We start from the raw sequence: 56,286 nt of genomic DNA, 5'->3' as shown, positions 1-56,286 counted from the left end.
ACCGCGACGTGCGGCGGGCGCTGGTGGTGTTCTTCGCCGGCGTCGGCGTCTCGCTGATCGGGCTCGCGCTGTCGGCCTCGTCGGTCGTCGGGCTGGTGGTGTTCGCGTTCCTCTCGGCGGGCTTCTCGGCCGCCGCGTCGCCCGCGATCCAGACCCGGCTGATGGACGTGGCGCGCGACAGCCAGACGATCGCGGCCGCGCTCAACCACTCCGCGCTCAACATCGGCAACTCGGTGGGTGCCGCGCTCGGCGGCCTGACGATCGCCGCCGGACTGGGCTATCTGTCGCCCATCTGGGTCGGCGTGGGCCTGACCGCGGCAGGAATCGTGCTCGCCCTCGGCAGCATCGCGATCGACCGCGCCCGGGGCACGGTCTACCCGGTCCACCGCGAGCCCGCCCAGCCGGGCACCGGCGGCATCCCGGTCGACGCACTGTAAGCAGAGCGCGGCCCGGGCCTCTGGGAGACTCTCGGCATGCGCGCCGTGAGCTACTCGTCCTTCTCCGCCCTCCCCGCGATCATCGAGGTCCCGGAGCCCGTCTGCCCCGTCGACGGCGTCGTCGTCCGCGTCGCGGCGACCGGGGTGTGCCGAAGCGACTGGCACGCGTGGAAGGGGCACGACGACTCGGTCGTCCTTCCGCAGATCCCCGGGCACGAGTTCGCCGGGACGGTGATCGCGACGGGAGCCCAGGTGTCGCTCTTCGCGGTCGGTGACCGGGTCACAGCGCCGTTCGTGTTCGCCTGCGGCGACTGCGAGCAGTGCCGGGAGGGGGCGACGCAGGTGTGCCTCCGGCAGCAGCAGCCGGGATTCACCCTCGACGGGTCGTTCGCCGAGGCGGTGGCCGTGCCGGGTGCGGATCTGAACCTGGTGCGACTGCCCGACTCCGTCGGCTTCGTCGAGGCGGCCGGTCTCGGCTGCCGCTTCGGGACCGCGTACCACGCCCTGCACGAGCGCGGCCGGGTCGCCCCGGGGGAGTGGGTCGCGGTGCTGGGCTGCGGCGGAGTCGGCCTCTCCGCGGTGATCGTCGCGCTCGCGGCCGGGGCCCGTGTGGTGGCGTCGGACGTCTCCGCCCCGGCGCGGGAGGCCGCAGCCGCGCTCGGGGCGGTGACCGTCCCCGGAGGCGAGGGTGCCGCCGAGGCGATCCGGGCGGCGACCGGAGGAGGTGCGCATCTGGCGATCGACGCCGTCGGAAGCAGCGTCACGGCGGAGGCGTCGATCGCCGCCCTGCGTCCGCGCGGCCGGCACGTGCAGGTGGGTCTGCTCCTCGGGCCCGATGCCGCACCGGCGATCCCGCTCGGCCGGGTCATCGCCCAGGAGCTCGAGCTGCTGGGCAGCCACGGCATCGCCCGAAGCGGCTACACGGCCCTCCTCGACGACGTCGTCGCCGGCCGTCTGCGCCCCGCCGACTCCGTCGGCCGCACCATCGCCTTCGAGGACCTGCCCGCCGCCCTCGCCGCGATGGACGCCCCCGCCGCGACGCCCGGCATGACGGTCGCCGTCCTGGCCTCCTGACGCGGGCCCGCAGGAGCACGGGCAGTCCCGGTCCGGTGGGTCTCGATGCCGCGCGTCCCGCGGCCTCTCGACCAGCATCGACCCGTTGCCCGTGCCTGGTGGGTCTCGATACGCCGCGTCCCGCGGCTACTCGACCGGCACGACTCGGGCACGCCCGCCCTGCTCGACCGCAGGAGCAGGTGGCCGCCGCTCGACGAGGTGGAGCCCGCCGACAGCGATCCGCGTGTCAGCGGATCGATGCCGGGCGACGCGCCCCGCTCTGCGGAACGCACCACGTCGTGAAGCCGACCGCGCCGCGGCGGGCGGGGACCGCCGCGCCCTCGTGGAGCCCGCCGACAGCGATCCGCGTGTCAGCGGATCGATGCCTGGCGACGCACCTCGCTCCGCGGAACGCACCACGTCGTGAAGTCGACCGCGCCGTGTCGGGCGGGGACCGCCGCGCCGTAGTGGAGCCCGCCGACAGTGATCCGCGTGCCGGCGGATCGATGCCGGGCGACGCACCCCGCTCTGCGGAGCGCACCGCGTCGTGAAGTCGACCGCGCCGCGGCGGGCGGGGACCGCCGCGCCTTTCGTGGAGCCCGTCGACAGCGATCCGCGTGCCAGCGGATCGATGCCGGGCGACGCACCCCGCTCTGCGGAACGCGCCACGTCGTGAAGCCGACCGCGCCGCGGCGGGCGGGGACCGCCGCGCCCTCGTGGAGCCCGCCGACAGCGATCCGCGTGCCAGCGGATCGATGCCGGGCGACGCACCTCGCTCCGCGGAACGCACCACGTCGTGAAGCCGACCGCGCCGTGGCGGGCAGGGACCGCCACGGAAGAGGACTCAATCCGTCTCGATGAGGATCCCGTCGTGGATGGCGCGCTTGCGGAGCGCCACCTTCGTGCCGACGTCGATGCCGACGACGCGGTACTTCTCGCGGATCCGCTTGAGGTACGACTTCGCCGTCTCCTCCGAGATGCCCAGCTCGAACGCGACCGACTTCACCGGCTCGCCGCCGCCGTAGAGGGCCATCACGCGGCGCTCCTGCGCGCTGAGCTTCGGCGCTCCGTCGGAGTCGCCGGTGGAGAGCGCCATGTCGAGCTCGTGCGAGATGTAGGAGTGGCCGTCCTTGGCCGCGCGGATCGCCTCGACGATCATGTCCGCGTCCTCGGTCTTCACCAGGTAGCCGAGGGCTCCTGAGGCGAGCGCCTCGCGGACCACGGCGGGCTCGGAGTAGGTGCTCATCAGCACGGTCTTCACCCCGGTGGTCTTGAGGGTCGAGAGCTTCACCGAGATCGGGATGTTGTCCTTGAGGTCGAGGTCGAGGAGGACGACGTCGACGGGGAACTCGGGGTGCGTGAGCAGCTCGGGCCAGGAGGCGACCGCGGCCACCAGCTGGATGTCGGAGGCGGCTCCGCGGATCCACTCCGTGAGGGCTCCGAGGAGCATCTTGTGGTCGTCCACGACCGCGAGAGTGATCTTCGCGTCAGCGGTGAGTGTCATCGGTGTCCTTCGGTCGGCGGTCTCTCGGCGGCTGCTCACCGGTCGGCGGGATTCTCGACCAGGCAGTCGATCTCGATCCGGAGCTCCCCGTCGCGCGAGGTGTCGCGGAAGACGCCGACCTGAGCGATAGCCTCCCACGTCGCAGGATCGACGCCGCGCAAGGGCGCGCCTGAGGAGCGGAGCGTGATCGGCACGAGCAGTCCTCGAGCGGCCGTCCCGACTCCGGGATCGCGGGGGCTGCCCGACTCGACGTGGAGGACCACGGCGAGCCCGGTCGCGCTGTCGGCGATCAGCCAGATCGCCGAGAGGAGCCCGTCGCGCTGCTGGTGTCCGAGGAGCCCGGCGGTGCCGTCCGGGTCGTCGAGCTCGACGAGCGGCGCGAGCAGCTCGGACTCGAGCACGGCGTGGTGCAGCCAGGTCTCGCGCCGCCCCTCGATGAGGTGGAGGCGGAGCTGGGTGGCGAGCGAGGTCGCGTGCGCGGCGCGCTGGGCGTCGAGGGGCAGGCGGACCGAGCCGTCGCCCACCTCGGCGAGGAGGCGCTCGGCGGCGAGGTCGAGCCGTGCGAGCTCCTCCGAGGCGAGCATCCCGACCGCGTAGCGCGGGCCGAGCGTAGTGCTCTGCACGAGGGCGCGGTCGATCTCGAGCTGGACCATCCGGCGGAACCCGCGCATCATCACGACCACGACGACGGCCGGCGCGATCGTCACCACGAGGGCGCTGATGCGCACCGAGAGCGCGCCCGCGCCGCCCGACTCCATCGAGAGGAACGCGATCACCTCGGCGATCGCGACGAGGGCGCTCACCGCGAGGATCTCGATCCCACGCCGGTGGACGATCAGCGCGGCGTGCGCGACGGCGCCTGCGACCGCGGCGGTGGGGACGGTGCGGGCCGCGCCGGAGTCGGTCACGGCCACCAGGTCGAGCACGACGGCGGCTCCGAGGGCGACGAGGAAGCAGAGGTAGACCGGGAGCGGCAGGCGGCGTCCGCCGAGGTGGATCGCGAGGACGGTGGACCCGAAGGCCAGGACGACGAGGACCCAGGCGATCGCCGCGGGTGCGAGGTCGCTGTAGCGGGCGGAGGTCGAGAGGAAGATCAGCAGCTCGTAGGCGAGGATCGCGGCGGCGATGCCGTTGAGGCCGCTGCCGAGGTAGTTGGTGCCGAGCCCCTCCTGCTGGCGGCGGACCGAGCGGGCGGACCGGGAGGAGCGGCCGTGCGTCGCGGGCACGCGTCCCAGCAGCGGGGCCCGAGACTCCGGTGCGGGGCTCATTTCGGGACCTCCAGCACCACGGTCGTCCCCGATCCGGGGGCGCTGAACAGGCGGGTGCGGCCGCCGACGTCGCCGAGCCGGGCGATCACCGACTCCTTGAAGCCGAGCTTCGTGTCGGGGACGGTCGCGATGTCGAAGCCCGCGCCCGCGTCCGTGACCATCGCGCGGACGGTCGTCTCGTCCTCGGTGATCGTCACGTCGGCCGAGGCGACGCCGGAGTGGCGGCGCACGTTCTCGAGGCACTCCGCCAGGGCGAGCACGAAGGAGTCGAGGGCCGCGCCGGTGAGCGCCACCTGGCCGGAGCCGTGCCAGATCACGTCGAGCCCCATCCGGCCGAAGCGGTTGCGGACGGTCTCGAGGGTGTTGGCCGCGGGGGCGGAGGTGACGCTGGTCAGCTGGTAGGAGCCGGACGCGCTCGGGGTGGGGGTCCCGCCGAGCCGGAGCTGGCGCAGGAGCTGCGCGTCCTGCGCCGCCTGCTGACGGAGCGCGTCGACCGACACTCCGCGGCCCGAGTGCGCGAGGAGCGTGAGGGTGGCCAGCACCGTGTCGTGCAGGAGCCGCGCACCCTGCCGGCGCTGCGCCTCCGTCTCGCTGGCGAGGCGCTCCACACGGTGCGCGTTGCCGATGCTGTCGATCCGCCGCACCACCCGAGGGACCGCTGTGCCGATCCAGAGGGCGAATCCGCAGAGCGTGCCCCAGGGCAGCAGGCTCTGGACGACCACGGTGGGGATCATGGTGCCGCTCGAGACGAGCACCGACGGGATCAGGCTCGGGAGGACCACTGGCAGCAGCAGGAGCAGTCGGCGCGCGGACGTCGTCACGACCACGGCGATGCTCGCGGTCACGGCGTTCGCGGTGTTGACCAGGACGAACCCGGCGAAGTCGGCGCCCGGAGCGAGCCCCAGCGCGAGGCCCCAGCCCAGCAGCAGGCCGCCGACGGCGACGGCGATCACGCGGCTGCGGCGCCCCGTCCGGGCGAGCTCGACGTGGGCGGCCATCATGCCCAGGAGCAGCGCGACGGCGAACGGCACGGCGGCGGGCTGGAGCGTCCCGGGGATGAGGGCCATGCCGAGCGCCCCCGCCTCCGTGAGCAGGCCGATCCCGCAGGCGGAGTGGCGCAGCAGCCGATCGCGCTCGCGGGCGCTGCGGATCATCGGCACGCTCTGGCCCCCTCCGGTCGTGGCGCGGGGCTGGCCCCCGTCTCACGATAGCCACTGGCCGGGCCGGTCGGCGCGGTTCGGGGGCGTCGAACCGCGCCGGAGTCGGGCGGGTCAGGCCGTCGCGGGATGCGCCAGCAGCCGGGCAAGGTGCGCGCCGACCGCGTCGTCCTCGATGAGGAACCCGTCGTGGCCGAAAGTCGAGGTGATCACCGCGACCTCTCCGCCGTCGAGAGCGCCGGGAGCGTGCGCCGCGATGATCCGCTGGCCCTCGACCGGGAAGAGCCGGTCGCTGTCGATGCCGAGGACGAGGGTCGGGCTGGTGATCCGGGAGAGGGCGGCCGCCTCGCCGCCCCGGCCGCGGCCGACGTCGTGCGAGTTCATCGCCTCGACCAGCGTGATGTAGCTGTTCGCGTCGAAGCGGCGGGTGAACTTGTTGCCGTGGAAGTCGAGGTACGACTCCACGGCGAAGCGGCCGCCGCCGCCGAGCGGGCTGAGCCCCGACTGCCAGCTGCGCTCGAAGCGGTCGTTGAGCTCGGAGGGGCTGCGGTAGTTGAGCAGTGCCATCCGGCGGGCGAGCGCGAGGCCGTGGTACGGGCCCTGGCCGTCGCCCGCGTCGTAGTAGGAGCCGCCCGCGAAGGCCGCGTCGTTGCGGATCGCCTCGAGCTGCACGAAGTTGAGGGCGATCTGGTCGGCCGTGGCACGCGGGGGAGCTGCGAGGACCGCGAGGCGCGCGACCCGCTCCGCGTGGTCGATCCCCCACTCCAGCGCCTGCATCCCGCCCATCGAGCCGCCGATGACGGTGTGCCAGCGCTCGACGCCGAGCAGGTCGCTGAACTGCACCTGCGCCCGCACCTGGTCGCGGATGCTCGTGTACGGGAACCGTGCGCCCCACTCGTGGCCGTCCGGGGCGAGGGACGCGGGCCCGGTGGAGCCCTGGCACCCGCCGAGCATGTTCGGGGCGACCACGAAGAAGCGGTCGGTGTCGATCACGAGGCCGGGGCCGACGAGTCCCGACCACCAGCCGTCCGTCGCGTGGCCGGGATCGCCGCGGCCGAGCAGGTGGGAGTCGCCGGTCAGCGCGTGCAGGACGAGGACGGCGTTGTCGCGGCGCTCGTTCAGAGCGCCCCAGCTCTCGTAGGCGATGCGGGCGTGGGGGAGGCGGCCGCCCGCCGCGAAGTCGAACGGGCCGAGGTCGACGAAGCGGCGTCCGCCCGGGTGGTCGCCGTCGCGCCAGGCTCCGGTGGCGGGCGGCTTGCCGATGACCGAGAGGAGCTGGCGCTCGGTGACGAACGCCGACGGGACCGTGTCCTCGAGTGTCTGCTGCCAGTCCATAGCGCTGTCCATCGTGTCAGAGCGCCGCGGGGCGGAGCCGTTTGTTACGCCCTGCTCCCCCGCTCCTCCGCCCGCGCGCGGAGCGCCCCGACGTGGTCCCCGAGGACGGGGACCCCGTCAGGGCGCCGAGGGGTCTCAGGCGTTCGCGCGGGAGGCCTCGACGACGGCGCGCGCGGCGCGGAGGGCCTGGTCGAGGTCGGCGCGGAGGTCGTCGACGTTCTCGAGTCCCACCGACAGGCGCACCAGGCCCGGAGTGACGCCGGCGGTCAGCTGCTGCTCGGGCGAGAGCTGCGAGTGCGTGGTCGACGCGGGGTGGATGACGAGCGAGCGGACGTCGCCGATGTTGGCCAGGTGCGAGAACAGCTCCAGCGAGTCGACGAAGGCCCGGCCGGCGTCCACTCCGCCCTTGAGCTCGAACGAGAGCACCGCGCCCACGCCCTTCGGCGCGTAGCGGTTGGCCGCGGCGTACCAGGGCGAGGTGGGCAGGCCCGAGTAGTTCACCGAGGCGATGTCGGAGTGGTTCTCGAGGTACTCCGCGATCTCCTGCGCGTTCTGCACGTGGCGCTCGATCCGGAGCGAGAGGGTCTCGATGCCCTGGATGAGCTGCCAGGCGCTCGCCGGGGCGATCGAGGCGCCGAGGTCGCGCAGCAGCTGCACGCGGGCCTTGATGATGTAGGCGAGGGAGTCGCCGACCGCGTCGGTGTAGACGGCACCGTGGTAGGACTCATCCGGCGTGGTGAGGCCGGGGAAGCGCTCGGCGTTCGCAGTCCACGAGAAGCGGCCGCCGTCGACGATCGCTCCGCCGATGACCGTGCCGTGGCCGCCGAGGAACTTCGTCGCCGAGTGCACGATGATGTCCGCGCCGTGCTCGAAGGGGCGGATCAGGTAGGGCGTCGCGATGGTGTTGTCGACGATCAGGGGCACGCCGGCGTCGTGCGCGACATCGGCCACGGTGCGGATGTCGAGGATGTTGATCTTGGGGTTGCCGACGGTCTCGGCGAAGAACAGCTTCGTGTTCGGGCGGACGGCGCGGCGCCACTCCTCGCGGTCGTCCTGGTTCTCGACGAAGGTCGTCTCGATGCCGAGCTTGGCGAGGGTGTACTTGAAGAGGTTGTAGGTGCCGCCGTAGATCGAGGACGACGAGACGATGTGGTCGCCGGCCTGGGCGATGTTCAGCACGGCCGCGGTCTCAGCGGCCTGGCCCGAGGCGAGCAGCAGGGCGCCGGAGCCGCCCTCGAGGGCGGTGAGCCGCTCCTCCACGACCGCCTGGGTCGGGTTCTGGATGCGGGTGTAGATGTTCCCGAACTCGGCCAGCGCGAACAGGTTCTGGGCGTGCTCCGCGTTGTCGAAGACGTAGGAGGTGGTCTGGTAGATCGGCGTCGCGCGGGCCTTGGTCACCGGGTCCGGCGCGGCGCCCGAGTGGATCTGCTTGGTCTCGAACTGCCACTTCTCGGAGTCGGTCATGGTGCTTCCCATCGGATCGTCGGGGTCGGGGACGGGGCCGTTCTCCGTCGCGACGAGCGTACGCGGGGGCCCGCCGGGCGGCCAGGACCGCCGACACACGGGGTAACGGCCGTCAGCGCCGCTCGGGCTGCCGGTCGCGCTTGGCGCCCGTGGGGTCGGCGCGGTCCGGGCGCCGGGGCCTCTCGTCGGCCGCCGGGGCGAAGAGCCAGGCCGCGCGGGGCTCGACCAGCCGGTGGAAGACGGTGCGGGTCCAGCCCAGTGAGAGCGCGACCGAGACCGCGATGCAGAACACGATCATCAGCGCGAGGGCGAGCGTGCTCTCCGTCCGCGAGAGGATCCCGGACTCCCGCAGCGGATAGAGGACGAAGCTGTGGAGGAGGTAGACGTACATCGTCGACTGCCCCCAGGCGGTGAGCGGGGTGCGGCGGCGCGGAACCAGCGCGAAGAGCGCGAGCGAGAGCACGACCGCTCCGGCCATCAGGGCCAGCCGCACCAGCCCGGCCCACCACTGGGTCTCGCCGAGGGCGTCGTAGGGGCGGTCGTAGAAGAACCAGTAGCGCAGGTCCGCCGCTCGGAACGCCTCGATGTTGACGGTCATGACGACCGCCGTGACCGCGAAGAGGACGACGGCGAGGATCCGGGCGAGGAGGACCCGCGACGGCGGCTGATCGAGCCAGCGCTCGACGGCGGAGCGGCCGCCGGGGGCGAAGCCGCGCAGGCGCCAGCCGAACACGAAGAACGGCAGGATCCCGATCGCGCGTGCGAGCGAGAAGGTCGAGTCGATGTTGTCGTAGTAGCTGACCCCGACCGCGAGCACCACGCTGATCAGCAGCGGCCAGCGCAGCAGCGCCAGGTAGGGGAGGACGAGGCGGAAGATACCCAGCGCGAGCAGGAACCACAGCGTCCAGCTCGGCTTCGTCGGGTTGAACTCCTGCTTCCCCTCGACCAGGAACTGCACCAGGGTCCAGATCGTCTCCATGATCAGGTAGGGCAGGAGGATGTCGGTCAGCACCCGCCGCATCGCGCGCCCGCTCGGTGCGCCGCTCTTGGAGAAGTAGCCCGAGATGATCGCGAACGCCGGCATGTGGAAGGCGTAGATCGTCAGGTAGACGATGAGCGAGGTGTCGGAGTTGGCCGTCAGCCTCTGGACGCCGTGCCCGATCACGACGAGGGTCACGCAGACGAAGCGCGCGTTGTCCCAGAGGGGCACGCGGCGCTTCGGGGTGACGGCTGTCCCGGCGGTCGCGGGAACCGGGTCGGCGGGCGGCACGCGGCCAGACTAGCGTTGGGCTGCGACGACGGAGTCGAGGGTGTCCGAGGCTTGACGGAAGGGGACGGGCGTGGATCGACGCGTTGTCGTGACAGGAGCGAGTTCAGGGATCGGGGCGGCCACGGTCCGCCTGTTCCGCGAGCACGGCTGGGAGGTCGTCGCCGTCGCGCGCCGGCGCGACCGGCTGGAGGCGCTCGCCGCCGAGACCGGCGCCGGGTACTTCGCCGCCGACCTCACCGACGCCGCCCAGGTCGACGCTCTGCGCGACCACCTCGCCTCCTCCGGGCCCGTGCACGCGCTCGTGAACAACGCGGGCGGTGCGCTCGGACTCGACTCGGTCGAGAAGTCCGACCCCGAGGACTGGCGCCGCATGTTCGAGATCAACGTGCTCTCGGTGAAGCTCGTGACCAGCGCGCTGCTCCCGCTGCTGCGCGCCGGGATCCGGGGGAGCGGCACCTCCGCGGACATCGTGACGGTCACCTCGATCGCCGGCCACGTCGCCTACGAGGGCGGAGGCGGGTACAACGCCGCCAAGCACGCCGCGCACGCGCTGGTCGCCGTGCTGCGGCTCGAGCTGGCCGGCGAGCCGATCCGCGTGATCGAGATCGCGCCGGGCATGGTGCACACGGACGAGTTCTCGCTGGTCCGCTTCGGCGGCGACCGGGAGCGCGCCGACGCGGTCTACGCCGAGGTCCCCGACCCGCTCGTCGCGGAGGACGTCGCCGCTGCGATCGTCTCCTCGGTGGAGCTCCCCGCCCACGTCAACCTCGACCTGGTGACCATCAAGCCGGTCGCGCAGGCGGCCCCGCACAAGGTCGCGAAGGGACCCCTGGCCCCGCGCGCCTGACCGATGTGACGCGGAGGCCCGCGACGGCCTAGCCTGTCCCTCATGGTTTCCGACGCCGACGACTCCGCCGCCCTCCTCGCCGCCACGGAGAAGGAGGTGCTCGGCTGGCTCGAGTTCGGCGACGCCGCTCGGCACCTGGCCGACGACGTGGTCGCGTCGGGCTACCGGCCGGAGCTGGTCGTCGCCATCGCGCGCGGCGGTCTGCTCCTCGCGGGCGCCGTGGCCTACGCGCTCGGCATCAAGAGCTGCGGCGCGCTGAACGTCGAGTTCTACACCGGCGTCGAGGCGCGCCTGGCGGAGCCCGTGGTGCTGCCGCCGCTGCTCGACGAGGCGTCCGTGCGCGGCAAGCGCATCCTCCTGGTCGACGACGTCTCCGACTCCGGCCACACCCTCGCCCTCTCGGTGAAGCTCATCCGCGCGATGGGTGCCGAGGTGCGCACCGTGACCCTCTACACGAAGCCGCGCACGGTGCTCGAGCCCGATTTCTTCTGGCGCCGCACCCCGCGCTGGATCGTCTTCCCCTGGTCGGCTCTGCCCCCGGTGGACGGAGCCCTCGCCGAGGACGACGAGTGAGCGTCCACCTGATCGGCGGCGGAGGCGGCGTCGAGCACGACCAGCAGCTGTACGGGGCGTTCCTCGCGGAGGCGCGCGCCCACGCGGTCGACGCCGGCCGGATCGAGGGCCCGCGCATCGCGATCGTCGTCGTCCACGACGGGCTCGGCCCGGAGGCCTACGCCGGCTACGCGGCACTGCTCGCGACGGTCGGCCCGCTCGACGCGTTCGCCGTGATGAAGCCGGAGGGCGGCCGGATCGATCCCGCGGTCTTCGACGACGTCGACGGGATCTTCGTCGGCGGAGGGCTGACACCGGCCTACCGCGACGCGCTCGAGGCCTGCTTCCCGCGGCTGCGCGATCTCGTCTCCTCCGGAGTGCCGTACGCCGGCTACTCGGCGGGAGCCGCCGTCGCGGCCGACCGCGCCCTCGTCGGCGGCCACCGGATCGGCGGCGTCGCCGTCGTCCCGGAGGGCGCGGCGGAGGAGCTCGACGAGGTCACGGTGCTCGAGGGCATCGGCCTCATCGATGTGACGGTCGACGTGCACGCGGCGCAATGGGGGACCCTCGGCCGCCTGGTCGCGGCCGTCGAGGCGGGCCTGGTCGACGGCGGCGTCGCGCTCGACGAGTCCACCGTGCTGATCGTCGGCACCGGCGCGCTCCGCGTCGGCGGCGCCGGCTCGGTGTGGCGCGTGAGCGGCAGCGACGCCGGAGTCGTCGTCGCGACGCTCGCGGCGGGCTGACCCGGTGGACCTCGCTGAGCTCGCGGCCTCGGGACTGATCGACAGGGGCTGGGCGGAGGCCCTCGCCCCCGTCGCCGGGGACATCGCCGCGATGGGCGACTTCCTCCGCGGCGAGGTCGCGGCCGGTCGGCCCTACCTCCCCGCGGGCCGCGACGTGCTCCGCGCCTTCGCCGCACCGCTCGCGGACGTGCGCGTCCTCATCGTCGGACAGGACCCGTACCCGACGCCCGGGCACCCGATCGGGCTGTCCTTCGCGGTCGAGCGCCACGTGCGCCCGCTGCCGAGGAGCCTGCAGAACATCCACCGCGAGCTCCGGGACGACCTCGGCGTCGAGCCGCCCGAGCACGGCGACCTCAGCGGCTGGACCTCGAGCGGCGTGATGCTGCTCAACCGGGTCCTCACCGTCGCCCCCGGCTCTCCCGCCTCGCACCGCGGGAAGGGCTGGGAGGCGGTCACCGAGCACGCGATCCGCACGCTGGCCGCCCGGGACGCGCCTCTCGTCGCGATCCTCTGGGGCCGCGACGCCGCGTCGCTCCGCCCGATGCTGGGGGAGGCCGGAGTGATCGAGAGCGCGCACCCCAGCCCGCTGTCGGCCTCGCGCGGCTTCTTCGGCTCCCGGCCGTTCAGCCGCGCCAACGCCCTTCTGGAGGAGCGCGGCGCGGAGCCGGTCGACTGGAGCGCTCTCGCGTGACCGGGCGCTCGCCCGCGGGGCGGCTACGCTGGCCCGGATCGATGGGCGGAGCCGAAGGGGAGCCGGATGCTTGAGGAAGAGTACGAGAGCCGGCGCGTCCTGCCGCCGCACCTGCGGAAGGCACCGCCTCCCGAGCCCGGCTTCTCGTTCGAGATCCGCGACGCCCGCGACGCCGACCTCCCGGACATCCGCGAGATCTACAACCACTACGTGCGCAACACGGTGGTGACCTTCGACGAGGACGACTCGACGCTGAAGGAGTGGCGGACGAAGTTCACCCGCAACCAGAAGCTCGGGCTGCCCTTCATCGTGGCCGTCTCGCCGTCGGGCCAGATCCTCGGCTACGCGATGGTGTCGCCGTGGTCCTCCAAGCGGGCGTACCGCTTCACCGTGGAGAACTCGATCTACCTGCGGGCGGCCTCCACCGGCAAGGGCCTCGGCCGGGCGCTGATGGCCGAGCTCCTCGAGCGCGCGAAGGCCGTGGGGATCCGTCAGATCATGGCCGTCATCGCTGACAGGGGCGCGGAGGCGTCGCTGGCGATGCACGCGCAGTTCGGATTCGTCGAGGTCGGCCGGATGGGCCGCGTCGGCTTCAAGTTCGAGCGCTGGCTCAGCACCGTCCTGCTGCAGAAGACCCTCAAGTAGGGCCGACCCGCCCCTGCGAATGCGCCTCATCGACAGGTGCCGGGGAGCGCGCCGTCCCTACACTGGACGGCATGGAATGGCTCGTCCCGCTCATCGTCGTCGTCGCGCTCGTCGTCATCCTCGGGGTCTACCTCTGGGCGACGTACAACTCGCTGGTCACCCTCAACGTCCGCGTGGACGAGGCGTGGAGCGACATCACCGTCCAGCTGAAGCGCCGTGCGGATCTGATCCCCAACGTGATCGACTCCGTGAAGGGCTACGCCTCGCACGAGCGCCAGGTCTTCGAGTCGGTGACGCAGGCTCGCGCCGAGACGCTCCAGGCCCAGGGCCCGGCGGAGGCGTCGGTCGCCGAGGACCACATGCAGAGTGCGCTGAAGTCGATCTTCGCGGTCGCGGAGGCGTACCCCCAGCTGCAGGCGAGCCAGAACTTCCTCCAGCTGCAGGGCGAGCTGGTCGACACCGAGGACAAGATCCAGTCGGCCCGGCGCTTCTACAACGGCGGCGTGCGCGAGATGAACACCAAGGTGAAGGTCTTCCCGAACACGCTCTTCTCGCGCCGGCTCGGCTTCTCGGAGCGCGAGTTCTTCGAGGTCGGCGATCTCGCCGCGATCTCGGAGCCCCCGCGCGTCCAGTTCTAGGCAGCCGCCGTGTACAGCGCGATCGCCCGCAACAAGCGCAACACGGTCCTGATCCTCGTCCTGTTCCTGGCGATCATCGGCGGCCTGGGCGCCCTGGCGGCAGCGGTCTACCGCAGCACGACGATCGTCGTGGTGGTGCTCGTGATCGCCGCCGGGTACGCGTTCGTCCAGTACTTCTTCGCCGCTCGCCAGGCGGTCGCGCTCAGCGGCGGCGTGGCGGTGGAGAGGGCGGACGAGCCGAGGCTCTACCGCATCGTCGAGAACCTCTCGATCGCGACGGGCACGCCGATGCCGAAGGTGTACCTGATCGACGACCCGGCGCCGAACGCGTTCGCGACCGGCCGTGATCCCGAGCACGCCGTCGTGGCTACGACGACGGGCCTGCTCGCGATCATGGACGACGCCGAGCTGGAGGGCGTGATGGCCCACGAGCTGGGCCACGTCCGCAACTACGACATCCGCGTCTCGATGATCGTCTTCGGTCTCGTCGTCGCGGTGGGCTTCCTCTCGGACGCCTTCCTCCGCCTGGCCTTCTTCGGGCGGGGCGGCAACGGCAACGGCGGGGGCAACCCGGCGCTCCTGATCGTCGGGCTGGTGTCGATGGTCCTCGCGCCGATCGTCGCCTCGGTCGTGCAGCTCTCGATCTCCCGTCAGCGCGAGTACCTCGCCGATGCGACCAGCGCGCTGACGACCCGCCACCCCGACGCCCTCGCCCGCGCCCTGCTCAAGCTCGAGTCCGCGGGCCGGCCGATGCAGCGGCAGAACAGTTCGATGGCGCACCTCTGGATCGCCGACCCGTCGAAGCCGGGAGTGGTCGCGCGCCTCTTCGCGACCCACCCGCCGATCGCGGACCGCGTCGCCCGCCTCTCCGAGATGGGCTCGCGCTTCTAGCAGGCCGATCCGGCGGCCGCCCCGTCGCCGATCGCCGCCCGCCCGGATCTCACCCCGGGCAGCGGGGCACGCGTCACCGCGCCGGACGGGACGTCATCCGGTCGGAGCCGCGAGCGGACCGCCGTCGACGGTCGTCAGGTACTCGGCGAAGACCGGCGCCGGGTCGATGCCGCTCGCGGCCGCGTCGACCAGCGCCCGCCGGACCAGGGCGAGGACGACGGTGGCCAGGACGGCCGCCCGGTGCGGGGACGTGCGGCCGAGCCCCATCCGCTCCGCGAGGAACGGCGTCAGCGCCTCCTCGCCGTCGTGCAGCGACTGCGCCCAGACGGCGCGCATCGCCGAGGTCTCGGTGAGCAGGGGGATCAGCCGGAGGGTGCGGTCGAGCTGGGGACCGGAGGCCGCCGCGGCGAAGGCGTGACCGAGCGCCGCGTTCAGCGGCTCGGCGGCCGGTCGTTCGAGGAGGGCGCGTCCCATCGCGGCGATCGCGGCGGCGAGCACCGGGCGCACGCAGTCCTCCTTCCCGCCGAGGTACCGGTGGAAGGTCCGGAGGGAGACGCCGGCCGCATGGGCGAGCTCGCCCGTGCCGACCCCGACGACGCTCCCGCGCTCGAGCAGACGGGCGACGCAGCGCTCCGAGAGCGCAAGCGCCAGGACGCCGCCGGGCGCGCTCACGCGATCCTCCTCAGTGCTGCGGCGAGGGCGGCCGCGAGGTCGCCGCGACCGACGACCTCGACGGCGTCGAGGCCCTGCCAGGCCGCCGCCTCGACCAGCAGTGCGGCGAGCCGCTCCGGCGTGTCGGCCAGGGCCCCCGGCTCGAGCCAGGCGGCCTGCACGAGGAGGACCCGGCACTTGCGCTCGCTCTTGAGGTCGACCCGTGCAGCGATCACGTCGTCGAGGAGCACGGGGAGGACGTAGTAGCCGTGGACCCGCTGCTCGGCCGGGGTGTAGATCTCGATCCGGTAGTGGAAGCCGAAGAACAGCTCGGCTCTCGGCCGGTGCCAGACCACGGGGTCGAACGGCGAGAGGAGCGCGTCCGCCCGGAGCGTGCGGGGGCGTCGGGCATCGACGTGCCGCCAGAGCGGCACGGGTCGCCCGCCCCGCTCCCAGCCGCGCACCTCGACGCGCTCGAGCTCGCCCGCCTCGACCAGCTCGTCGATCGCGACGCGCGTGGGGGACTGGAGCAGCCGGTGGTAATCGGCCAGGTCGCCGAGGGTGCCGATCCCATGGGCCCGGGCCGCCCGGCGCACGAGCTCGCGGACGGCGTCGGGGAGGGGCACGACGGCATCGAGCACCGCGCTCGGGAGGAGCCGCTCGGCGAGACCGTAGGAGCGCTCGAAGCGCGTGCGCCCCGCCGTCACCACCTCGCCCCAGCGGAACAGGACCTCGAGGCCGCGCTTGATGTCGGACCAGCCCCACCAGGGGCCCGTGCGGACGTTGGCCTCGTGCTCGATCTCGGAGGCGCGGAGGGGACCGTCGGCGAGCGCGGCGCGGAGCCAGTCGAGGGTGGCGCGGTTCTCGTGGGCCCAGCCCTCGTGCTCGGGCAGGCGGACCCGGCGGTAGTGCTCCATCCGCCAGCGGTAGAGCGGGAGGTCCTCGCGGCGGACGAGGGCGGCCTCGTGGGCCCACTACTCGACGTAGGGGCCGTCGGGGGAGAAGGCCGCTGCGTCGAGGAGGGAGCGATCGTACGGGCCGAGCCGCGCGAGCAGCGGCAGGTAGTGGCTCCGCTCGAAGACGTTCACCGAGTCGAGCTGGAGCGGGCGGATCCGGTCTACGGCGGCGCGCACCCGGCGCGCGTCGACCCGGGAGGGACGGGGGACGCCGAACCCCTGCGCCGCCAGGGCGATGCGGCGCGCGAGCGCGGGGGAGAGCTGCTCGGTCATGGTCCGCCCACGCTAGCGAACGCCCCCGACATCGCCGTCCCCGATTCGGCCCCCGGCGTTCGCCCGGCATTCACCGCCGCGCTCCCTCGCCGTCTCGCGGCGCTCCTACCGTGCCCGAGGCCGTCCCACCGGGGCGGCCCACCCGACTCCTGGAGGACCCCTGACCATTCAGCGCCTGTCGCGCACCGCCGCGGTCGCCGCCGCCGGCACCGCCCTCGTCTTCACGCTCTCGGCCTGCTCCGGCGGCGCCACCGCCTCGTCCTACGGCGGCGGCGCGGACGCGGCGTCCGCCACGTCCGCCGCGGACCTCGGCGGGCTGGACGCCCTGGTCGAGGCGGCGAAGGCCGAGGGCGAGCTCAACGTCATCGCCCTGCCCGACACCTGGGCGAACTACGGCGAGCTGATCAGCGGCTTCGAGGACGAGTACGGCATCACCGTGAACTCCGCCGACCCCGACGTCTCCTCCGCGGAGGAGATCAGCACGGCGGAGAACCTCGCCGGGCAGGACACCGCTCCCGACGTGTTCGACCTCGGGCCGGCCGTCGCTCTGGCGAACACGGACGTGTTCGCGCCGTACAAGGTCGAGTCCTGGGACGACATCCCCGAGGGGAACAAAGAGGAGTCGGGCCTCTGGGTGAACGACTACACCGGCCTGATGTCGATCGGGTTCGACGCGGCCGCGGTGCCTGCGCCCACGTCGCTCGAGGACCTCCTCGGCGCCGACTACCGCGGCTCGGTCGCGATCAACGGCGACCCGACCCAGGCGGGAGCCGCCGCGGCCGCAGTGCAGCTCGCGGCTCTCCAGTCCGGCGGCTCCGCCGACGACGTCCAGGCGGGGATCGACTTCTTCGAGAAGCTGAACGACGCCGGCAACTTCCTGCCGCTGGACCCGACCGACGCCACCATCGCCTCGGGCGAGACCCCGGTCGTCTTCGACTGGAGCTACAACAACCTCGCCGCCGGGAAGGCGAACGAGGGCACCCGCGAGTGGACGACGACCGTCCTCCCGGGCTCCGCCGTCGGCAGCTACTACAACCAGGCGGTCAACGCCGACGCTCCGCACCCCGCGGCCGCGCGGCTCTGGCAGGAGTACCTCTACTCCGACGCCGCGCAGAACCTCTACCTCGCCGCCGGCGCCTACCCGGTGCGCCTGGCCGCGATGACCGAGGCCGGCACGGTCGACCAGGACGCGCTCGACGCCGTCGGCGCCGCTCCCTCCGACCTCGTCCAGTTCACGGAGGAGCAGACCGAGGCGGCCTCGTCGCTCCTCGCCGAGAAGTGGGCCGCGGCGATCCAGTGACCACCGCTCCCGCCGAGGCCGTCTCCGGGGCGTCCGCGCCCCGGGGACGGCGCGGCACCCCGGCCGTGCTGGGCGTCGCCCCCTTCGCGCTCTACGTCCTGCTGTTCCTTGCCGTCCCCACGGTCCTCGCCGTGGCGACCGGATTCACGGACGGAGACGGCCGCTTCACCACGGCGAACGTGCTCGCGCTCGGGGATCCCGTCGTGCTGTCCGCCTTCGGCGCGTCGCTCGGGCTCTCGGCCGTGACCGCCGTCGTCGGCGCGGTGCTGGGCGCGGTCGTGTGCCTGGCCCTGCTCGGCTCCGATCCGCGCGGGGCGCTCCGGACCGTCGTCGATGCGGCGGCGAGCGTCCTTGCGCAGTTCGGCGGTGTGATGCTCGCGTTCGCCTTCATCGCGACGATCGGCGTGCAGGGGCTGGTGACCACCCTCCTCGCGGGAGCGGGCGTCGACCTCTACGCCGACGGCGTGTGGCTCTACCAGCTTCCCGGGCTCGTCCTGCCCTACCTCTACTTCCAGGTGCCCCTGATGGTGCTCACGTTCCTGCCCGCGCTAGAGGGTCTGCGCCCGGAGTGGGCCGAGGCGAACGCGGTGCTCGGCGGGGGCCGGCTCGGCTACTGGCTGCACGTGGCCCTCCCGGTGCTGGCGCCGTCGTTCCTCGGCTGCGTGCTGCTGCTGTTCGCGAACGCGTTCTCCTCCTTCGCCACCGCGGCGGCGCTGATCAGCCAGGGCGCGCAGATCGTCCCGCTTCAGATCCGCGCCGCGCTGGTCAGCGAGACGGTGCTGGGCCGCGAGAACCTCGCGGGCGCCCTCGCGCTCGGGATGCTCGCGATGATGGTGGTCCTGATGTCCGGGTACGCGCTGCTGCAGCGCCGGGCCCGGCGGTGGCAGCGATGAGGCCCGCGCGGCTCCTGTCCGGGGCGGTGCTCGTGATCACCGGGCTGGTGTTCGCCGTCCCGATCGTCGCGATGGCGGAGTTCACGCTCCGCGGCGCCGGCGGCCACGACCTCTCGCACTGGACGGCGATCCTCGACCCGGAGAACGAGCGCGCCTACCGCTCGCTGTTCCAGGGGATCGGCAACTCGCTGGTCCTCGCCGTCGTCACCGCCCTCATCGTCCTGGTCCTGCTGGTGCCGACGATGCTGCTCGTCGAGATCCGGCTCCCACGCCTGCGCCGGGCTCTGGAGCTGGTCTGCCTGCTCCCGCTGACCGTGCCCGCCATCGTCCTCGTCGTCGGCCTCGCGCCGGTCTACTCCGTGGTCACCGAGCTCGCCGGCTCCGCGCCGTGGACGCTCGCTCTCGCCTACGGGGTGCTGGTCCTGCCCTACTCCTACCGCGCCGTGGCGGCGGACCTCGCCGGTCTCGACGCCGTGACGCTCTCGGAGACGGCCCGCTCGCTCGGCGCGGGCCCGCTCGCGGTGCTCGGGAGGGTCCTCCTGCCGAACCTGCGCCGGGGCCTGGTCGCGGCCGCGCTGATCACCGTCGCAGTCGTTCTCGGCGAGTACACGCTCGCCTCGCTCCTCAGCCGCACCACCCTCCAGACCGGCCTGGTGCAGGTGTCGAAGTCCGACGCCTACGTCGCCGTGATCTTCTCGCTGCTCTCCCTCCTCTTCGCCTTCGCCCTCCTGATCGGGATCGGCCGCCTCGCGCGGATCGGCCTGCCGACGGGCCGGGCGCGCTCCTCGAAAGGCTCCTCGTGAACGCTCCCACCCTCCCCGGCGCCCGCGTGCTCTTCGTCGACGTGGAGCGGCACTACGGCTCCGCGCGAGCGCTCGACGGCGTCTCGTTCGACGTAACCCCGGGTGAGTTCATCGCGCTGCTCGGCCCCTCCGGCTGCGGCAAGACCACAGCCCTGCGCGCCCTCAGCGGTCTCGAGCGGATCGACGCGGGGCGGATCCTCGTCGACGAGGAGGACGTCGCCCACGTCCCCGTCGCGAAGCGCGACATGGGCATGGTCTTCCAGTCGTACTCGCTCTTCCCGCACCTGCGGGCGCGCGAGAACGTCGAGTTCGGGCTGCGCACCCGGGGAGTCGGGGCGCGCGAGCGCCGGGCGGCCGCGGGGGAGGCGCTGGAGGTCGCGGGCCTCGGCGCCCTCGGCGACCGCTACGCGCACGAGCTCTCCGGCGGCCAGCAGCAGCGGGTGGCGCTCGCGCGCGCCCTCGTCACGCGGCCGCGGGTGCTGCTGCTGGACGAGCCTCTGTCGGCACTGGACGCGAAGGTCCGCGTCCAGCTGCGCGACGAGATCAAGCGCCTGCAGTCCGAGATCGGCATCACCACGTTCTTCGTCACGCACGATCAGGAGGAGGCGCTCGCCGTCGCCGACCGCGTCGCGGTGATGAACGCCGGGCGGATCGAGCAGCTGGGTGCACCGGAGGACCTCTACGCGCGCCCGGCGACCGCCTTCACGGCCCGCTTCGTCGGCCTCTCGACGGTGGTCGCGGGGACGGTCTCGTCGGGATCGGTCCTCGCGCTCGGTGTGCGCCTGCCGCTCGTCGACGCGGCGGCGGCCGACGGACCCGTGTCGGTGTTCCTCCGCCCCGAGGACCTCGCCGTCGTGGCCGACGGCGCTCCCGACTCCCTGCCCGGAGTCGTCCTCGCCTCGAGCTTCCTGGGGCCGGTGCGGCGCTCGACCGTCCGGCTATCGACGGGCGAGGAGGTCACCGTCCAGCACGCGTCGGGGCACCGCCTCGAGCCGGGGGAGCGGGTCGGCGTGCTGCCCGCGCGGCGCCCGGTCGCGGTCGGTCCGGCACCGGAGCAGGCGGCGGTCGGCGACGCCGCATGAGCACTCCCCGGGGATACCGCGCGGGGTATGCGCCGGGGCCTAGTCTGGGCAGATGAGACTCGGCAGGTCCCGCCGCAACTCCGGCCCGCGCGCCGTCCAGCCCGCCGCGCCCGTCGCCCCGGCCGCCCCCTCCCGGCCCGCTCCCGTCGCCGATTCGGCCTTCGTGAGCGACGGGATGCGCATCGCCGGCGCCTGGGCCTGGCGCGTCCTCGTCGTGGTCGCGGCGCTCGCGGTGCTGGTGCTGCTCGTCATCGAGCTGCGGCTGATCGTCATCCCGCTCCTGCTCGCGATCGTGATCGCCGCCCTGCTCGTGCCGTTCTCGAGCTTCCTCCAGCGCCACCGCTGGCCCAAGTGGGCCGCCGTCGTCCTGGCGGAGCTGGGGATCGTCGTGGTGATCGGCGGGCTCCTCTTCCTCGTCGTCACCCAGGTCTACTCCGGCTTCGACGACCTCAGCCGGCAGACGGTGCAGTCCTACGACGACTTCAAGGCCTTCCTCCTCGAGTCGCCGCTCCACCTCACCGAGACCGACATCAACCAGTACGCGCAGCAGGCCCTCACGGCCCTGCAGCAGGACTCGGGGATGCTGGTCAGCGGCGCGCTCAGCGTCGGCTCGACCGTCGGCCACCTGCTGACGGGCGTGCTGCTCACCCTCTTCTCGACGCTGTTCATCCTGATCGACGGGCCGAACATCTGGAGCTGGGTCGTCCGCCTCTTCCCGCGCCGCGCCCGCGGAGCCGTCGACGGCGCCGGTCGCGCAGGGTGGGTGACGCTGACCAACTTCGTGAAGGTGCAGATCCTGGTCGCCTTCGTCGACGCGGTCGGCATCGGCCTCGGCTCCTTCCTCCTCGGCGTCCCGCTGGCCATCCCGATCGGCGTGCTCGTCTTCCTCGGCTCCTTCGTGCCGGTCATCGGCGCCGTGGTGACGGGGGCGCTGGCCGTCTTCATCGCGCTGGTCTACAACGGACCGCTGATCGCGCTCTTCCTGCTGATCGTCGTCCTCGCGGTGCAGCAGCTCGAGGGCCACATCCTCCAGCCGCTGATCATGGGGTCGGCGGTCAAGGTCCACCCGTTGGCCGTCGTGCTCGCTGTGGCCGGAGGCTCGATCATCGGCGGCATCGCCGGCGCCTTCTTCGCGGTGCCCGTCGTGGCCACACTCAACGTCATGGTCAAGTACGTCGCGAGCGGAGCCTGGCGCTCGCCGACCCGAACCCCCGAGAGAGTTGCCGCAGAGCATGCAGACTAGCCGCGTCGTCGGACCCGCCCTCCACGAGTTCGAGGCGGCCCGCGCCGTCCTCGCCCCCGTCATCGCCGCCACCCCCATGGAGACGAGCACCTTCCTCGCGCAGGTCCTCGGCTCGCCCGTGTTCCTCAAGTGCGAGAACCTCCAGCGCACCGGCTCCTACAAGATCCGCGGAGCGGTGTTTCGGATGTCGCGGCTCACCCCGGAGGAGCGGGCCCGCGGAGTCGTGGCGGCCTCGGCCGGCAACCACGCGCAGGGCGTCGCCTACGCGGCGCGGGAGCTGGGGATCAAGGCCACGATCTTCATGCCGATCGGCGTCGCGCTGCCCAAGCTCGCAGCCACCCGCGACTACGGCGCGGACGTGGTGCTGAGCGGCCACATCTTCAACGAGGCGCTCGCGGCGGCGGCGGAGTTCGCCGAGCGCACGGGCGCGGTCTTCGTTCCTCCCTACGACCACCCCGACGTGATCACCGGCCAGGGCACGGTCGGCCTCGAGATCCTCGAGCAGGCCCCCGCTGTCGAGACCATCGTGGTGCCCATCGGCGGCGGCGGCCTCATCGCCGGGGTCGCCTCGGCGGCCAAGCAGAAGGCGGCCGAGGAGGGGCGCACGCTCCGCGTCATCGGCGTGCAGGCGGCCAACGCGGCGCCGTACCCGCTCTCGCTCGCGAGCGGTGAGCCGACCGCGATCACGATCTCTCCGACGATCGCCGACGGCATCGCCGTGGCGAAGCCGGGGCAGCTGAACTTCGCGATCGTCCGCGAGATGGTGGACGAGGTCGTCACCGTCGAGGACGACGACATCGCCCGGGCTCTGCTGGTGCTGCTGGAGCGGGCGAAGCTCGTGGTGGAGCCCGCGGGCGCGGTGGGCATCGCGGCGATCCTGACGGGGAAGATCCGCGACGCCGGAGCGACCGCGGTCATCCTGTCGGGCGGCAACATCGATCCGCTGATGATGGAGCGGGTGATCAGCCGGGGCCTGGCCGCGTCGGAGCGCTACCTCAAGATGAGCATCGGTCTGCCGGATCGTCCGGGGCAGCTGTCGCGCATCGCGGAGCTCATCTCGGAGGCGAACGCGAACGTGGTCGAGGTGCTGCACACCCGGCACGGCCGGGGCCTGCAGATCAGCGAGGTCGAGATCGAGATCAGCGTCGAGACCCGCGGCCCCGAGCACGCCGACCGCGTCATCCAGGTCCTCACCGACGCCGGCTACGCCCCCCGCATCTCCCGCAACTGACCGCTCGAGGGCGCCGCAATGTTCTCCGCAAAGCGGAGGACAAAGCCGGTACCGGCGATCTCGCGCCCTCGCCGTCGCCGCGAAGCCTGCGCGGCGCTCCCGTTCGGAGAGGGCTGATCGTGCGTCACGGCGCTCTCCGCAAGGCGGAGGAGGAAGCGATACCGGCGGTATCGCGCCCGACGTCGTCGCCGCGAAGCCGGCGCCCCCCCCGTCTGGAGAGGGCTGATCGTGCGTCACGGCGTTCTCCGCAAGGCGGAGGAGGAAGCGATACCGGCGGTATCGCGCCCGACGTCGTCGCCGCGAAGCCGGCGCCCCCCCCCGTCTGGAGAGGGCTGATCGTGCGTCGCGGCGTTCTCCGCAAGGCGGAGGAGGAAGCGATACCGGCGGTATCGCGCCCGACGTCGTCGCCGCGAAGTCGGCGCCCCGCTCCCGTTCAGAGAGGGCTGATCGTGCGTCGCGGCGTTCTCCGCAAGGCGGAGGAGGAAGCGATACCGGCGGTATCGCGCCCGACGACAACGCCGCGGAGAGCGCCGCGACGTGCGATCAGTGGCCGGACCAGGTCTCGACGTTGGCGACGCGGACCTCGATCTCCCGCCCGTTGGGGGCCGTGAAGCGGGCGGTGTCGCCGACGTTCAGGCCCATGATCGCCGATCCGAGGGGGCTCTGGGGGCTGTAGACGTCGAGGTCGCTCTCGCCCGCCATCTCGCGGTTGCCGAGGAGGAAGCGGGACTCGTCGCCGGCGATCTCGGCGGTGATGATGGTGCCGGCCTCGACGACTCCGTGGCTCTCGGGGGGCGTGCCGATCTCGGCTTCGCGGAGGAGGGAGGTCAGCTGGCGGATGCGGGCCTCGATCTTGCCCTGCTCGTCCTTCGCGGCGTGGTAGCCGCCGTTCTCCTTCAGGTCGCCCTCCTCGCGGGCGACCTCGATGCGCTTGGCGATCTCCTCGCGTCCGTTGGTGGACAGCTCGGTGAGCTCCGCCTCGAGGCGGTCGTACGACTCCTGGGTCATCCAGGTCACCTGTGACTGGTCGGCCATGGTGGGCTCCTGCTCTGCGGGCCGCGCTCGCGGCGCCCGGCAGCACCGTGCGGAGGTGTCCGCGTCCGGCGGTGGGGACGGCCGGCGTCAGGCGGCGGTGGGAATGGCGAGGCCCCGACGAGTCCGTCAGGGCTTCGGGCAAGCCTACGGGAGCCAGCAGGAGGAGATCAAACCTGTGTTCGCGAGCTCGGTGGTGCGGACGGTCTCCGTGTAGGAGCGGAAGCGCTCCGTCGTGGCGGGGTACTCCACGACCAGCCAGCCGACCACGGCGGACTGCTCGTTGAGGGCCTGGACCGCGCAGGCGACCTCGCGGCCGACGGGCGCGGTGAGGTCGAAGGAGACGGTGACGGTGCGGTCGTCGACGACCTGGTGCGCGGTGTCCTGGACGTCCACTCCTCCGCGTGCTCCGTCGAGTCCGGCCCAGACGACCCAGGCGGCGAAGACGGCGACGAAGGCGAGCGCGACGCCGCCGAAGAGCCAGCGGTTGCCGCGGCGGGTGCGCGTCGTGCGGCCGTAGCGGGTGGCGAGGGGTCCGGCGGCGCGGACGGCGTCCGGATCGAGCGCGGGCGCGGCGGCTCCCTCGACGCTCTCGGACGTGCGGGCGGCCACGGAACTCCCTGGGTGATGCGTCTACTCTGAAGGGGTGGCGCGCGTCCTTCGCGGACGGGAGCGCCGATCCCATTAAACCCCGAGGAATCGAGCGATCGTGTCCCAGGCCGTCGAGGTCTCCGTCGATTCGGAGGTGCGGGACACTCCGCGCCTCCTCGCCGTGCACGCCCATCCTGACGACGAGTCGAGCAAGGGCGCGGCGACGCTGGCCGCCTACGCCTCGCGGGGCGCCGAGGTCATGGTGGTCTCCTGCACCGGAGGCGAGGCCGGCTCCGTGCTGAACGAGGGCCTCGAGGCCCGCGCGCACGCCGAGCGCGACATCGGCGGCCTCCGCCGGTACGAGATGGCGGCCGCTCGCGAGGCGCTCGGCGTCGAGCACGCCTGGCTCGGCTTCGTCGACTCCGGCATGCCCGAGGACGGGAAGGTCGACGCCGCGTCGTTCGCGGGTCTGCCGCTCGCCACGGCCGCCGCTCCGCTCGTGCGCCTGGTCCGCCGGTTCCGGCCGCACGTGATCATCAGCTACGACGAGAACGGCGGCTACCCGCACCCCGACCACATCCGCGCCCACCAGGTCGCCGTCGAGGCGTACCGCGCGGCGGGCCTCGCCGAGGAGTACCGGGGCACGGGCGCTCCGTGGTCGATCTCGAAGCTGTACTACGACCGCGTCTTCAGCGGCCAGAAGCTGCGGGCGATCGCCGAGCACCTGCGCTCGATCGACCCGGAGGACCCGCGCCTGTCGGTCTTCGAGGAGATGAAGCGCTGGAACGAGGACACCCCGTATCTCGCGACCACGCGGGTCGTGATCTCCGGCTTCCACGATCGGCGCGATGCGGCCCTGCTGGCCCACGCCAGCCAGGTCGCTCCGGACAACACCTTCTTCTTCCTCCCGCACGAGGCGATCGACGCCGCCTGGCCGACCGACGACTTCCAGCTCGTCGAGAGCCGGGTCGACGCGCCGACGCCCGAGACGGATCTCTTCGCCGGTCTCGACCTGGCCGAGCTCGCCCCGGGCCCGACCGCGGTCGTCCCGCCGATCGCTCCCGACCCCGAGCCCTCGGGGGACGCCCCGGTGTCCCCGGAGCCCGACGGCTCCGGCGTCGTCGTCGCCGACGAGGTGCGCGCGTGATCGCCGCGCTGCTCGAGGGCGCCCAGCGCGCCGTCGTCCTCGCCTCCACGACGGTGCCGACCCCCGGCCCCGAGTTCAACGAGGACACGGTCACGCCGGGCCTCTTCGGATTCATCACGATGCTCGTGATCGCTCTGGCCGCCGTCCTCCTCGCGCTCGACATGGTCCGGCGCGTGCGGCGGACCACCTACACCGCCCAGGTGAAGGAGCGGCTCGACGCCGAGGAGGCGGAGCGCAGCGAGGGCTGAGCCCGGCCCGCAGCGGTGGGCCCCGGCCCCGCTAGGCGTTGTACGCGGGGTGGAGCGAGACGATCAGCGCCGCCGTCCAGTGGCAGAGGAACGCTACGGCAGTGAGCGCGTGGAAGATCTCGTGGAAGCCGAAGACGCCCGGGACCGGGTTGGGCTTCTTGATCCCGTAGATGACGGCGCCCGCGGAGTAGCAGAGCCCGCCGACGAGGACGAGCACCATCATCGTCGCGCTGGCCTCGAAGAGCGGACCGAGGTACATCACGGCCGCCCAGCCCAGCAGCAGGTAGAGCGGCACGTAGAGCCAGCGCGGCGCGCCGATCCAGAAGACGCGGAAGCCGATCCCGAGCAGCGCCCCCGCCCAGACCAGGACCAGCAGGAGCGTGCCCTGCGCGGGCGGCAGGGCGAGCACGGCCAGCGGCGTGTAGGTGCCGGCGATCAGCAGGAAGATGTTGGCGTGGTCGATCCGCTTGAGGATCATCTTCGTCCGCGGCTTCCAGTCGAAGCGGTGGTACAGAGCGGAGTTGCCGAAGAGCAGGAGCGACGTGGTCGCGAACACCGCGGCCGCCCACTTCGCCGCGGTCCCCTCCGCGACCACGATCAGCACCACTCCGGCGACGATCGCGAGCGGGAAGAGGCCGGCGTGGATCCAGCCGCGCCAGGTCGGCCGGACCTCCGCCGAGGAGTCGTGCTCGATCGCGTCCTCGACGAGGGGGAGGGCGGGCAGGTCCGGGCGGTCCGCTCCGACGGCGTCTCCGCCGCGGTCGGTGCGGGCGCGGGGATCGGACGGGGGAGGCGTCGGCCGCTGGCTCATGCCGGACAGACTACGACGCCGTCCCGGGCCGACGCCGAGCGCCGCCGGGCTTCGAGGAGCGCCCCGGGTCGACTACCGTGTCACTGTGCCGAAGCCGAGACTGCCTGTGGGAAGGGACCTCCTCTACGGCGTCTACAAGAAGCGCCTCCGCTCGAGCCTTCCCCCCGACTCCTTGCCGAACCACGTCGCGATGATCATCGACGGCAACCGGCGCTGGGCGCGGCAGCGGGCCCTCGAGACCGCCGCGCACGGCCACCGGGCCGGAGCCGCCAAGGTGCACGAGTTCCTGCAGTGGTGCGACGAGCTCGGTGTGCGCCACGTCACCCTCTACCTGCTCTCGCAGGACAACCTCGTCGGCCGCGACAGCAGCGAGCTGACCGAGCTGATCGCGATCATCGCCGACCTCGCCGAGGAGGTCTCCCAGCAGCCCGACTGGCGCGTGCAGCACGTCGGCTCCGACGAGGGCCTCCCGCCCTCGCTCGTGGCCGCGCTCGACACGGCGGAGGCGCGCACCGCCTCCCACACGGGCCTGCACGTCAACCTCGCGGTCGGCTACGGCGGGCGGCACGAGATCGCCCAGGCCGTGCGGAGCATCCTGGAGGAGCACGGCAAGCGCGGCTCCTCCATCGAGGACGTCGCGGGCCTGCTGACCCCGGAGCTCATCGGCGAGCACCTGTACACCAGCGGGCAGCCCGACCCCGATCTGGTCATCCGCACCTCGGGGGAGCAGCGCCTCTCCGACTTCATGCTCTGGCAGAGCGCGCACAGCGAGTTCTACTTCATGGAGGCGCTCGGCCCCGACATCCGCGAGGTCGACTTCCTCCGCGCGCTCCGCGACTACGCCGGACGGCACCGCCGCTTCGGCAGCTGACCTCGCGGCTCCTGCCGCACCACCGACCGGAAGGGCCGGCATGAGCTCGAACGAGGCCACCTCCACCACGACCGAGGACTACCTCGCCGGCTTCGGCGAGGAGACCGGGTACCTCGACTTCGGCCGGGTGGGCCCGCTCTCGGCGACCGTCGCCGCCGAGCAGGAGGCGGCCGTCGAGCTGCTGGTGCGCGCGCGCAGCGGCACCCTCGACGAGCTGTTCCGGCAGGACGAGCGCGTCCGGGAGGCGGCGGCGGCGCTCGTGCGCGTCCCCAGCGACCGCGTCGTCTTCCAGCCCAACACCTCGACCGGCCTCCTGCACGCGCTGTTCGGCGCCTCGGGCGCGGTGCTGCTGTCGGCCGCGGAGTTCCCGAGCCTGCCGTTCGCGGCGGTGCGCTCGGCGCAGGCTCTCGGCTCGGTGGAGCCCCGCTGGCTGCGGACCGAGCAGGGACGGGTGACGCCGGAGGCGGTCCGCGAGCAGCTCACGGACGACGTGACGACCGTCGCGGTGAGCCTGGTCGACTCCCGCACCGGCTACCTCGCGGACGTCGCGGCGATCCGCGACGTGATCGGCGACCGGATGCTCGTCCTCGACGCGATCCAGGGCTTCGGCGTCGTCGACGCGCCCTACGAGCTGGCGGACGTGGTCGTCACCGGCGGCCAGAAGTGGCTCCGCGCCGGCTGGGGGACGGGCTTCCTCGCGCTCAGCGAGCGGGCGCTGTCGCGGCTGACCCCGGTGCTCTCGGGCTGGACGGGATCGGAGCAGGCGGAGCCGTGGGACGAGGTGGCTCCGCCGCGCGGCGACGCCCGCGCCTTCAGCATCAGCAACCCGGACCCGATCGCCCAGGCCCGGCTCGCGTCGGCGCTGGAGGAGGTCGCCGCGGTCGGGCAGTCGACGATCGCCGCGCTCGTGGCGGAGCGGGTCAGCGCGATCGTCGACCTCGCGGACGAGTTCGGACTGGCGGTCGTGGGTTCCCGCGGCGAGCACGAGCGCGCCGGCATCGTGGTCGTCGAGCCGGAGCCGGAGGAGCTGGCCCCGCTGGCAGCCTCCCTCGCCGCGCACGGCGTCACCGCGCGCCTGCGTCCGAGCACCGTCCGCTTCAGCGCGCACGCCGGCACCACCGACGCGACCCTCGCGCTGCTCCGCGCCGCCCTGATCTCGTCGGCCACGAGCATCGACTACTAGGCCGGATTCCGCGCGTTCACACACTGGTTACACATTCGTAGCGGTGAGAAGCACACGGATGTCATTCGCCGGGTTAGGTTCGAGTCATCAGGTACAGCGCCTGGTCGAGACGGCCACAGAAGTACGGCTCGACATCGCGCAGACGCCGAAGGGACACTGCGCGGTGCACGACACGCACCGATGAGGCCGGCTCGAGGACATGAGCCGGGGGCTCCGGCCCCCGGAGTGTGGAGAGTCGTCGTGACAGTTCCCCAGGGCATGGATCCGCAGACCGGGACGCAGGGCGGCGTCCACCGCCGTGTCCAGCACGGCTCCTCGGATCCGGCCGATCAGCTCCTCCGCACCTACGTCCTGGACACCTCGGTACTGCTGTCGGATCCGTCCTCGATGTTCCGGTTCGCGGAGCACGCCGTCGTGCTGCCGATCGTCGTCATCAGCGAGCTCGAGGGGAAGCGCAACGATCCCGAGATCGGCTACTTCGCCCGGCAGGCCCTGCGCCGCCTCGACGAGCTGCGCGTGCAGCACGAGCGCCTCGACTTCCCCATCGCCGTCGGCCGGGGCGGCACGCTCCGCGTCGAGCTCAACCACTCGAACATGTCGGTGCTGCCGAGCGGGCTCCAGATGGGCGACAACGACGCGAGGATCCTCGCCGTCGCGCTCAACCTGCAGAGCGAGGGCGCCGCGGTGACCGTCGTGTCCAAGGACATGCCGATGCGCGTGAAGGCCGCCTCCATCGGCCTCGCCGCGGAGGAGTACCTGGCCGAGCAGGCCCCCGAGTCCGGTTGGACCGGCATGGACGACGTGACGCTCGGCGGCGACGCGATGAGCGAGCTCTACGACCGCGAGCGGCTCTTCACGGACGTCGTGGCCGACATCCCGGTCAACACCGGACTCGTCGTCCACTCCGACCGCGGCTCCGCTCTCGCGAGGGTCACCGGCAAGCGGCAGATCACGCTGGTCCGCGGCGACAAGGACGTGTTCGGCCTGCACGGGCGGTCGGCGGAGCAGCGGCTCGCGATCGACCTGCTGCTCGACCCGGAGGTCGGCATCGTCTCGCTCGGCGGCAGGGCCGGCACCGGCAAGTCGGCGCTGGCGCTCTGCGCGGGCCTGGAGGCGGTGCTGGAGAAGCGCCAGCACAAGAAGATCATGGTCTTCCGGCCGCTCTACGCGGTGGGCGGCCAGGACCTCGGCTTCCTGCCCGGCGACGCGGCCGAGAAGATGAACCCCTGGGCGCAGGCGGTCTTCGACACGCTCGGGGCGCTGGTGTCGCAGAACGTGCTCGACGAGGTGATCGAGCGCGGGATGCTCGAGGTGCTGCCGCTCACGCACATCCGCGGGCGCTCGCTGCACGACGCGTTCGTGATCGTCGACGAGGCGCAGTCGCTGGAGCGGAACGTCCTGCTCACGGTGCTCTCGCGGGTCGGGCAGAACTCCCGGGTGGTGCTGACCCACGACGTGGCGCAGCGCGACAACCTCCGGGTCGGCCGGCACGACGGGGTCGCCTCCGTGATCGAGACGCTGAAAGGCCACCCGCTGTTCGCGCACGTCACGCTGACCCGCTCCGAGCGCTCGGCGATCGCCGCTCTGGTCACCGAGATGCTGGAGTCGAACGAGCTCGCCTGACGGGCTCGCCGTGCGTCCGGCCCGTGGGATCCGAGGATCCCCTGGCCGGGCGCGTCCCTGCAGGGCACCGGGGCGTAGCGTGGACGGGTGAGCATCCTCGACGATGCGCTCCTCGAGCGCTTCCGCACCCGCGCGGCCGACTACGACGAGCGCAACGCGTTCTGCGCGGACGACCTGGAGGAGCTGCGCTCGATCGGGTACCTGGCGCTGCTCGTCCCCGAGGAGCTCGGCGGTGCCGGCCTCGGCCTGGAGCAGGCGGCCGCCGAGCAGACGCGCCTCGCGACCGCCGCGCCCGCGACCGCGCTCGCCGTCAACATGCACCTGGTCTGGACCGGGATCGCGCGACTCCTGCTCGAGCGGGGCGACGACTCCCTCCGCTCGGTCCTCGTCGACGCCGCGGCGGGTCACGTCTTCGCCTTCGGCAACAGCGAGGCGGGCAACGACCTGGTGCTCTCGGACTCGCTGACGCGGGCGGAGCCGCTCGGGGACGGCGGCTACCGCTTCACCGGCACGAAGGTCTTCACCTCCCTCGCGCCCGCTTGGACGCGGCTCGGCGTGTTCGGCCGCGACGACAGCGGGTCGGAGCCGCGGCTCGTGCACGGCTTCGTGCACCGTGAGCGCCCGGACTCGCCGGTCGCCGGGCTCGAGGTCCGCGACGACTGGGACACGCTCGGCATGCGGGCGACCCAGAGCCGCACGACGGTGCTCGACGGCGTCGTCGTCCCGGCCGAGCGGATGATCCGCTCGCTGCCCGTCGGACCGACCGCCGACCCCTTCGTCTTCGCCGTCTTCGCGGCCTTCGAGCTGCTGATCTCCTCGGTCTACCTCGGTGTCGCGCAGCGCGCGCTCGAGCTCGCCGTCGCCTCCGTCCGCCGACGGGCCTCCCTCCGGGCGGGAGGGCGGCCACTGGCGGAGGACCCCGAGGTGCGGCACCGGGTGGCTGAGACCGGGATGCTGCTCGACGGGCTCGAGGCGCCCCTGCGCTCGGCGGCGGCCGACGTGGACGCGCTCGTCGACCGCGGCGCGCGCTGGTTCCCCTCGCTGGTCGGGGTGAAGATCCGCACCACGGAAGGAGCGCTCCGCGTGGTCGAGAGCGCCGTCCGGATCGCGGGCGGCGCGGCGTACCAGCGCCGGTCGGAGCTCGGTCGCCTCTACCGAGACGTGCTCGCCGGGCAGTTCCACCCCTCCGACGACGCGTCGGCTCACGGCGCCTGGGCGTCGCTCCTGCTGGGACCGCTGCCTCCGCGCGACTGAGGCCGGGGAGGGACCCGCCGCCGCCCGAGCACACCTGCGGGCCGCCCTGTGGAGAACTCCGACGCCCCGAGGGCGGTGCCCCCTAGTCTCGGCGGATGCTCCGCGGATCTCTACTCGACCGGGCCGCCCTGCTCCTCGGCGCCCTGGTGCTCCTCCTGATCGGGGCCCCGCACCTGGGTCGGGCGCCCGGCCTCGTCCCGGTGGCGCTCGCGAGCGTGCCGTTGGTGCTGGCGGACGTGCGCGGGCACCGGCTCCCGAACGCGGTCACGCTCCCGCTGCTGGTGGTCGGAGCCGTCCTCGCGCCCACGGCGGGGACGCTTCTCGCCGTCCTCGCGACGGTGCTGTGCCTGGGCGTGCTGCATGCGGCGGGCGGGCTGGGCCTCGGCGACGTGAAGCTCCAGGCGGCCCTCTCACCGCCGCTCGCGGCTCTCGGACCCGAGCAGGTCGTCGCCGCGCCCGCTGTCGGCTTCGCGGTGGCGGGGCTGTGGGTGCTCGTGCTGCGCGTCCGCGGACGGGTCGCGTTCGGACCGTTCCTGCTCGCGGGGTTCTGGCTGGTGCTCTGACGGCCCGCCTCCGCGCCGAGCGCAGGGACGGGCCGTCGGAGGGCCGGGCTCAGCCGGGGTGGGTCATCGACATGACGTCGAGGGCGCTGTCGAGCTGCTCCTCCGTCACCTCGCCGCGCTCGACGAAGCCGAGGTCGACGACCGACTCTCGGACGGTGATCCCCTTGGCGACCGAGTTCTTCGCGACCTTGGCGGCGGCCTCGTAGCCGATCACCTTGTTGAGCGGCGTGACGATCGAGGGGGAGGACTCGGCGAGGGCGCGGGCGTGCTCGACGTCGGCCTCGAGGCCGTCGACGGTCTTGTCGGCGAGCAGCACGGCGGAGTTCGCGAGCAGGCGGATCGACTCCAGCAGCGCCGTCCCCATGACGGGGATCGCGACGTTGAGCTCGAAGGCGCCCGAGGCGCCCGCCCAGGCGATGGTGGCGTCGTTGCCGATCACGCGCGCGCAGACCATGAGGACGGCCTCCGGGATCACCGGGTTCACCTTGCCGGGCATGATCGAGGATCCGGGCTGGAGGTCGGGGATCCGCAGCTCTCCGAGGCCGGTGTTGGGGCCGGAGCCCATCCAGCGGAGGTCGTTGTTGATCTTGGTCAGGCTCACCGCGAGCACGCGCAGCGCTCCGGAGGCCTCGACCAGCGAGTCCCGCGCGCCCTGGGCCTCGAAGTGGTTGCGGGCCTCGGTGACGGGCAGGCCCGTCTCCTCCGCGAGGCGCGCGATGACCTTCTGCGGGAATCCGGCGGGGGTGTTGATCCCGGTGCCGACCGCGGTGCCGCCGAGCGGGACCTCGGCGACGCGGGGGAGCGCCGACTGCACGCGCTCGATGCCGAGGCGGATCTGCGCGGCGTAGCCGCCGAACTCCTGGCCGAGCGTGACCGGGGTGGCGTCCATCAGGTGGGTGCGGCCGGCCTTGACGACCTCGGCCCACTGCTCCGCCTTGACCTCGAGCGACTCGGCGAGCTGCTCGAGCGAGGGGATCAGCGACTCGATGAGCGCGCCGGTGACGGCGACGTGGACCGAGGTGGGGAACACGTCGTTGGAGGACTGCGAGGCGTTGACGTGGTCGTTCGGGTGCACGGTGCGGCCGAGGGCCGTGGTCGCCAGCGAGCCCAGCACCTCGTTCATGTTCATGTTCGAGGACGTGCCCGAGCCGGTCTGGTAGACGTCGATCGGGAAGTGCGCGTCGTAGCCGCCCTCGACGACGAGGTCGGCCGCGTCGGCGATCGCCCTGGCGATGTCGGCGTCGAGCACGCCCAGCTCGGCGTTGGCCAGCGCCGCCGCCTTCTTGATGCGGGCGAGGGCCGCGATCTGGGCAGGCTCGAGGCCCGCACCGGAGATCGGGAAGTTCTCGACCGCCCGCTGGGTCTGCGCGGCGTAGAGGGCGTCGCGGGGGACCCGCACCTCGCCCATCGTGTCGTGCTCGATGCGGAAGTCGCCTGAGTCGTCGGTCGGGGAGTGATCCACCACGCTGTGTTCGTCCTTGTCTGATCGGTTGGTGCTGTGCTGTCCGGAGCCGCTCACGCGGGATCCGATCCCACCGCGCTCGGAGCGGCGGCGGAGGAGGCCGAGCCGGAGTCGCGCTCCAGCTCGGAGACGTAGGGGCTGAGCTCGAGCGGATCGATGCCGAGCACGACATCGGACATCACGGTGCCGTCCGAGAGCCGGTAGTTGGCGCCGACGAGGGCGAGCCGCCCGGTCGCGACAGCGTCGGCGATCAGCGGGGAGCGCTGGAGCAGCTCGGCGACCGTGTCGCGCAGGTGCTCGCGGCCGACGGCCAGCGCGTCGGTCGCCGACGGGTCGACGAGCACGCGGCCGTCCGGCTGAGCACCCACGAGGCGGCGCACCGCGGGGATGATCGGCTCGATCAGGTGCTCGATGTGCGGGGGGAGCCGCTCGGCGCCGGGCGCCTGCGACTGGATCGCTGCCCGGACCGCTCCGCACTCGTCGTGGCCGAGCACGAGCAGCACCTTCACGCCGAGAACGGCGACGCCGTACTCCAGCGAGCCGATGATGGAGTCGGCGATCACCTGGCCGGCGTTGCGGACGACGAAGAGGTCGCCGAGCCCCAGGTCGAAGATGATCTCGGCCGCGAGGCGGGAGTCGCTGCAGCCGAAGAGCGCGGCGAGCGGGGCCTGAGCGGCGGCGAGCTCGGCGCGGCGCTCGACGTCCTGGCGGGGATGGCGGGGCTCGCCGGCGACGAAGCGCTGGTTGCCGCGGAGCATCTCCTTCCAGACCCACGCCGGCGGGCGGGACTCGCGGGGGACGGTGCTGCTGGTTCCGAGGCTCATCGGGACTCCTCCTGGCCGATCTGCGGGGTGATGGCGTCCACGACCAGGCGGATCTCGTCCGTCGGGGCCGTGCCGTAGACGAGGTAGGTGCTGGAGCCCTCCGTCGTCTCGAGTGCGTAGGGCGTGTTGCCGGTGTCGTCGCCGGAGTCGCGGTGGTCGTAGACGGTCCAGTCGCGGCCGTCGATCGTCTCGACGCCGGTCGCCGCCCGGCGGTCGAGCTGCGTCGCGACCCAGGCCGCGTCCGCGTCGAGCCCCTGGCTCAGGCCGATGTAGCCCGCCTTCGGGGTGATCAGGCCGACGTACCAGTAGTCGGTGCCGTTCTCGCGGCGGAGCTCGGCCGCGTTGGCCTTCCAGCCGTCGGGCAGGGAGGGCACGGCGAGCGTCTGCTCCTCGCCCAGCTGGACCTGTGCGGCGACGCGGGGGACGTCGACCGAGGAGAGCTCCACGGTGTCGCCGCGGGGGACGAGCAGGACGATGAGCGCTACGGCGCCGACGGTCGCGAGCAGCGAGAAGACGAGGTTGTTGACCGTCTTGCGCTGACGGTAGAGCCGGGAGTTCTCGGCCTTGCGTGCGGCCGTTTCGGCCGCCGTCTCCGGGCGCCCGAGCTCGGCGACGACCCGCGCGGGCTTCGCGCGGCTCATCCGGCGGCCGCCCCTCCGGAGCGGGCCGCGTCCAGCCGGGCGCGTGCTCCGATCAGCCACTCCTCGCAGCGGGCGGCGAGGGCCTCGCCGCGCTCCCACAGGGCGAGCGAGCGCTCGAGGGTGGAGCTGCCCTGCTCGAGCTCGGACACGACGCGGACGAGCTCGTCGCGCGCCTGCTCGTAGGAGAATCCCGAGACGTCGGAGTCGGTCGCCGGGGCGTCGGGGGAGTCGGGCATGGGTCTGATCCTATCGATCGGGGCTGAGGGGGACGGGTGGCGCGGCGGGCTCAGGACCGGCCGGCGGGATCGCCGGTAGGCCCCTCGGAGCGGGCGCCGACGGCCCCCTCCGCGAGCGTGAGGACGAGTGCGCCGCCGGCCGGCGCGTCACCGGGCGCCCGGACGACGTGCCCGGCCGCGTTCTGGACGATCGCGTAGCCGCGGTCGAGGGTGTGCTGGGGGGAGAGGGCGCGCAGGTGGCCGTGCAGGCGCTCGACCTCGAGGTGCGCGCGCTCGAGGCGGCGGTCCACCAGCTCGGCGCCGCGCGCGACCCAGCGGGTCAGCTCCTCGGAGTGCCGGTCGACCAGCACGTGCGGCTGGGCGAGCACCGGCCGCGAGCGCAGCTGCGAGAGCCGGTCGATCTCGTGCGAGACGAGCCCGCTCACGCGGCCGGTCATCCGCAGCCGGGCCTGCTGCACGCGCAGCAGCTCGTCGGAGACGTCGGGCACGACCCTCTTCGCGGCGTCGGTGGGAGTGGAGGCGCGCAGGTCGGCGACGTCGTCGAGCAGCGGGCGGTCGGCCTCGTGGCCGATCGCGCTGACGACCGGAGTGGAGCAGGCGGCGACGGCGCGCACGAGCGCCTCGTCGCTGAAGCCGAGCAGGTTCTGGAAGTCGCCGCCTCCGCGGGCGATCACGATCACGTCGATGCTGTCGTCGGCCTCGAGGGTCCGCAGGGCCGAGAGCACCTCCGGGACCGTCCGGTCGCCCTGCACGGCCGAGTGGACCACCCGGAAGCGCACCGCCGGCCAGCGCAGCTGCGCGTTCCGCAGCACGTCCTTCTCGGCGTCCGAGTCCTTGCCGGTGATGAGGCCCACGCCGTGCGGGAGGAACGGCAGCGGCTTCTTGCGGGAGGCGTCGAACAGCCCCTCCGACGCGAGCTGCCGGCGGAGCCGCTCGAGCTTCTCCAGCAGATCGCCCAGGCCGACGTGGCGCATCTCGAAGACCTGCATCGAGAGCGTGCCGCCCTTGACCCAGTAGTTGGGCTTCACCAGCGCGATGACCCGATCGCCCTGCTTGAGGTCGGCCGGGAGGCGGCTCCGCACCGACGACCAGACGGTGAAGCCGACCGTCGCGTCTCCGGACAGGTCCTTCAGCTTCCCGTAGACGTTGCCGCCGGACGCGCCCCACTGGGTGATCTCGCCCTCGACCCACGCGGTCCCGAGGCGCTCGATCCAGCCCTTGATCTTGCTGGCGAGCAGGCCGACCGGCCAGGGTGCGTCGGCGGTGGGTGGGGCGTCGGTCATCGCTGCCTCTGCTCGGAGGGACGGGGGGAGCGGGAGTGCCCTCCCGCGACGACAACGGTACGGGACGGGTCCGACACCGGGACGGCCCGGGCACAGGATGCACCACGTAGAATCAGGGGGTGAGCCAAGTCCCGATCAGCCTGCCCATGCCGCGCATGCCCCGCGCCACAGGGCGTCTGCGCGACGTCCCCGTCGAGGGCCGCAAGCGCGTCCTCCTCGCCGCGCCCCGCGGCTACTGCGCCGGAGTCGACCGCGCGGTCGTCGCCGTCGAGAAGGCCATCGAGCACTACGGTGCCCCGGTCTACGTGCGCAAGCAGATCGTGCACAACGTGCACGTCGTCTCCACGCTCGAGAGCCAGGGCGCCATCTTCGTCGACGAGGTCGACGAGGTGCCCGAGGGATCGCACATCGTCTTCAGCGCGCACGGCGTCTCACCGGCGGTCGTCCAGGGCGCGGCCGACCGCAGTCTCCAGGCGATCGACGCGACCTGCCCCCTGGTGACGAAGGTGCACCGCGAGGCCGTCCGTTTCGCGCGCGACGACTTCGAGATCCTCCTCATCGGCCACGAGGGCCACGAAGAGGTCGAGGGCACCGCGGGCGAGGCTCCCGATCACGTCACCCTCGTCGGCAGCCCCGACGACGTGCCGAACATCGTCGTGAAGGACCCGGACAAGGTCGTCTGGCTCTCGCAGACGACGCTCTCGGTCGACGAGACGATGGAGACGGTGCGCCGTCTCCGCGAGCGCTTCCCCAACCTGCAGGACCCGCCGAGCGACGACATCTGCTACGCCACGCAGAACCGCCAGGTCGCGATCAAGAAGGTCGCCGCGGGCGCCGAGCTGGTCATCGTCGTCGGCTCCGCGAACTCCTCCAACTCCGTGCGCCTCGTCGAGGTCGCCCTCGAGTACGGCGCGAAGGCCGCCTACCGGGTCGACTACGCGAGCGAGATCAAGCAGGAGTGGCTCGAGGGCATCCGCACCGTCGGCGTCACCAGCGGCGCCTCGGTGCCCGAGGTGCTCGTCCAGGAGGTCCTCGACGACCTCGCCGCCGCCGGGTACGGCGACGTCGAGGAGGTCAAGACGGCGGAGGAGGACCTGATGTTCTCGCTCCCCAAGGAGCTTCGCAAGGACGTCGCCGGCAAGCGCGACGCCCGTGGCGTCGGTGGACGCATCAGCGCGGGAGCGGGCGCCTAGAGCGTTCCGGCCCAGACACGGAAGAGGCCGCCCTCCCTCGGGAGCGGCGGCCTCTTCCGTGTGCGGTGGAACGGGGATCGACGCTAGACGTCGGTGCCCGCGCCGCCCTGCGAGCCCGACATGCGCGTGACGTACTCCGCGAACGTCGGGTCGCCCAGGATGGCGATCGCCGCGACGATCAGGGAGAGCAGCACGGTCGCCGCGATCCCGAGGATCGGGACGAGCACGGCGCGCTTGCCGGCGCGGAGCCGCCGGATCGAGATCCACACCGCGAAGGCGACGATCAGCGACTGCGCGAGCGCCACCACGACGCCGAGGATCCGTGCGAGCTCCGGAGACGCGTAGGTGCCGATGCCCTGGGAGCGGTAGAGCTCCTGGAGGGTCGTCGCGAAGCTCGAGGGATCGAGCAGCGTCGGCACGGCGAAGAACACGCCGAGCGCGAGCAGCACGATCGTGAGCAGGCGGTCGACGGGATGCGCGACCGGCTTCGCGGCCGGAGCGGTCGCGGGCCTCGGATCGGTCTCCGACCCCCGCGGGTCGGGGACGACCACGGCGTCCTCCGGCGGCTGCCACGACCAGCCGGGCGGCGCGTACTCGCCGTACTGCGGCTCCGGACGCCTGTCGCCCGGCTGATCGTGTGCGTTCGTCACGGAGCGGTGCCCTACTTCCCGGAGTTCCCGGCCGAGCCGAGCTGACGGGTCGCCTCGGCGACGCGCGCGGCCATCGCGGTCTCGGCGATCTTGCCCCACGAGCGCGGGTCGTAGACCTTCTTGTTGCCGACCTCGCCGTCGACCTTGAGGAAGCCGTCGTAGTTCTTCAGCACGGTGTCCGCGACGGAGCGGCTGAACGCGTACTGCGTGTCGGTGTCGATGTTCATCTTGACGACGCCGTTGCGGACCGCCTCGGCGATCTCCTCGTCGGTCGAGCCCGAGCCGCCGTGGAAGACGAGATCGAGGGGGAGCGCGCCGGTGCCGTACTTCGCCTGCAGGCCGTCCTGGATCTCGCGGAGCAGCTCCGGGCGCAGTCGGACGTTGCCCGGCTTGTAGACGCCGTGGACGTTGCCGAAGGTGAGGGCGGCCATGTAGCGGCCCTGCTCGCCGAAGCCGAGGGCCTCGACGGTCGCGATCGCGTCGTCGAGCGTGGTGTAGAGGTGCTCGTTGATGTCGTGCGAGACGCCGTCCTCCTCGCCGCCGACGACGCCGATCTCGACCTCGAGGATGGCGTTGATGTTCTTGACGCGCGGGAGGATCTCCTTCGCGATGGCGAGGTTCTCGTCGAGCGGGATCGCGGAGCCGTCCCACATGTGCGACTGGAAGAGCGGCTCGCGACCGGCCTTGACCTCCTCCTCGGAGGCGGCGATCAGCGGGTAGACGAAGCCCTCGAGCGCGTTCTGCGGGCAGTGGTCGGTGTGGAGCGCGACCGTGACCGGGTAGTTCTTGGCGACCTCGGTCGCGAACCTCGCGAAGGCGATCGCGCCTGCCGCGCGGTTCTTCACGGTGTGGCCGGCGAAGTAGTCCGCGCCTCCGGTGGTGACCTGGATGATGCCGTCCGAGCCCGCCTCGGTGAGGCCCTGGAGGACCGCGTTGATCGTCTGCGACGACGAGACGTTGAACGCCGGGTAGGCGAAGCCGCCCGCCTTCGCCTTGTCGAGCATCTCTGCGTACTGGTCCGGGGTAGCGACGGGCATGGCATCTCCTTTGACGGATGAACGAAGGGGGGTCGGGCGAGGCCCGCGTCGCGAACGAGTCTAGCGAGGCGCCCCTCCGCGGTCCCTCCGCCCGTGGAGGGCCCTGGACTAGGCTTCGGGCAGGGATGGGGATCCGCTCCGCGGGTCCTGCGACGACGTGCACGAACTCGACGACGAAGGACTCCGCTCTGTGATCGACAACGACTCGCTCTACCTCCACCCCGACCGCAACCTCGGCATGGAGCTCGTCCGCGCCACCGAGGCCGCCGCGATCCGCGCCGTGCCCTTCATCGGCAAGGGCGACAAGAACGCCGCCGACGGCGCAGCGGTCGACGCCATGCGCACCTTCCTCGGGACCGTGAACTTCGACGGAGTCGTCGTGATCGGCGAGGGCGAGAAGGACAACGCGCCCATGCTCTTCAACGGCGAGCACGTCGGCAACGGCTCGGGGCCCGCCGCCGACATCGCCGTCGACCCGATCGACGGCACCTCGCTGACCGCGGCCGGGCGCCAGAACGCGCTCTCGATGATCGCCGTCGCCGACCGCGGCGCGATGTTCGACCCCTCCGCCGTGTTCTACATGGAGAAGATCGTCACCGGGCCCGAGGGCGTCGGGATCATCGACATCCAGCGCCCGATCGGCGAGAACATCCGCGCCCTGGCCCGCGCCAAGCGCAAGCCCGTCGAGGAGATGCGCATCGCGGTGCTCGACCGCCCGCGCCACGCTCAGCTGATCGAGGACATCCGTGCGGCCGGAGCCGGCACGCGCCTCCTGCTCGACGGCGACGTCGCGGGCGGCATCAACGCCGCTCGCCACGACTCCCGACTCGACATGTGCGTCGGCACCGGAGGCACGCCCGAGGGCATCATCACCGCCTGCGCCATCCGCGCGCTCGGGGGAGTGATCCAGGGCATCCTCCGCCCGAAGGACGACGACGAGCGCCAGCGCGCCATCGACGCCGGGCACGACCTCGATCGCGTCCTCCACGCCAACGACCTCGTCCGCAGCGACAACACCTACTTCGTCGCGACCGGAGTGACGAACGGCGGGCTCGTGAAGGGCGTGCGCAAGGAGGGCCACGTCATCACGACGGAGTCCATCGTGCTGCGCTCCCGCTCGGGCACCATCCGCCGCGTGACCGCCCAGCACCTCGCGGAGAAGTGGGTATAGGCCGTCACCGTCTGTCCGAGACGCCGCCCCGCCGCTGAGGCGCCGCCCCGCTGACGGCGCCTCGGCGAGAGCGGTGGCGTCTCGGCGTGTGATGCGCGATAGAACGTCGGCCTCGATCATCACCAGGTGAGCGGGCGGAGCCGCGGCGGGTCTCGATGCGCGTCGCGGGCGCTCCTCCGGCGAGCCGCGGAGGCGGAGTGCCGTCGTGAGCTGCGGTCGTCCGGGTGTCGAGCCGGATGGACGGCGCCGCTCGCGCCCGGCCTGCACGCCCGGTGCTCGCTCAGCGAGAACCCGGGACCCTACGCGCTCCGCTCGGACTCGTCGTCCGCGGCGAGCAGCTCGACGGCGGTGAGGCGGCGCGGCGAGGAGGCGACTCCTCCGACCGGGGCGATGACGCGCGACTCGTCGAGGGAGTCGAACTGGCGCGCGGTGACCAGCACGCGGCTCTCGAGCGAGCCGGCGAAGGCGTTGTAGGAGTCGACCGTCTTCTCGAGCGAGCGGCGCAGGCCCTCGGCGTGGTCGGCGAGGGTGCCGAGACGGGCGTAGAGCGTCTTGCCGAGGTCGAGCAGGCGCTTGGCGTCGTCGGTGAGCACGTCCTGCTGCCAGGTGTAGGCGACGGTCTTCAGCACCGACCACAGGGTCACGGGCGAGGCGAGGGCGACGCGCTTGCGGAACGCGTACTCGAGCAGGCTCGGGTCGGCGTCGAGCGCGCTCGCGAGCAGCGGCTCGCTCGGCACGAACGCGATGACGAACTCGGGGCTCGCCGGGAGACCGGTCCAGTAGGAGCGGGCGGCCAGCGCGTCCACATGGCCGCGGAGGGCGCGGACGTGCGCGCGCAGGAGCCCCGCGCGCCGCGCCTCCTCCTCTCCGCCGGCGCCCGCGGGGATCGCGCTCGCCTCCAGGTACGCGTCGAACGGCACCTTGGCGTCCACCGCGATCGCCTTGCCGCCGGGCAGGCGGACCACCATGTCGGCGCGGCCGCGGCCCGCCTCGCCCTCGAGCCCGAACTGCACGTCGAAGTCGACCCGCTGGGTGAGCCCGGCGGCCTCGACGACGTTCCGCAGCTGCGTCTCGCCCCAGGCGCCGCGGCTCGTGGTGGAGCGGAGCGCGGACGCGAGGGTCTCGGTCGTCGAGCGCAGCTGCTCGCCCGCCGCCCGCTGTCCCTCGAGCTGCTCGGTGATCGCCCCGAACTGGGCGGCGCGCTCGCGCTCGAGCCGGCCGACCGCCTCCTGCATGCCGCGCAGGCTCTCGGCGACGGGGGAGAGGGTCTGCAGGATGCGCGCGTCGTGCCGCTCGCGCTCGGCGACGACGCGCAGCTGCTCCTGGAGCTCGCGGATCTGGTCGCGGGCGGAGCCGAGGTGCTCGCGGTGCTGCTCGACGACGGCCTCGTGGCGCTCCTCCAGGCCCTCCGCGCGTGCGCGGGCCGTCGCGAGGTCGAGGGCGAGGGCGGCGTCGGGCGTGCGGGAGCGGGCGAGGAGGACGGCGACGACTCCCGCGAGGAGCGCGCCGACCACCAGGCCGAGGACGAAGGAGAGATCCATGCCGCCGATGACACCACGCACCTCCGACATCGAGCGATCGACGCGCCACGCCCACCGAACGAGGGCCAGGACGCCCTGCGACCGCCTCGTAGACTTCGCGATCATGGGGAATCACCACCGCTCATCGCGCCTGCTCACGGCCGCGCTCGCTCTCGCCGTCGGGCTCGGCACCGCCCTCGTCCCGATCACCTCCGCCTCCGCCGCCGATGACGCGCCGTCGACCGTCTCGGTCGAGACCGGCGCTCTCGACGCGTCCCTCGACCGCGCCGACCTCGGCGTCCCGGACCAGTCGACGCAGTACAGCGCCGAGGAGACGAAGAGCTTCCGCGCCGGCTTCATCGTCAGCGACGCCCAGTTCTTCGACGGGGACGCGCTGAGCACCGGTCAGGTGCAGTCGCTCCTGAACGAGAAGGGCAGCCCGTGCTCCACCGCAGGCACCGCCCCCTGCCTCAAGAACTTCTCGCAGGCGACGCCGTCCAAGGCGGCGGACGCGATGTGCAGCGCCTACCAGGGCTCCGGCAGCGAGTCGTCGGCCTCGATCTTCACGCGCGTCGGCCTGGCCTGCGGCATCAACCCGCTCGCCCTGGTCGTGCTCGTGCAGAAGGAGCGGAGCCTCGTCACCGACGCGACGCCCAGCCCCGAGGACTACGCCAAGGCGACCGGCTACAACTGCCCGGACACCGCGGCGTGCGACCCCGGCTCGGCGGGCTTCTTCACGCAGGTCTACAGCGCGGCCCGCCAGTTCAAGCGCTACGCCAACCCGCCCGGCTCCGGCTCGAACTTCACCACCTACGCTCCGGGCACGACGCCGAACGTCGCCTACTACCCGAGCACCGCGTGCGGCTCCTCGCCGGTCACCATCCGCAACCAGGCCACGGCCGACCTCTACTACTACACGCCGTACCAGCCCAACGACTACGCGCTCACCGGCTCCGGCAACGCGGCCTGCGCGACCTACGGCAACATCAACTTCTGGTACCTCTTCAGCGACTGGAACCCGAACGGCACCCTGGCCAACGCCGGGATCGCCCCCGCGGGACGCGTCGACGCCCCGCGCATCTCGGGCAGCACCCTGAGCGTGTCCGGCTGGGCCGTCGATCCGACGACGCAGCAGGCCGCGCTGACCACGACGGTCACGGTGACCGGCCCCGACGGCACCCGCACGGTCCGCACGCAGACCGCGAACGGCGACCGCGGTGACATCCCGGGCGAGTACTCCGTCGCCGGCCGCGCCCACGGCTTCGGCGCCACCACGCCCGTCTCGGCACCCGGCACCTACCAGGTCTGCGTCTCCGCCGACTCCGTCGACTGGAACCGCTGGGTCGGCACGGGCGACTCCCGGGGCCCCGGCCGGAAGGATCTCGGCTGCTCGTCCGTGAGCACGTCGGCCGGGATCGACGTCTCGCGCCTGGCCGGCACGGACCGCCAGGGCACCGCCGTCGCGATCTCGAAGGCCGTCTTCCGCACGAACGTCCCGGTCGTCTACATCGCGACCGGCGCCAACTTCCCCGACGCCCTGAGCGCCGCCCCTGCCGCGGCCAAGCAGGGCGGTCCGCTGCTCCTGGTCGACCGGGACTCGATGTCGCAGCCCGTTCGCGACGAGCTCAGCCGGCTCAAGCCGGCGAGGATCGTCGTGGTCGGCTCCGCACTGAGCGTCGGCGACGGCCTGCTGAACCAGCTGAGGTCCTACTCGCCGACGGTGGACCGCATCGGAGGGAAGGACCGCTACGACACGTCCAGGCTCATCATCCAGAGCGCGTTCTCGGGCGGCTCGACGCGGGCCTGGCTCGCCACGGGCGAGAAGTTCCCCGACGCGCTCGGCGCGAGCGCCGCGGCCGGCTCCGTCGACGCGCCCGTCGTCCTCGTGAACGGCACCGGCAGCACGGCCGACGCCGTGACGAAGGGCATCCTCTCGAAGCTCAAGGTGCAGAACCTCACCATCGCGGGCAGCCCCCTGTCGGTGAGCGAGGGGATCAAGAACTCGCTTCCGGTGCCGACGATCACCCGCATCGGCGGAGTCGACCGCTACGACACCTCGGAGCAGCTGAACCGGGCAGCCTTCTCGAGGGCCGAGACCGTGTTCCTGGCGACGGGCGAGAATTTCCCCGACGCCCTCGCCGGAGCCACGGCGGCGGGCTACTCGAACAGCCCGCTGTTCGCCGTGCCGACGAACTGCGTGCCCCGCGCCGTCCTGACCGACATCGCGAAGTCGGGAGCTCAGCGGGTCGTCCTCCTCGGCGGTCCCACCACCCTCTCGGAGGACGTCGCGCGGCTCACCCCCTGCGGCTGATCGCCCGCGACCCCGCCACTAGCGTGGAGGGATGACCCCGACCGCACCGTCCCCGACCGGCCTCCGACGCCGGCGGGGCGGTGCGGTCGTCGTCGTCGCGGCGCTGGTGGCACTCCTGCTGGGAGACTCCGTCGACGGCACGCGCCTCGCAGCGGTGCCGTCCGAGCCGCAGACCGTCCGGCTGTGGACCTTCCTCCAGCCGGGCCCCGTCGCGGCCGACTTCGACCCGGGCGACCTGATCTCCGACGAGGTCTTCTTCGCCGGCGACGCGCTCGGACCGCTCACGGTGCAGGCGTTCCTCGACGCCCGCGTCCCCGACTGCGCGGGCGGGCCGGTGCCGTGCCTGCGCGACTACGCCGAGGACACCGCGGCGATCACGGCCGACGAGCAGTGCGATGCGCTGCCCGCCGGACGCGACGTCCCGGCAGCGGAGATCATCACCTCGGTCGCCGGCGCGTGCGGCGTGAATCCGGCCGTCCTCCTGGTGCTGCTGCAGAAGGAGCAGTCGCTCGTGACCGATCCGGAGCCGAGCGAGCGGCAGTTCCGCAGCGCCACGGGCTACGGCTGCCCGGACACCGCCGACTGCGACACGGACTCCTACGGCTTCGCGGCGCAGGTGTACGGAGCGGCGTGGCAGTTCCAGCGCTACCGGAATCCGGACTCGAGCTTCGACTGGTACCCGGTCGGCGCGGCCAGCGACGTCCGCTACTCCCCGGACGAGTCCTGCGGCACCGCCCCGGTGACGATCGCCAACGCGGCCACGGCGGGTCTCTACTACTACACGCCGTACCAGCCGAATGCGGCGGCGCTCGCGAACCTCTACGGCGAGGGCGACGACTGCTCGGCCTACGGGAACCGGAACTTCTGGCGCATCTTCAGCACCTGGTTCGGCGACCCCCGCGGCTGAGCCGATCGTCTCGAGCCGGCTCGGCATGACGGACGTCAGGCGGCGACGGGGGCCTTCGGGCGCAGGCGCTTCACGGAGACGCCGGCCAGCTCGCCGAGCTCGGCCATGCTCGCGGCGCCGTGCCGCCGGGCCGCGTGCACGACGATCGCGGCGCACGCCTCGGCGTCGGCCGACGCGTCGTGGTGGCGGAAGTCCTCGAAGCCCGCGGCCATGGCGACGACGGGGAGGCGGTAGGAGTCGAGCTCGTACGTCTTGCGGGCGAGCTGCAGCGAGCAGAGGTAGTCGTACTCGGGGTGCTCGAGGGAGGTCGCCGCGCAGGCTGCGCGGATGACGCCCATGTCGAAGCCGGCGTTGTGCGCGACGAACACGTCCTCGCCGGCGAAGGCCGCCAGGTCGGCGAACTGGTCGACCCAGGAGGCGGCGGCGTGCACGTCGTGCTTGCGGATGCCGTGGATCCGCGTGTTCCACTCGAGGAAGTCGTCGTACCCCAGCGGCGGGCGGATGAGCCAGCCGGCGCGGTCGACGACGCGGCCGTCGCGGACCTTGACGAGCCCGACGGAGCAGGCGGAGGCCCCGTGCGAGTTGGCGGTCTCGAAGTCGATGGCGGTGAAGTCGATGGGCACGCTCCAGCCTCTCACGCACCTCCGACGCCGCCGGGAGCGTCGCGCGCGCGTCGCCACGAGCGGGCGGGAGCACCCGCCGGCCGCGGGCGGGCGCCTCCCGTTCCTCCGCGCCCCGCCCGCCCGGCCCTTCCGCCGCCACGCCGTAGGATGGATGCCCGTGGCTCTCACTATCGCAATCGTCGGTCTCCCCAACGTCGGCAAGTCGACGCTCTTCAACGCACTGACCAAGAACACGGTGCTCGCGGCGAACTACCCGTTCGCGACGATCGAGCCGAACGTGGGTGTGGTGAACCTGCCCGACTCCCGCCTCGAGGTGCTCGCCGGGATCTTCGGCTCCGAGCGCATCCTCCCGGCGCCCGTCTCCTTCGTCGACATCGCCGGCATCGTGCGCGGCGCGTCCGAGGGCGAGGGCCTGGGCAACAAGTTCCTCGCGAACATCCGCGAGGCCGACGCCATCGCGCAGGTCATCCGCGGCTTCGAGGACTCCGACGTCGTCCACGTCGACGGCAAGGTCGACGCCGCCAGCGACATGGAGACGATCAACACCGAGCTGGTCCTCGCCGATCTCCAGACCCTCGAGAAGGCCGAGGCCCGCTACGAGAAGGAGCTCAAGGGCAGGAAGATCGAGCCGATCGTGGTCGAGACCGCGAAGAAGGCGCGCGAGTTCCTCGACCAGGGCAAGCCGCTGTCGGCCTCCTCGATCGACCTGGAGCCGATCCGCGAGCTGGGCCTGCTGACCGCCAAGCCCTTCATCTACGTCTTCAACGTCGACGAGGCCGTGCTGACCGATGACGCCCGGAAGGCCGAGCTCGCGGCCCTGGTCGCGCCGGCGAAGGCGATCTTCCTCGACGCGAAGATCGAGTCCGAGCTGATCGACCTCGACGAGGCCGACGCCGCCGAGATGCTCGAGTCGACCGGCCAGACGGAGTCGGGCCTCAACCAGCTCGCGACCATCGGCTTCGACACCCTGGGCCTCCAGACGTACCTCACGGCAGGCCCGAAGGAGACGCGCGCCTGGACCATCGGGAAGGGCTGGACCGCGCCCCAGGCCGCCGGTGTCATCCACACCGACTTCCAGAAGGGCTTCATCAAGGCCGAGATCATCTCGTTCGACGACCTCGTCGAGACCGGCTCGATCGGCGAGGCCCGCGCGAAGGGCAAGGCCCGCATCGAGGGCAAGGACTACGTCATGCAGGACGGCGACGTCGTGGAATTCCGCTTCAACGTGTAGGAAGACCGCGCTCGGCTCGAGGCGCCCGGTTCGCTCGGATCCCCGGATCCGCGAGCCGGGCGCTTCTGCACGGAGGTGCGGGATCGCCGACCCCGGGAGTCCGACACGAGGCCGGTCACGTCCCCGGACGTCCGCTCCGCCCGTCAGTTCAGCACGTCGCCGATCAGCCAGCTCGACAGCCCGACGAGGGTGCAGACGCCGACGACTACCCAGGCGACGGTCCGGCGGACCGAGCGGGAGACCGCCTCCGAGCTGCGGGGAGTGGGACGCAGCGGCGGCGTGTACGCGGGCGGTACGGAGTAGGTCCGAGCCGGCGGGAGGAGTCGGGGGAGGGTGACCGGACGGCCGTCGACCCACTCGGCGGGCAGCTCAGCGGCCTTCGCTGCCTGCAGCGTGAGCTCGACCTTCAGCGGGGATCCGCGGAGGGAGGCGTAGGCGGCGGCGGTGAGGCCGAGGCTCGCGAGGTGGCGGAGGGTCGGGGCAAAATCCGCCGAGAGGGTCGGGGAGAGCTCGCCCACCCGCTCGCCGTCGAGACGGAGCTCGACGAGGTCGCCCGCCGGGTGCAGGGTCACCAGCAGCAGGCCGCGGCCGCTCGCCGGAACGACCGACGAGAGGCGGGCGAAGTGCTCGTCCTCGCGCAGGACCGGCAGGCCCCGCGACCAGGGGAGGATCGAGTGGCGCTCGACGGGCGGCTCGTTGAGCGGCACGAGCAGCTCGGGGGCGACGAGGGCGACGCGGAGGACGGCCCGCAGGCCCTCCTCGCCGCGCTCGACCCGGAGGCGCGCGGTCGTGACCGGGACGGCTCCGCTCGCCACGACCCGGTCGAGAGCGGCCCGGTGGGCGGAGGCGTTCGGCAGGTAGCCGAGGACGCGGCCGCCGACCCGGACCGAGACGGCGTCGAGGCCGGTGGGGTGGTCGGCCTCGGGGATCAGGTCGACCTCGAGGGTCCGCTCGTCGATCTCGCCCTGCTCGAGCGTGCGGCCGATCAGATCGGCGATCTCCTCGATCCGCTCGGCCTCGGCGAGGGCGTCGACGCTCGGGGCGCCGTCGGCGTTCGGGAGGCGGTAGACGACGCGCTCCGTGACGGGGGTGACGGGTGCGTCCCGCACCACCGCGTCACTGTCCTGCGCGGAGCGGCGCGCCCCGGTGAACCGCCTGCCGTCCCACCAGCGCATCTCGGCCGCATCGGCCTCGTCGCGGTACCAGCCCGCCGGCGCACCCTCGTCCATCGACCCCCCGTTCCTCCGGCGAACGAGTCTACGAGGAGGGCGGGAGCGTCAGAGACCCGGGTCCGTGGCGGCGGGATCCTCGGGGGCGAGCGCGGCCGCGGGCTCTCCCGAAGCGGGGCCGCTCCACGCACCGGACTCGTGCGCTCGAGGGCCGGCGATCCACTCCAGAGCCTCGCGGACGAGCATCCGGACGTGACGCGCGTGGCCGATGGTGACGGGGGCGGGATCCTCGAGAACCTCGAGCAGGCGGTGCAGCACGGCACGGCTCTGCAGTCGTGTCATGGGCCTCACGGTAGGGGCCCGGTCGCTCGTACGGTAGTGCCGATCCGCGACAGCGCACCCGTCTAGGCTCGCCACATGACTCGTCTCGACGGTGCCGTCGTCCTCGTCCTCGGAGCCTCGGGCGGCCTCGGCCGCCTCCTGGCCGATTCGCTGGAGGCGCGCGGTGCCGTCGCGGTGCGCTCGGGGCGCGACTCCGCGGCGCTCGGCGAGGCACCCCTGGTCGCCGACCTGCGCGGGGAGGACGAGCCCCGGCGCGTGGTCGCCGAGGTGCTCGAGCGGCACGGGCGCCTCGACGGCGTCGTCGTGGCCGCGGGCGTCGTGGCCTTCGGGCCGTCCGCCGAGCTCGATCCGGCCGTTCTGGAGGAGCTCGTCGAGGTGAACGCGCTGGCGCCGATCCGGGTGCTGACCGCCGCGCTGCCGTCGCTCGTCGCGTCGGCGGGCGAGGGGCGCGAGCCGTTCGCGCTGACCATCAGCGGCGTGGTGGCGGAGGCTCCGACCGCGGGCCTCGCCGCGTACTCCGCCTCGAAGGCGGCACTGCACTCCTTCGTGAAGGCCTCGGCCCGCGAGTACAAGCGGGCGGGCGTCCTCCTGCTCGACGCGCGCCCCGGCCACACCGAGACCGAGCTGTCCCGGCACCCTCTCGCGGGAGACGCGCCCCGCTTCGGCGCGGGTCTGGCGCCGCAGGACGTGGTCGACCGGCTGCTCGACGCGGTCGAGGGCGGCGAGACCGACCTGCCTCCTGCGGCGTTCACCGGCTGACGCCGTCCCGAGACGAGGCGGAGCCGGTCGATCCTCGCGGGAACGCACCGGATCGAACACTGCAGCCTCGGTCGCGTACAGCCGTCGTGGTCAGCCTGCGCGTCCGGCGGCCGGGTCCGCGATCGGCGCGGCAGCCTGTCCGACCGTCCTCCCCGCAGACGCGGGGATACCCGCCGTTCACCGGAGCGTCGCACGGGCGCACTAGCGTCCCTCCGTGCCCGACAACGCCGATGACGCCCTCCGTCCCACTCCCGAGCTGCTCCGCACGCTCACGCCCGCCGACGCGCGGGACCTCGTCGTGCTGGACGAGGACGACGACGATCCGGTGCTCCTGCGCCGCGACGGCACGCAGGTCGACACCTGGCGCGAGGGCTACCCCTACGACGAGCGGATGTCGCGCGAGGAGTACGAGGCGGGCAAGCGCCTCCTCCAGATCGAGCTGCTGAAGCTGCAGAACTGGATCAAGAAGCACGGGCGCCGACTCGTGGTCGTGTTCGAGGGGCGCGACGCCGCGGGCAAGGGCGGCACCATCAAGCGCTTCACCGAGCACCTCAACCCGCGCGGAGCCCGCGTGGTCGCGCTCGAGAAGCCGACCGAGCGCGAGGCCGGTCAGTGGTACTTCCAGCGCTACGTCTCGCACCTGCCGGCCGCCGGCGAGATCGTCCTCTTCGACCGCTCCTGGTACAACCGGGCCGGCGTGGAGCGCGTGATGGGCTTCTGCACGCCGGCGCAGTACGACGAGTTCATCCGCCAGACGCCGCTGTTCGAGCGGATGCTCGTCGGCGACGGCATCGACCTGGTGAAGCTGTGGTTCTCGGTCTCGGCGGAGGAGCAGCGCACCCGGTTCACGATCCGCATGATCGACCCCGTGCGCCAGTGGAAGCTCTCGCCGATGGACCTCGCCTCGCTCGACAAGTGGGGCGACTACACCGCGGCCAAGGAGGCGATGATGGCGGCGACCGACACCGCCGACGCTCCCTGGACCATCGTGAAGAGCAACGACAAGAAGCGCGCCCGGCTCGAGGCCATGCGCTACGTCCTGAGCCTCTACGACTACGACGGACGCGACGAGGAGGTCGTGGGCCCGCTGGGTCCGGACCCGCTGATCGTCGGATCGGCCGCGGACGTGTACGAGCGCGGCGAGCACGCCGCGACGAGCTGACCGGGGGGACGGACATGGGGGAGTCGGGGATCGGCGCGGAGCTGCCGGGGGTGCACCTGCGCTGGCTGGCGCTCGACGAGCAGACGCTGGACGCCGAGCGGCTGCTGCCGCTGCTGAGCGACGAGGAGCGCGAGCGCTACGCCGGCACGGTCGCCGCGTCGGCGGCCGAGCGCTTCGTCTACGGGCGGGTGCTCCTGCGGATGCTCGCGGCCGAGCTCACGGGGACGCGCGCGTCGGAGGTCCGGGTCGTCGCGTGCTGCCCGCGCTGCGGGGGCGCGCACGGCCGGCCGCGGCTGGAGGGACGCGGGATCGCGCTCGAGCTGCTGTCGGTGAGCATCGCGCACTGCGCGGGCGCCGTCGTGGTCGCGGCGAGCAGCGCCGGTGCGGTCGGCGTCGATGTGGAGCCGACGCTGGGCACGCCCGAGCGCGGGGAGCGGATCACGCGCATCGCCGGGGCGCCCTTCGCCACGGGCGGGATGCGCCCCGCCGACCCCGTCCTGCACTGGACCCGGATCGAGGCCGCACTGAAGGCGGACGGTCGCGGGCTCGAGCTCGACCCGCGCCGGGTGCACGTGCACGAGTCGCACCACGCGGCGGAGGCGCGGATCGACGGCGTCCGCTTCCGGCTGGCCGAGCCGCAGCTGGACCCCGCGCTGCGGGTCAGCGTCGCCCTCGGGCCGATGTGGGACGCGGGCGCCGGGCCCATCATCGGCTGGCGGCGCGAGCACGGCGACGCGCTCGCGGACTCGCTGGTGTCAGCGCCGGGACGGTAGCGGCGGCAGCTCCTCGTCGAGGAGCCAGGCGTCGAGCAGGTCGTCCACGCCCTCGCCGAGGACCTCGGTGCAGAGCTCGCGGAACTCCTCGTCGGTGACGGCGGCGGAGGCGTAGCGGGACGTCCACTCCCGCAGCAGCCGGAGGAAGGGCCCGTCGCCGACGGTGAGCCGCAGCGCGTGCAGGGTGAGCGCGCCGCGCTTGTAGACGCGGTCGTCGAAGAGCGCGACCGGCCCCGGATCGGCGAGCACGAGATCCTGCGCCGCAGCCCGCAGCACCGCGTGGTGGCGGCGGGCGCAGGCGTCGGCGGTGGCGCGGCTCGACTCCTCCGACCACAGCCACTCCGCGTAGCAGGCGAACCCCTCGTTGAGCCAGATGTGGCGCCACCGGGCGATGCCCACGCTGTTGCCGAACCACTGGTGCGCGAGCTCGTGCGCGATGAGGCGCTCCGAGCCGCCGCGGCCGTCGGCGTGGTTGGCGCCGAACACCGCCATCGCCTGCGCCTCGAGCGGGATCTCCAGCTCGTCCGCCGTGACGACGACGCAGTAGCGGGCGAAGGGGTAGGGGCCGAACAGCCGCGTGAACAGGGCGAGCATGCGCTCGAGCGGAGCGAAGTCGTGCGCGACCCGAGCGGCCAGGGCGGCGGGGCGGGCGAGGGTCACCGCGACGCCGGCGAGCACGCGCTCCTCGATCGCGTAGCGGCCGATCTGCACCGAGGCGAGGTACGCGGCGCTGGGCTCGCGCTGCTCGTAGAGCCAGGTGCGGCGGCCGGAGCGGGCGCTCGAGTCGATGAGCACCCCGTTCGCGAGCACGGCGTAGCCCTCCTCGGCGGTGACGCGCAGGCGGTAGGGAGCCTTCTCGGCGACGTCGTCGTTGCAGGGGAACCAGGTGGAGGAGCCGGAGGGCTGCGAGGCGACGAGCACCCCGTCCTCCAGCTCCTCCCAGCCGAGCTCGCCCCAGTGGCTGGCGCGGGGGGCGGGGTGGCCGCTGTACTCGATCTCGACGTCGACGCTCTCGCCGGCGGCCAGCGGCTCGGCGGGGGACACCCGCAGCTTGTGCGGCGCCTGCTCGTGGCGGGCGCGGCGTCCGTCGATCCGGACGCGGGCCACGCGGAGCCGGGAGAGGTCGAGGGAGAACCGCCGGAGCGGCTGCAGCGCGACGATCCGCAGCACGGCCCGGCCGGCCAGGCGGTTCGAGGCGACGCGGTAGTCGAGGTCGAGGTCGTAGGACTCGACGCGGTAGCCGGTGTTCCCGATGCCGGGGACGTAGGGGTCGCCGGCGGTCTCGAGCCCGGTCAGCGCGGGGCTCACGCGACGGGCGCGTGGTAGTCGGCGACGCGCACCTCGCGCCACGGGCCGATCGGGTTGCCGCTCCAGCGGCTGCCCGCGGGCACGAGCTCCCCCCGCATGACGAGCGAGGCCGGGCCGACCGTGCCGTGCTCGGCGATCCGCGCGGCGGGGAGGATCACGCTGTGCGGGCCCAGGGTGGCGCCGGCGTCGAGGCTCACGAGATCCATGCTCATGATTCGATCATGGAACAGGTGCGTCTGCACGACGCAGCCCCGGTTCACGGTCGCTCCGTCGCCGAGCGAGATCAGATCGGCCTCGGGGAGCCAGTAGCTCTCGCACCAGACGCCGCGTCCGATCCGGGCGCCGAGGCTCCGCAGCCACCAGACCAGCGCCGGAGTGCCCGCGGCGGCGTGGGCGAACCAGGGCGCGGCGACCATCTCGGTGAAGGCGTCGGCCAGCTCGCTCCGCCAGACGAACGAGGACCACAGCGGCTGCTCGCTCGGCTCGACCCGCTGGATCAGGATCCACTTCGCGGCGGTGGAGACGGCCGCGGCGACCGCTCCGGCGGCCAGCAGCACGACGCCTCCCACGAGCGCGGCGAGCACCGCCCCGAGCGTCTGGATCAGCGCGAGCAGTCCGGCTACCACGCCGAGGCCGATCGCGACCGAGACGACCACCGGGACGAAGCGGCCGAGCTCCCACGCGATGCGGGCCGCGCGGAGTCGGCGGGCCGGGCGGAAGGTGCGCGCCGACTCCGCCTCGACGACGGTGCGCCGCAGCCGCACGGGCGGTGAGCCCAGCCACGACGAGCCCGCCTTCGACTTGCGGGGCGCGGAGGAGAGGACGGCGACGAGTCCGCCGGCGGGCACGGTGTGGCCGGGCGCGGCCATGCCGGAGTTGCCGAGGAACGCGCGCTCGCCGATCTCGGCGCGGGCGAGCCGCATCCAGCCGCCGCCGAGCGCGTAGGAGGCGACGAGCGTGTCGTCGGCGAGGAACGCGCCGTCGCGGATGGTCGTCATCGCGGGCAGGAGCAGCACCGTCGAGGCCTCGACGTCGCGTCCGACCTTCGCGCCGAGGAGCCGCAGCCAGACCGGGGTGAACAGGCCCGAGTAGAGCGGGAAGAGCAGGACCCGCGCGGAGTCGAGCAGCCGCTCCGTCGACCAGACCTGCCAGCCGATCCGACCGCGCACAGGGTGGGTGCCCGGCTCGACGCCCCGGCCGAGCAGGCGCACCAGGACGACGACGAGGGCGGCGAGGACGACTCCGGAGACGGCGACGGCGGGCACGAGGGCGGCGAGAGCGGGCCCGAGCGCGGCGCCGAGGCCGGCCGAGCCGCGCACGGCGGCGGCCACGACGGCGAGCCCGGCCGCGAGGGCGAGGACCGGGACCGCTGCGAGGCCGACCGCGGACGCTCCGTACGCCCAGACCCAGCCCGGGCGGCGCGCCGGGCGCTCCGAGGGGAACCCGGCGTTCGCCCTGCCGAGCCGCTGGGCGGGGGATCCTCCCCAGCGCTGCCCGGCCGGCACCCGCCCGAAGACGGCCGATCCCGGCTCGATCTGCGCGTGCTTGCCGATCCGGGCGCCGGGGAGGAGCGTGCTGCGCGCGCCCACCGTGCTGCCGGCGCCGACCCGGACGGCACCGACGCGCAGGACGTCGCCGTCGATCCAGTAGCCGGAGAGGTCGACCTCGGGCTCGATCGCGGCGCCGCGCCCGAGCGTGAGCATCCCGGTCAGCGGAGGGAGGGAGTGCAGGTCGACGTCGTCGGCGATGCGGGCGCCGAGCGCGCGGGCGTAGTAGGCGACCCAGGGCGCGCCCGCCAGGCTCACGGCCTTGAGCTGGAACGCGATCTGCTCCGCCAGCCAGAGCCGGAGGTGCACGCTCCCGCCGCGCGGGTGGTCTCCGGCTCGGATCCCGCGCAGCAGGGTGCGCGCGGCGAGGACGGTGAGCCCCATCCGCCCGAACGGCGTGAGGAAGAGCGCGAACGCGGGGATCAGCGCGGCGAGCGGAGCGGTGGGCAGCCAGCCGAACCCCGGCACCAGGTCGAGCACCGCGGTGACGCTGAGGATCGCAGTGATCCAGCGGGCGCTGCCGAGCACGAGCAGTGGTGCGCCGAGGAGGGTCTGCAGCACGCGCATCCTGAGGGGGACCGGCGCGATGCGGTGAGCGGACACCTCCGCAGTGCCGGTCGAGCGGCTCTGGATCTCGGCGGCCATCGCCGCGAGACGCGGGTGGGCGTAGACGTCGGCGACCGTGAACTCGGGGTCGCGCTCGCGGATCCGCGCGACCAGCTGGGCGGCGGCGAGGGAGCCGCCGCCGAGGTCGAAGAAGTTCGCCCGCTCGTCGACCGGCACGCCGAGCACGTCGCGCCAGAGGGCGGCGAGCCACGCCTCCTCGGGGTCGAGGGAGGCGTCCTCGGTCGTGCCCACGGCGAGCGGCCAGGGGAGTGCGGCGCGGTCGACCTTGCCGGAGACGCGGGTCGGCAGCTCCTCGACCACGGCCAGCAGCGGCACGAGGGATGCGGGCAGCTCCTCGCGCAGGCGGGCGAGCGCCGCGTCGCGGTCGAGCTCCCGGCCGCCGGCGAGGGCCAGGTAGCCGACGAGGACCTGGTTGCCGGCCGCCGTGGTGCGGACCGCGGCCGCCGCCCCCGAGACTCCGGGGAGCGCCTGCAGCGCCGCCTCGACCTCGCCGAGCTCGATCCGCCGACCGCCGAGCTTCACCTGGTCGTCCGCGCGCCCCTGGAAGACCAGGCCGGCGCTCTCGAAGCGCACCAGGTCGCCGGAGCGGTAGGCCCGCTCCCAGCCCAGGAGCGGTGCCGGCGCGTACTTCTCGGCGTCCTTGACCGGGTCGAGGTAGCGCGCGAGCCCGACCCCGCCGATGACCAGCTCGCCGACGTCGCCCTCGCCGACCCGCTGCCCGTCCGCATCCACGACGGCGAGCCGCCAGCCGTCCAGCGGCAGCCCGATGCGCACCGGGGGAGGCCCGCCGAGGGGCGCGGCGCAGGCGACGACGGTGGCCTCGGTCGGCCCGTAGGTGTTCCAGACCTCGCGGCCCTCGACGGCCAGGCGCTCGCCGAGCTCCGGCGGGCACGCCTCGCCGCCGAAGATCAGCAGGCGGACGTTCTCGAGCGACTCCGCGGGCCAGAGCGCCGCGAGGGTCGGCACGGTCGAGACCACGGTGATGCCGTGCGTGGTCAGCCAGGGGCCGAGGTCCATGCCGCTGCGGACCAGCGAGCGGGGAGCGGGGACGAGGCAGGCGCCGTGCCGCCAGGCGAGCCACATCTCCTCGCAGGACGCGTCGAACGCGACGGAGAGACCGGCCAGCACGCGGTCCCCGGGGCCGAGCGGCTCCGCCTGGAGGAACAGGCGCGCCTCGGCGTCGACGAAGGCGGCGGCGGAGCGGTGGCTGACCGCCACTCCCTTGGGGGTTCCGGTGGAGCCGGAGGTGAAGATGATCCA

General features: G+C 73.0%; 54 protein-coding genes and 1 pseudogene (2 of these 55 running past the window's edge). 30 read left to right on the top strand and 25 right to left on the bottom strand.

The genetic code is table 11. From position 1 onward, the window contains the following. Nucleotides 1–437, top strand: partial view of an MFS transporter gene (locus tag C5C69_RS00520; protein WP_104257102.1) — the end only. 778 nt of this gene lie to the left of the window's left edge; 437 of the gene's 1,215 nt are visible here — the last part of the coding sequence; its start codon lies off the left edge, out of view; the stop codon is at nt 435–437. Between the two features lie 36 nt (nt 438–473). Beyond that, complete coding sequence (locus tag C5C69_RS00515; protein WP_104257084.1) at nt 474–1,511, top strand: alcohol dehydrogenase catalytic domain-containing protein; 1,038 nt, start codon at nt 474–476, stop codon at nt 1,509–1,511. Between the two features lie 823 nt (nt 1,512–2,334). Here the strand turns inward: C5C69_RS00515 and C5C69_RS00510 are convergent. The 6 genes from C5C69_RS00510 to C5C69_RS00485 all read right to left on the bottom strand — a co-directional run bounded on the left by C5C69_RS00510 (nt 2,335) and on the right by C5C69_RS00485 (nt 9,488). After that, nucleotides 2,335–2,994 (bottom strand): response regulator, encoded by a 660-nt coding sequence (locus C5C69_RS00510; protein ID WP_104232779.1) that lies wholly within the window; start codon nt 2,992–2,994, stop codon nt 2,335–2,337. 35 nt (nt 2,995–3,029) lie between these two features. Continuing rightward, the gene (locus C5C69_RS00505; RefSeq protein ID WP_104325356.1) at nt 3,030–4,220 is read right to left on the bottom strand and encodes a hypothetical protein; all 1,191 of its coding nucleotides are present in this window, start codon (nt 4,218–4,220) and stop codon (nt 3,030–3,032) included. A 38-nt stretch (nt 4,221–4,258) separates the two neighbouring features. Continuing rightward, nucleotides 4,259–5,416 carry a sensor histidine kinase gene (locus tag C5C69_RS00500; protein WP_104257082.1) on the bottom strand — a complete coding sequence of 386 codons (1,158 nt, stop codon included), beginning with the start codon at nt 5,414–5,416 and terminating at the stop codon, nt 4,259–4,261. A gap of 117 nt (nt 5,417–5,533) precedes the next feature. Further along, nucleotides 5,534–6,754: a homoserine O-acetyltransferase gene (locus C5C69_RS00495; protein ID WP_104257081.1), complete on the bottom strand. Its 1,221-nt coding sequence runs from the start codon at nt 6,752–6,754 to the stop codon at nt 5,534–5,536. A gap of 135 nt (nt 6,755–6,889) precedes the next feature. Beyond that, nucleotides 6,890–8,218 carry a bifunctional o-acetylhomoserine/o-acetylserine sulfhydrylase gene (locus C5C69_RS00490; RefSeq protein ID WP_104237865.1) on the bottom strand — a complete coding sequence of 443 codons (1,329 nt, stop codon included), beginning with the start codon at nt 8,216–8,218 and terminating at the stop codon, nt 6,890–6,892. A 112-nt stretch (nt 8,219–8,330) separates the two neighbouring features. After that, on the bottom strand, nt 8,331–9,488 hold the full coding sequence (locus tag C5C69_RS00485) for an acyltransferase family protein (protein WP_104325355.1): 1,158 nt from the start codon (nt 9,486–9,488) through the stop codon (nt 8,331–8,333). 70 nt (nt 9,489–9,558) lie between these two features. Between C5C69_RS00485 and C5C69_RS00480 the strand changes: the two genes are divergently transcribed. From C5C69_RS00480 to C5C69_RS00450, 7 genes are all read left to right on the top strand, one after another. Further along, complete coding sequence (locus tag C5C69_RS00480; protein ID WP_258061205.1) at nt 9,559–10,335, top strand: SDR family NAD(P)-dependent oxidoreductase; 777 nt, start codon at nt 9,559–9,561, stop codon at nt 10,333–10,335. Between the two features lie 42 nt (nt 10,336–10,377). Then, on the top strand, nt 10,378–10,908 hold the full coding sequence (locus C5C69_RS00475; RefSeq protein WP_104224441.1) for a phosphoribosyltransferase: 531 nt from the start codon (nt 10,378–10,380) through the stop codon (nt 10,906–10,908). Further along, nucleotides 10,905–11,630 carry a peptidase S51 gene (locus tag C5C69_RS00470; RefSeq protein ID WP_104224440.1) on the top strand — a complete coding sequence of 242 codons (726 nt, stop codon included), beginning with the start codon at nt 10,905–10,907 and terminating at the stop codon, nt 11,628–11,630. Before C5C69_RS00475 ends, C5C69_RS00470 begins: the two co-directional genes overlap by 4 nt. Nucleotides 11,631–11,634: 4 nt before the next feature. Further along, nucleotides 11,635–12,321, top strand: a complete 687-nt coding sequence (locus C5C69_RS00465) for a uracil-DNA glycosylase (RefSeq protein WP_104232774.1) — start codon at nt 11,635–11,637, stop codon at nt 12,319–12,321. A gap of 66 nt (nt 12,322–12,387) precedes the next feature. Next, nucleotides 12,388–12,966, top strand: a complete 579-nt coding sequence (locus tag C5C69_RS00460) for a GNAT family N-acetyltransferase (RefSeq protein ID WP_104232773.1) — start codon at nt 12,388–12,390, stop codon at nt 12,964–12,966. A 71-nt stretch (nt 12,967–13,037) separates the two neighbouring features. After that, nucleotides 13,038–13,604 (top strand): LemA family protein, encoded by a 567-nt coding sequence (locus C5C69_RS00455; RefSeq protein ID WP_104225511.1) that lies wholly within the window; start codon nt 13,038–13,040, stop codon nt 13,602–13,604. A 9-nt stretch (nt 13,605–13,613) separates the two neighbouring features. After that, on the top strand, nt 13,614–14,495 hold the full coding sequence (locus tag C5C69_RS00450; protein WP_104232772.1) for a M48 family metalloprotease: 882 nt from the start codon (nt 13,614–13,616) through the stop codon (nt 14,493–14,495). 93 nt (nt 14,496–14,588) lie between these two features. Here C5C69_RS00450 and C5C69_RS00445 read toward each other — a convergent pair whose 3' ends face one another. From C5C69_RS00445 to C5C69_RS17355, 3 genes and pseudogenes are all read right to left on the bottom strand, one after another. Next, complete coding sequence (locus C5C69_RS00445) at nt 14,589–15,167, bottom strand: TetR/AcrR family transcriptional regulator (RefSeq protein WP_104224435.1); 579 nt, start codon at nt 15,165–15,167, stop codon at nt 14,589–14,591. Next, nucleotides 15,164–16,108 (bottom strand): annotated as a pseudogene (locus C5C69_RS00440) (winged helix-turn-helix domain-containing protein); the annotation flags it as partial. The pseudogene C5C69_RS00440 and the gene C5C69_RS00445, both read right to left, overlap by 4 nt. 12 nt (nt 16,109–16,120) lie before the next feature. Next, on the bottom strand, nt 16,121–16,375 hold the full coding sequence (locus tag C5C69_RS17355) for a hypothetical protein (protein ID WP_308557992.1): 255 nt from the start codon (nt 16,373–16,375) through the stop codon (nt 16,121–16,123). 160 nt (nt 16,376–16,535) lie between these two features. On the opposite strand from C5C69_RS17355, the gene C5C69_RS00435 reads away from it, so the two are divergent. The 6 genes from C5C69_RS00435 to ilvA are packed head-to-tail and all read left to right on the top strand — an operon-like array spanning nt 16,536 to nt 22,927. Next, nucleotides 16,536–17,675 carry an ABC transporter substrate-binding protein gene (locus C5C69_RS00435; protein WP_104232770.1) on the top strand — a complete coding sequence of 380 codons (1,140 nt, stop codon included), beginning with the start codon at nt 16,536–16,538 and terminating at the stop codon, nt 17,673–17,675. After that, nucleotides 17,672–18,568 (top strand): ABC transporter permease subunit, encoded by an 897-nt coding sequence (locus C5C69_RS00430; protein ID WP_104232882.1) that lies wholly within the window; start codon nt 17,672–17,674, stop codon nt 18,566–18,568. Before C5C69_RS00435 ends, C5C69_RS00430 begins: the two co-directional genes overlap by 4 nt. After that, nucleotides 18,565–19,371, top strand: coding sequence for an ABC transporter permease (locus C5C69_RS00425; RefSeq protein ID WP_104232769.1), 807 nt, complete (start codon nt 18,565–18,567; stop codon nt 19,369–19,371). Before C5C69_RS00430 ends, C5C69_RS00425 begins: the two co-directional genes overlap by 4 nt. Continuing rightward, nucleotides 19,368–20,453 (top strand): ABC transporter ATP-binding protein, encoded by a 1,086-nt coding sequence (locus C5C69_RS00420; protein WP_104232768.1) that lies wholly within the window; start codon nt 19,368–19,370, stop codon nt 20,451–20,453. The genes C5C69_RS00425 and C5C69_RS00420 overlap by 4 nt, the downstream gene beginning before the upstream one ends. Before the next feature lie 52 nt (nt 20,454–20,505). Beyond that, entirely contained in the window at nt 20,506–21,696 is a 1,191-nt protein-coding gene (locus C5C69_RS00415) for an AI-2E family transporter (protein WP_104257080.1), read from the top strand. Then, nucleotides 21,686–22,927, top strand: a complete 1,242-nt coding sequence (gene ilvA / locus C5C69_RS00410; protein ID WP_104224429.1) for a threonine ammonia-lyase — start codon at nt 21,686–21,688, stop codon at nt 22,925–22,927. Before C5C69_RS00415 ends, ilvA begins: the two co-directional genes overlap by 11 nt. A 543-nt stretch (nt 22,928–23,470) precedes the next feature. Here the strand turns inward: ilvA and greA are convergent. Further along, the gene (gene greA / locus C5C69_RS00405; protein WP_104225519.1) at nt 23,471–23,962 is read right to left on the bottom strand and encodes a transcription elongation factor GreA; all 492 of its coding nucleotides are present in this window, start codon (nt 23,960–23,962) and stop codon (nt 23,471–23,473) included. A 144-nt stretch (nt 23,963–24,106) separates the two neighbouring features. Continuing rightward, nucleotides 24,107–24,571, bottom strand: coding sequence for a DUF4307 domain-containing protein (locus C5C69_RS00400; RefSeq protein ID WP_104232767.1), 465 nt, complete (start codon nt 24,569–24,571; stop codon nt 24,107–24,109). A 97-nt stretch (nt 24,572–24,668) separates the two neighbouring features. On the opposite strand from C5C69_RS00400, the gene mca reads away from it, so the two are divergent. Both mca and C5C69_RS00390 read left to right on the top strand, forming a co-directional pair. Continuing rightward, nucleotides 24,669–25,697 (top strand): mycothiol conjugate amidase Mca, encoded by a 1,029-nt coding sequence (gene mca / locus C5C69_RS00395; RefSeq protein WP_258065155.1) that lies wholly within the window; start codon nt 24,669–24,671, stop codon nt 25,695–25,697. Next, nucleotides 25,694–25,945 (top strand): hypothetical protein, encoded by a 252-nt coding sequence (locus C5C69_RS00390; protein ID WP_104224426.1) that lies wholly within the window; start codon nt 25,694–25,696, stop codon nt 25,943–25,945. Before mca ends, C5C69_RS00390 begins: the two co-directional genes overlap by 4 nt. A 31-nt stretch (nt 25,946–25,976) precedes the next feature. Here C5C69_RS00390 and C5C69_RS00385 read toward each other — a convergent pair whose 3' ends face one another. Then, nucleotides 25,977–26,756 carry a hemolysin III family protein gene (locus tag C5C69_RS00385; RefSeq protein ID WP_104232766.1) on the bottom strand — a complete coding sequence of 260 codons (780 nt, stop codon included), beginning with the start codon at nt 26,754–26,756 and terminating at the stop codon, nt 25,977–25,979. 106 nt (nt 26,757–26,862) lie between these two features. Here C5C69_RS00385 and C5C69_RS00380 point away from each other — a divergent pair, with 106 nt between their 5' ends. The 5 genes from C5C69_RS00380 to C5C69_RS00360 all read left to right on the top strand — a co-directional run bounded on the left by C5C69_RS00380 (nt 26,863) and on the right by C5C69_RS00360 (nt 32,250). Continuing rightward, nucleotides 26,863–27,627: an isoprenyl transferase gene (locus C5C69_RS00380; RefSeq protein ID WP_279630826.1), complete on the top strand. Its 765-nt coding sequence runs from the start codon at nt 26,863–26,865 to the stop codon at nt 27,625–27,627. A 40-nt stretch (nt 27,628–27,667) separates the two neighbouring features. After that, the gene (locus tag C5C69_RS00375; protein WP_104232765.1) at nt 27,668–28,810 is read left to right on the top strand and encodes an aminotransferase class V-fold PLP-dependent enzyme; all 1,143 of its coding nucleotides are present in this window, start codon (nt 27,668–27,670) and stop codon (nt 28,808–28,810) included. A gap of 258 nt (nt 28,811–29,068) precedes the next feature. Continuing rightward, nucleotides 29,069–30,433, top strand: a complete 1,365-nt coding sequence (locus tag C5C69_RS00370; RefSeq protein ID WP_104224423.1) for a PhoH family protein — start codon at nt 29,069–29,071, stop codon at nt 30,431–30,433. Between the two features lie 87 nt (nt 30,434–30,520). Continuing rightward, nucleotides 30,521–31,687, top strand: coding sequence for an acyl-CoA dehydrogenase family protein (locus C5C69_RS00365; RefSeq protein WP_104232764.1), 1,167 nt, complete (start codon nt 30,521–30,523; stop codon nt 31,685–31,687). 95 nt (nt 31,688–31,782) lie between these two features. Further along, nucleotides 31,783–32,250 carry a prepilin peptidase gene (locus C5C69_RS00360; protein WP_104232763.1) on the top strand — a complete coding sequence of 156 codons (468 nt, stop codon included), beginning with the start codon at nt 31,783–31,785 and terminating at the stop codon, nt 32,248–32,250. 49 nt (nt 32,251–32,299) lie between these two features. On the opposite strand, the gene C5C69_RS00355 is transcribed toward C5C69_RS00360, so the two are convergent. Genes C5C69_RS00355 through xseA form a run of 5 tightly spaced genes read right to left on the bottom strand, consistent with a single transcriptional unit; the run spans nt 32,300 to nt 36,696 of the window. Further along, the gene (locus C5C69_RS00355; protein ID WP_104232762.1) at nt 32,300–33,715 is read right to left on the bottom strand and encodes an aspartate ammonia-lyase; all 1,416 of its coding nucleotides are present in this window, start codon (nt 33,713–33,715) and stop codon (nt 32,300–32,302) included. A 50-nt stretch (nt 33,716–33,765) separates the two neighbouring features. Next, a complete protein-coding gene (locus C5C69_RS00350) occupies nt 33,766–34,536 on the bottom strand; it encodes a carbonic anhydrase (protein WP_219812325.1) in 771 nt (256 codons plus the stop codon). After that, nucleotides 34,533–35,177, bottom strand: coding sequence for a DUF4245 domain-containing protein (locus C5C69_RS00345; RefSeq protein WP_104232761.1), 645 nt, complete (start codon nt 35,175–35,177; stop codon nt 34,533–34,535). The genes C5C69_RS00350 and C5C69_RS00345 overlap by 4 nt, the downstream gene beginning before the upstream one ends. Further along, entirely contained in the window at nt 35,174–35,413 is a 240-nt protein-coding gene (locus C5C69_RS00340; protein WP_104224418.1) for an exodeoxyribonuclease VII small subunit, read from the bottom strand. Before C5C69_RS00340 ends, C5C69_RS00345 begins: the two co-directional genes overlap by 4 nt. Before the next feature lie 50 nt (nt 35,414–35,463). Beyond that, nucleotides 35,464–36,696, bottom strand: coding sequence for an exodeoxyribonuclease VII large subunit (gene xseA, locus C5C69_RS00335; RefSeq protein ID WP_104224417.1), 1,233 nt, complete (start codon nt 36,694–36,696; stop codon nt 35,464–35,466). 146 nt (nt 36,697–36,842) lie between these two features. Here xseA and C5C69_RS00330 point away from each other — a divergent pair, with 146 nt between their 5' ends. Further along, nucleotides 36,843–37,889, top strand: coding sequence for a 4-hydroxy-3-methylbut-2-enyl diphosphate reductase (locus tag C5C69_RS00330; protein ID WP_104232760.1), 1,047 nt, complete (start codon nt 36,843–36,845; stop codon nt 37,887–37,889). A gap of 83 nt (nt 37,890–37,972) precedes the next feature. On the opposite strand, the gene C5C69_RS00325 is transcribed toward C5C69_RS00330, so the two are convergent. Both C5C69_RS00325 and fbaA read right to left on the bottom strand, forming a co-directional pair. After that, nucleotides 37,973–38,539: a DUF6264 family protein gene (locus tag C5C69_RS00325; protein WP_104224415.1), complete on the bottom strand. Its 567-nt coding sequence runs from the start codon at nt 38,537–38,539 to the stop codon at nt 37,973–37,975. Nucleotides 38,540–38,550: 11 nt separating this feature from the next. Continuing rightward, the gene (gene fbaA / locus C5C69_RS00320) at nt 38,551–39,576 is read right to left on the bottom strand and encodes a class II fructose-bisphosphate aldolase (RefSeq protein WP_104224414.1); all 1,026 of its coding nucleotides are present in this window, start codon (nt 39,574–39,576) and stop codon (nt 38,551–38,553) included. Between the two features lie 238 nt (nt 39,577–39,814). On the opposite strand from fbaA, the gene glpX reads away from it, so the two are divergent. Further along, a complete protein-coding gene (gene glpX, locus C5C69_RS00315; protein ID WP_097165697.1) occupies nt 39,815–40,747 on the top strand; it encodes a class II fructose-bisphosphatase in 933 nt (310 codons plus the stop codon). A 299-nt stretch (nt 40,748–41,046) separates the two neighbouring features. Here glpX and C5C69_RS00310 read toward each other — a convergent pair whose 3' ends face one another. Then, nucleotides 41,047–42,288, bottom strand: coding sequence for a DNA recombination protein RmuC (locus tag C5C69_RS00310; protein ID WP_219812324.1), 1,242 nt, complete (start codon nt 42,286–42,288; stop codon nt 41,047–41,049). A 103-nt stretch (nt 42,289–42,391) separates the two neighbouring features. Here C5C69_RS00310 and C5C69_RS00305 point away from each other — a divergent pair, with 103 nt between their 5' ends. Further along, a complete protein-coding gene (locus C5C69_RS00305) occupies nt 42,392–44,578 on the top strand; it encodes a cell wall-binding repeat-containing protein (protein ID WP_104232758.1) in 2,187 nt (728 codons plus the stop codon). Between the two features lie 31 nt (nt 44,579–44,609). Continuing rightward, on the top strand, nt 44,610–45,485 hold the full coding sequence (locus tag C5C69_RS00300; RefSeq protein ID WP_104232757.1) for a hemagglutinin: 876 nt from the start codon (nt 44,610–44,612) through the stop codon (nt 45,483–45,485). Between the two features lie 35 nt (nt 45,486–45,520). Here C5C69_RS00300 and C5C69_RS00295 read toward each other — a convergent pair whose 3' ends face one another. Further along, nucleotides 45,521–46,108, bottom strand: a complete 588-nt coding sequence (locus tag C5C69_RS00295) for an exonuclease domain-containing protein (protein ID WP_104224410.1) — start codon at nt 46,106–46,108, stop codon at nt 45,521–45,523. Between the two features lie 157 nt (nt 46,109–46,265). Between C5C69_RS00295 and ychF the strand changes: the two genes are divergently transcribed. Next, a complete protein-coding gene (ychF, locus tag C5C69_RS00290; protein ID WP_104232879.1) occupies nt 46,266–47,339 on the top strand; it encodes a redox-regulated ATPase YchF in 1,074 nt (357 codons plus the stop codon). Nucleotides 47,340–47,482: 143 nt separating this feature from the next. Here the strand turns inward: ychF and C5C69_RS00285 are convergent, their stop codons facing one another. Together C5C69_RS00285 and C5C69_RS00280 are read right to left on the bottom strand one after the other, a co-directional pair. Next, nucleotides 47,483–48,568, bottom strand: a complete 1,086-nt coding sequence (locus C5C69_RS00285) for a DUF2510 domain-containing protein (RefSeq protein WP_104232756.1) — start codon at nt 48,566–48,568, stop codon at nt 47,483–47,485. A gap of 48 nt (nt 48,569–48,616) precedes the next feature. Continuing rightward, entirely contained in the window at nt 48,617–48,850 is a 234-nt protein-coding gene (locus tag C5C69_RS00280; RefSeq protein ID WP_104222960.1) for a hypothetical protein, read from the bottom strand. Nucleotides 48,851–48,925: 75 nt separating this feature from the next. On the opposite strand from C5C69_RS00280, the gene C5C69_RS00275 reads away from it, so the two are divergent. The 3 genes from C5C69_RS00275 (at nt 48,926) to C5C69_RS00265 (ending at nt 51,544) form a co-directional block, all read left to right on the top strand. Then, nucleotides 48,926–49,609, top strand: coding sequence for an SDR family oxidoreductase (locus C5C69_RS00275; RefSeq protein WP_104222961.1), 684 nt, complete (start codon nt 48,926–48,928; stop codon nt 49,607–49,609). Nucleotides 49,610–49,910: 301 nt separating this feature from the next. Beyond that, entirely contained in the window at nt 49,911–50,771 is an 861-nt protein-coding gene (gene ppk2, locus C5C69_RS00270) for a polyphosphate kinase 2 (RefSeq protein WP_244230712.1), read from the top strand. 14 nt (nt 50,772–50,785) lie between these two features. Next, the gene (locus C5C69_RS00265) at nt 50,786–51,544 is read left to right on the top strand and encodes a 4'-phosphopantetheinyl transferase superfamily protein (RefSeq protein WP_104232755.1); all 759 of its coding nucleotides are present in this window, start codon (nt 50,786–50,788) and stop codon (nt 51,542–51,544) included. Here the strand turns inward: C5C69_RS00265 and C5C69_RS00260 are convergent. Next, nucleotides 51,527–52,852, bottom strand: a complete 1,326-nt coding sequence (locus tag C5C69_RS00260) for a M1 family metallopeptidase (protein ID WP_258065153.1) — start codon at nt 52,850–52,852, stop codon at nt 51,527–51,529. The genes C5C69_RS00265 and C5C69_RS00260 overlap by 18 nt on opposite strands. Continuing rightward, nucleotides 52,849–56,286, bottom strand: the 3' portion of a protein-coding gene (locus C5C69_RS00255) for a Pls/PosA family non-ribosomal peptide synthetase (RefSeq protein WP_181067733.1). Its footprint extends 501 nt past the window's final position; the window shows 3,438 of its 3,939 coding nt (coding positions 502–3,939); its start codon lies beyond the right edge, outside the window; the stop codon is at nt 52,849–52,851. The genes C5C69_RS00260 and C5C69_RS00255 overlap by 4 nt, the downstream gene beginning before the upstream one ends.

Source organism: Rathayibacter sp. AY1C7, assembly GCF_002931865.1.
Lineage (GTDB): Bacteria > Actinomycetota > Actinomycetes > Actinomycetales > Microbacteriaceae > Rathayibacter.
The sequence above is the reverse complement of the archived record's forward strand: the minus strand, read 5'-3'. Positions and strand labels throughout refer to the sequence as shown.

Bases quoted from the DNA above. Each gene is read 5' to 3' on its own strand.
- C5C69_RS00515 (WP_104257084.1), top strand. From the start codon at position 474: ATGCGCGCCGTGAGCTACTCGTCCTTCTCCGCCCTCCCCGCGATCATC.
- C5C69_RS00510 (WP_104232779.1), bottom strand. From the start codon at position 2,994: ATGACACTCACCGCTGACGCGAAGATCACTCTCGCGGTCGTGGACGAC.
- C5C69_RS00500 (WP_104257082.1), bottom strand. From the start codon at position 5,416: ATGATCCGCAGCGCCCGCGAGCGCGATCGGCTGCTGCGCCACTCCGCC.
- C5C69_RS00495 (WP_104257081.1), bottom strand. From the start codon at position 6,754: ATGGACTGGCAGCAGACACTCGAGGACACGGTCCCGTCGGCGTTCGTC.
- C5C69_RS00490 (WP_104237865.1), bottom strand. From the start codon at position 8,218: ATGACCGACTCCGAGAAGTGGCAGTTCGAGACCAAGCAGATCCACTCG.
- C5C69_RS00475 (WP_104224441.1), top strand. From the start codon at position 10,378: ATGGTTTCCGACGCCGACGACTCCGCCGCCCTCCTCGCCGCCACGGAG.
- C5C69_RS00460 (WP_104232773.1), top strand. From the start codon at position 12,388: ATGCTTGAGGAAGAGTACGAGAGCCGGCGCGTCCTGCCGCCGCACCTG.
- C5C69_RS00455 (WP_104225511.1), top strand. From the start codon at position 13,038: ATGGAATGGCTCGTCCCGCTCATCGTCGTCGTCGCGCTCGTCGTCATC.
- C5C69_RS17355 (WP_308557992.1), bottom strand. From the start codon at position 16,375: ATGACCGAGCAGCTCTCCCCCGCGCTCGCGCGCCGCATCGCCCTGGCG.
- C5C69_RS00425 (WP_104232769.1), top strand. From the start codon at position 18,565: ATGAGGCCCGCGCGGCTCCTGTCCGGGGCGGTGCTCGTGATCACCGGG.
- C5C69_RS00415 (WP_104257080.1), top strand. From the start codon at position 20,506: ATGAGACTCGGCAGGTCCCGCCGCAACTCCGGCCCGCGCGCCGTCCAG.
- ilvA (WP_104224429.1), top strand. From the start codon at position 21,686: ATGCAGACTAGCCGCGTCGTCGGACCCGCCCTCCACGAGTTCGAGGCG.
- greA (WP_104225519.1), bottom strand. From the start codon at position 23,962: ATGGCCGACCAGTCACAGGTGACCTGGATGACCCAGGAGTCGTACGAC.
- C5C69_RS00385 (WP_104232766.1), bottom strand. From the start codon at position 26,756: ATGAGCCAGCGGCCGACGCCTCCCCCGTCCGATCCCCGCGCCCGCACC.
- C5C69_RS00375 (WP_104232765.1), top strand. From the start codon at position 27,668: ATGAGCTCGAACGAGGCCACCTCCACCACGACCGAGGACTACCTCGCC.
- C5C69_RS00370 (WP_104224423.1), top strand. From the start codon at position 29,069: ATGGATCCGCAGACCGGGACGCAGGGCGGCGTCCACCGCCGTGTCCAG.
- C5C69_RS00360 (WP_104232763.1), top strand. From the start codon at position 31,783: ATGCTCCGCGGATCTCTACTCGACCGGGCCGCCCTGCTCCTCGGCGCC.
- C5C69_RS00350 (WP_219812325.1), bottom strand. From the start codon at position 34,536: ATGAGCCTCGGAACCAGCAGCACCGTCCCCCGCGAGTCCCGCCCGCCG.
- C5C69_RS00345 (WP_104232761.1), bottom strand. From the start codon at position 35,177: ATGAGCCGCGCGAAGCCCGCGCGGGTCGTCGCCGAGCTCGGGCGCCCG.
- C5C69_RS00340 (WP_104224418.1), bottom strand. From the start codon at position 35,413: ATGCCCGACTCCCCCGACGCCCCGGCGACCGACTCCGACGTCTCGGGA.
- xseA (WP_104224417.1), bottom strand. From the start codon at position 36,696: ATGACCGACGCCCCACCCACCGCCGACGCACCCTGGCCGGTCGGCCTG.
- C5C69_RS00330 (WP_104232760.1), top strand. From the start codon at position 36,843: ATGCCGCGCATGCCCCGCGCCACAGGGCGTCTGCGCGACGTCCCCGTC.
- fbaA (WP_104224414.1), bottom strand. From the start codon at position 39,576: ATGCCCGTCGCTACCCCGGACCAGTACGCAGAGATGCTCGACAAGGCG.
- glpX (WP_097165697.1), top strand. From the start codon at position 39,815: ATGGAGCTCGTCCGCGCCACCGAGGCCGCCGCGATCCGCGCCGTGCCC.
- C5C69_RS00310 (WP_219812324.1), bottom strand. From the start codon at position 42,288: ATGGATCTCTCCTTCGTCCTCGGCCTGGTGGTCGGCGCGCTCCTCGCG.
- C5C69_RS00305 (WP_104232758.1), top strand. From the start codon at position 42,392: ATGGGGAATCACCACCGCTCATCGCGCCTGCTCACGGCCGCGCTCGCT.
- C5C69_RS00300 (WP_104232757.1), top strand. From the start codon at position 44,610: ATGACCCCGACCGCACCGTCCCCGACCGGCCTCCGACGCCGGCGGGGC.
- C5C69_RS00285 (WP_104232756.1), bottom strand. From the start codon at position 48,568: ATGGACGAGGGTGCGCCGGCGGGCTGGTACCGCGACGAGGCCGATGCG.
- C5C69_RS00280 (WP_104222960.1), bottom strand. From the start codon at position 48,850: ATGACACGACTGCAGAGCCGTGCCGTGCTGCACCGCCTGCTCGAGGTT.
- C5C69_RS00275 (WP_104222961.1), top strand. From the start codon at position 48,926: ATGACTCGTCTCGACGGTGCCGTCGTCCTCGTCCTCGGAGCCTCGGGC.
- C5C69_RS00265 (WP_104232755.1), top strand. From the start codon at position 50,786: ATGGGGGAGTCGGGGATCGGCGCGGAGCTGCCGGGGGTGCACCTGCGC.